The organism is Bacillus sp. SH7-1 (assembly GCF_008042405.1).
Classification (GTDB): domain Bacteria; phylum Bacillota; class Bacilli; order Bacillales; family Bacillaceae_G; genus Bacillus_A; species Bacillus_A thuringiensis_N.
Genome location: NZ_QNUD01000005.1, coordinates 56262 through 113932 on the forward strand (window position 1 = coordinate 56262; position 57671 = coordinate 113932).

A 57671-nucleotide genomic window follows, 5' to 3' on the forward strand; every position below is an offset into this window, starting at 1 on the left:
GCCCAATTGTAAAGCGAGTTCGTTTACTTAATACAATTGTTAAAATATCGTCTCCACCGGTTGCACCGCCAAATCGCAATATAAAACCGAGTCCAATACCAGCTAACGCACCGCCAACTATTGCAGCTACAAATAAATTATTTGATAAATCTACCGTAAATGGAGAATAATTTTCCATAAGAGAATAAAATACTCCGAATGAAATCGAACCTAGGAATGAATAACCAACCATTTTTCTACCTAAAAATGAAGCACACAGTAAAATAATTGGGATATCCATGATTACAGTTGAAATAGATGGTGAAATATCATAAAAATTTTGGATGAATAGTGCAATACCTACAAAGCCACCTTCTGTTAAGTGGTTTTGGAAGTGAATGTGATATAGCGCTGCTGCTAAAATAAATGAACCGATTAAAACCATAAAAACTTCTTTAATAATTTGTCGACTTTGGATGTTCCTCATCGTTATTCCTTCTTTCCGTAGTTAGTAGTCCTTTTTGTGTTGTAAACTAACTACGAGCTCACATGTAGCTTTCAGTTAGTTTACGAAAAAACTAACTACGCTATATGTCGCTGAAGAAATAACGAATAATCCTCTCGTCCATCAATTCTCCCTACCTTCGTTTTAGTTTAAGTCTTAAAACGACTAAACAAAACGTGGAGTAGGATTCTTCATTTAGCAATCCTGCTCTTCTTTGTTTTGTTTAGCTAGTAACAATTAAGTCCTAAACAAAACGCTATGTGTAAGAAGAGTCTTTTTTTTGCCAAATTATCCTTCGGGCAATCATAATTTCCCCACTCTCGTATTTTTTTCGCTAGACTAAAGTATCTAAGCTGGAAAATACGCTACGTGTATGATTCGTCAATACGATGCCACATGCTCCTTCGAGCGATCATGATATCAAAATCCCTTCCTTCAAGATTTATATTATTATATCATACTTTCAAAAAATGTATGCGGATGGAAACCGACAATAAACGGAGGGAATCTACAAAAATTGTTATGTTTAAATATTTTTGTAGAAAAGCCTAAGTTATTTTGCAGAATTGGACAGTTTTTAACGGTTTGTCCAATAAGTAAGAAAAAATGGGTTTTATTCAGTTGTATCCTTTTCATCACTTTTATCTTTAAAAAACGCATCCCAGCTAATCACACTTAAAAAAGTTAAAGCGATAATAATGAAAGCGCGCATAAGCTTTAGACCTCCTTTTGTACATAGTATATGAATGATTCAATTCGGAATGTGTCATTTTTTTACAAGTCTTAACTATTATGAGAGTATATTAATATAGATAGATGAGAGGAAGAGTGAAGATATGCTAAAAGACATGTTCAAAAGAAAAGAATTAACATGCGTTTCATGTCAAAAAAAGATTCAATATGAAGAAGAGCTAGTTGCTTTTGTGAAACTGCCTAAGGAGAGAAATCTGTTGGTAGGTCCATTTGATGTATGTTTGGCAAAAACAGCACAAGAGATATATTGTAAATCGTGTTACGACAAAAAAGCATGACCCAAAGTAATTGAGGGGCATGCTTTTTTCATTGGTGTGCTTTCCCCTCAGATACATTTTGAGTGAGTCGATACCAAAGCCAAAGGTCATTAATGATGGAAGCGAGATCGGCAATTTCTGAATTAAGTTTGCAAGAAATTTCGAAGTCTTCTTCGTGATTTAAATGATGTTGTTTTGCATTTATATAGTGTTCCAGTTCTTTTATACGATCAGGGATTCTCCCGCGAACTTGTTCCCATTTTAATAAAATTGCATGTTGCATTTTTTCGGGGATATCTTCCCAGTCTTCTTGTAAATGAGGAATTTCAATTCCGAGATGTTCATCGTATAAGAAATACTTTTCCATAAGTTCACCCCCGTTTTCCTGCTTATATTGTACAAAAAAACAGAAAGAAGTTCGACGAAATTGTTTGAAAAAATTTGAAAATGACTCTTGATACATTTTGTAAAAGGTGTTAAAGTGTGAATTATTATAAAAGAAAATGAATATTTATTCTTTAGGGGGATGCAAAATGGAGAAGAAAAAAGTTGTGTTAGCATATTCCGGAGGTCTTGATACTTCCGTTGCAATTAAATGGTTACAAGAGAAGAATTATGATATTATCGCGCTTTGTTTAGACTTAGGGGAAGGTAAAGACTTAGCATTTGTAAAAGAAAAGGCACTTTCAGTAGGTGCAATTAAATCATATATGATTGATGTTCAAGAAGAATTTGCAAATGAATATGCATTGATGGCGATGCAAGCACACACGTTATACGAAGGGAAATACCCTCTCGTTTCGGCGCTATCACGCCCACTTATCGCAAAGAAACTAGTAGAAATTGCAGAACAAGAAGGAGCGACTGCAGTTGCACACGGCTGTACAGGGAAAGGAAATGATCAAGTTCGTTTTGAAGTTTCTATTCAAGCGTTAAATCCTTACTTAGAAGTGATTGCGCCTGTACGTGAATGGAAATGGTCACGTGAAGAAGAAATTGCATACGCAAAAGAAAACGATGTACCAATTCCAATTAATTTAGACAGCCCATTTTCAATCGATCAAAATTTATGGGGACGCAGTAATGAATGTGGCATTTTAGAAGATCCATGGGCAGCGCCGCCAGAAGATGCATATGAGATGACATTGGCATTAGAAGATACACCGAATAAACCAGAATTTGTAGAAATTGGTTTTGAAGCAGGCGTACCGACTACTTTAAATGGCACTGCATATCCACTTTCAGAACTAATTAAAACGTTAAATGCGCTTGCTGGAAAACATGGCGTTGGACGTATCGATCACGTAGAAAACCGTCTTGTTGGTATTAAATCGCGTGAAGTATACGAATGTCCAGCAGCAATGACATTAATTACGGCGCACAAGGAACTGGAAGATTTAACACTTGTAAAAGAAGTAGCGCATTTTAAACCGATGATTGAGCAGAAAATAACAGAACTTATTTATAACGGTTTATGGTTCTCACCTTTAAAACAAGCGCTGAATGCTTTCTTACAAGAAACGCAAAAGAATGTAACAGGTACAGTGCGTGTGAAATTATTTAAAGGCCATGCGATTGTAGAAGGACGTAAATCTGAATACTCTTTATACGATGAAAAACTAGCAACATATACAGCCCAGGACGAATTTAATCATGATGCAGCTGTTGGATTCATTTCATTATTCGGTTTACCGACGAAAGTATACAGTCAAGTGAATCAAAAGAAGGTGGAAGCGTGAGCAAACTTTGGGGCGGACGTTTTACAGAAGAAGCGGAAGCATGGGTTGAAGAGTTCGGAGCATCCATCTCCTTCGATCAACAATTAGTAAATCAAGATATAAAGGGAAGTATTGCGCACGTAACGATGCTAGCAAAGCAGGGCATCGTTACGAAAGAAGAAGCAGAGAAAATAAAGGCGGGGCTTCAATATTTATTAGAAGAAGCGAAACAAAATAAATTGCATTATTCAGTTGAAGCTGAAGATATTCACTTAAACATTGAAAAAATGTTAATTGAACAAATCGGCGAAGTAGGAGGGAAACTTCATACAGGCCGAAGCCGTAATGATCAAGTAGCGACTGATATGCATTTATATTTAAAAGAAAAAGTAGAACATATTATTAAAGCTACAAAACAATTGCAAACTGTTCTTGTTCATCAAGCAGAAAATAACATTGAAACGATTATGCCTGGCTATACGCATTTGCAGCGTGCCCAGCCAATTTCATTTGCGCATCATATTCTCGCTTATTTTTGGATGTTAGAGCGTGATGTAAATCGTTATGAAGATTCGTTAAAGCGTATTAACATTTCGCCATTAGGAGCAGGAGCGTTAGCTGGGACAACATTCCCGATTGACCGAGAATATAGTGCGGAGCTTCTTGGATTTAATGGAATCTATGAAAACAGTTTAGATGCAGTAAGTGATCGTGATTTCATACTGGAGTTCCTAAGTAACTCATCTATGCTCATGATGCACTTATCACGATTTTGCGAAGAACTTATTTTGTGGAGTAGCCAAGAGTTTCAATTTATTGAAATGAGCGATCAATACGCAACGGGAAGCAGTATTATGCCACAAAAGAAAAATCCAGATATGGCGGAACTTATTCGTGGTAAAACAGGTAGAGTGTACGGTAATTTATTTAGTTTACTTACAGTAATGAAAGGATTACCGCTCGCTTACAATAAAGACTTGCAAGAAGACAAAGAAGGAATGTTTGATACAGTAAAAACAGTAGAAGGCTGCCTTCATATTATGGCAGGCATGTTAGAGACGATGACTGTCAACAAAGAAAAGATGGGGCAAGCTGTAACGCAAGATTTCTCTAACGCAACAGAAATTGCTGACTACTTAGCAAGTAAAGGACTACCATTCCGTCAAGCTCATGAAATTGTTGGGAAGCTAGTGCTACACTGCACACAAAAAGGAATTTATTTAGTAGATGTACCACTTGCAACGTATAAAGAAATGAGCTCGTTATTTGAAGGAGATTTGTATGAAGTTCTTTCACCGTATGCAGCTGTAAAGCGTCGTAACAGTGCTGGCGGGACTGGATTTGAGCAAATTGAAAAAGCTTTGGAGAAGGCGAAAGGATTGGTTGGAGAGATTGTAGGAATTAAATGATGTATATAGAAGGTAAGGTGCTTTTTATAGAAAGCACCTTACCTTTTTGTATTTAGATTTTTAGGGGAGTATTTATCATTTCATAATTATTTTTCATAATCATAAAATGATGTTTCTCATGTATCGCTAATAGCTGAATAGATTGAATCAAATTAGGGTAGTGAGCAATTGGATCTAAAAATACGATATGCCCTGCAATATTTTCTTCTATATTTTGAACGAGCTTTTTTATTTCATCTGTTTCACGTGCAAGTAATTCTTCTAATTCAGTTACATTCATAGAGTGATAAACTTTTTTTGAGGGAATTAAAATCAAAGGTGCTTTCATTCCTTTACCATGCTTTTCTTTATATTCGGCATAAATGTCGTGTATGTCAGTTGCAAATGGGGCATTTTTTCTTAGTTTTGCATAAGGGATAAGAGTGAAAGAGAATTTAATCGCTACTTTGAGCATCCTTGCAATTAAATATAAGTGATAAAAGTGTTCACCAATAGACCATTTTTTGTCCTCTTTCCTATACCATAGTTGTTCTTGTGAGAGTGAATGGAGATGAGGAAGGAACTCGTTTCTTTGTACATGTAATGTATGAAAATGTTTTGAGATATTTTCAGATTTCATATTTTCGCATCCTTCACACTTTTTCCTAATTATAACATTTTTGTATGGATGTAAGTAAGCCTAGAGCAATCTCCTCTAGGCTTACAATGTATCGATTAATCGTACTTATGTCGATCTTCCGTAATTCGAATATACTCAATATCCATCAAATCTCGCAGCAATGCACCATTACTTAGTTCCACGCCATGTTTCTCTTTAAAATGAGTACGGATCATATCTAGCATTTCGAGTTCTTTCCCATTCACATCTAAAATAATACGTTCAGAATCATCCATGTAGCATCCTCCTTTTTTAAACATATATATTTTGTCCGTCTATTTCTAAAAAATGTATGTTAACCTAAAGTTAGGAAATAAGAAAGGGATGGAAAATGAGACGTATTTATTTTGTAGGATTAATTTTGTACACGTTAATTGTATTAAACGTTGCATTCCCAAATATGTTTTCATTTGAGGATGTAGAAACAGTACACGTCGGGATATTTATCTTTATTCTATTTGTAGTAGACTGCTGTATTTCAATATGGCTTTCGAAAAGAAAACATGTACAAGATAAAAAAGAAATGGAACGAAAAAAGAGAAAACGTTCATTTTGGATGATGACGTACTGTTTATCTTTAGTGCTTATTGCTGCTTTTTTTAGTGAACATATTCCATTAGAAAGATTAAATATTGGATTTGGAGCGTTCGTATTTGCATACTATTTTTTCATGCACTTTCTTCCTTATATGAAAGAAAAGCGAGGAGAAGAGGAAGATCCACTTATAGGAGAAGCGAGAGAAAAAGAGCATAAAAGAATAGAAGAAGATATACAGAAACTTGGAGAACAAAAATGGTATTTGAAATCTAAAATCATATATGTTCTTTGCTTTATTACGCCGCCAATTGGTTATTTGTATGTATTCTGCCTTCGTAAAAAAATGACAGAAGATGCAAGGCAATCTTATTTAACGGTAGCTACGATTATGATGGCATTGTGGTCTTTGAAGTTTCTTCCGCCTTATGTATTGGCAATTACTGTTGTTATTGTGGCTTGTCTTGTATTTATAGTGAAATATGTGAAATGAAAAACACCAAGCCCATGTGGACTTGGTGTTTTATTTATAAATTAAAGCTCACCTTGCTCCTCATCACCACGAACAACAAGGACATCGCATTTCGCATAGCGAATAATATGTTCAGAGACGCTACCAATTAGGAAACGCTCAACAGCATTTAAACCAGTTGCACCACACATAATTAAATCTACTTTATGGTTTGGAGCGATTTCTTTTGAAATTTTAGATTTAGGATTACCGAATTCTAATACAGTTTCAATTTTTTCAAGGCCAGCTTCAAGCGCAGTTTTTTTGTAGTCTTCTAATAAGTCTTCTGCAAATAGATTTGCACGTTCAGCAATTGCACGGCTATAAGCTTCTACTGCTGAGTATGCTTTTACATCAACGATATGAGCGATTGTTAATGTTGCGTTGTTTCGTTTTGCGACTTGAATTGCTTTTTTAAAGGCTCTTTCTGCTTCTTTAGAACCATCCACCGCGATTAAAATATTTGTATATGTATTATTCATAGTAAATTCCTCCCAATCATTTTTATTACCGTTTACAACTTTATTATAAAACAAATTTTGGTAATGTGCTTGTCGGAAACGTTACAGAATTTCGAAAACTCTGTTTTGATTCATTTTAGTTGTAATTGGTGCAAGAACTTGTTACATATGAAGTATAGCAATTTAAAAGGAGGCATGTTTGTGAGACACGCGCTCATTACAGCCGGTACGAAAGGTTTAGGAAAGCAAGTAACAGAAAAGTTATTGGCTAAAGGATATTCAGTAACAGTAACGTATCATAGCGATATCACGGCTATGGAAAAGATGAAAGAAACATATAAAAATATGGAAGAGCGTCTACAATTCGTGCAAGCGGATGTCACGAAAAAGGAAGATTTACATAAAATGGTAGAAGAAGCGATAAGTCGTTTTGGCAAAATTGATTTCTTAATTAATAATGCTGGTCCATATGTATTTGAAAGAAAAAAGTTAGTCGATTATGAAGAAGATGAATGGAATGAAATGATTCAGGGTAATTTAACAGCGGTATTTCATTTATTAAAACTTGTCGTTCCGGTTATGAGAAAACAGAACTTTGGCCGTATTATTAATTACGGATTCCAAGGGGCAGATAGCGCACCGGGATGGATTTATCGTTCAGCTTTTGCGGCAGCGAAAGTAGGACTTGTTTCATTAACGAAAACAGTTGCTTACGAAGAAGCGGAATATGGTATTACTGCAAACATGGTATGTCCTGGTGATATTATTGGTGAAATGAAAGAAGCGACAATTCAAGAAGCACGTCAGTTGAAAGAACATAACACACCAATTGGTAGATCTGGAACAGGTGAAGATATCGCAAGAACAATTTCGTTTTTATGTGAGGACGATTCCGATATGATTACCGGTACAATTATTGAAGTAACGGGTGCAGTAGATGTTATTCATAGACATCGATAGAGAAAAATAAAGTGAAGTTTCGAATAATTGGACAGTTTATCCTTTATGCAAAGAGGTGCGGATAATACTGTCCTTTAATGTAAGATTAAATCTATCGGAAAACTCGTCTTATTTTTTGTCAAATATTGAGATATTATGTTAAAATATAAGAGCGTAGAAAGCGCTTTAAAAAATGATTCAGGGGTCATTTCATAACTCAAGGGGGAACTAATAATGCGTATCGGTATTCCAACAGAAATTAAAAACAATGAAAACCGCGTGGCAATGACGCCAGCGGGAGCAGTACATTTAGTACAAAATGGTCATGAAGTTTTTGTTCAAAAAGGAGCAGGTTTAGGATCGGGCTTTACGGATGAAGAATACGTACAAGCTGGTGCGAAACTTGTTGAAACTGCTGAAGAAGCATGGAATCAAGATATGGTTATGAAGGTAAAAGAGCCAGTAGCAAGTGAATACAGCTATTTCCGTGAAGGTTTAATTTTATTCACATACTTACACTTAGCTCCAGAACCAGAATTAACGAAAGCATTAATTGATAACAAAGTTGTATCAATTGCATACGAAACAGTACAATTAGACAATCGTTCACTGCCATTACTTGCACCTATGAGTGAAGTAGCTGGTCGTATGTCTGCACAAATCGGTGCACAATTCCTTGAGAAAAACAAAGGTGGTAAAGGTATTTTACTTGCAGGCGTTCCAGGGGTAAAACGCGGCAAAGTAACAATTATCGGCGGTGGTCAAGCTGGTACAAACGCAGCGAAGATTGCAGTAGGTTTAGGTGCAGATGTAACAATCATCGACTTAAGTGCAGAACGTCTTCGTCAACTAGATGATATTTTCGGTAACCAAGTAAAAACGTTAATGTCTAATCCATACAACATTGCAGAAGCTGTAAAAGAATCTGACCTTGTTATTGGTGCAGTATTAATTCCAGGTGCAAAAGCGCCAAAACTTGTAACAGAAGAAATGATTCAATCAATGGAACCAGGTTCTGTCGTTGTAGATATCGCGATTGACCAAGGTGGTATTTTCGAAACAACTGATCGTATTACAACTCATGATAACCCAACTTACGAAAAACATGGCGTTGTTCATTATGCAGTTGCTAATATGCCAGGTGCAGTTCCACGTACATCAACTCTTGCATTAACAAACGTAACAGTACCATATGCAGTACAAATTGCGAACAAAGGCTATAAAGATGCTTGCCTAGGCAACACTGCATTATTAAAAGGTATTAATACATTAGATGGCTATGTAACATTCGAAGCGGTTGCAGAAGCTCACGGCTTACAATACGCTGATGCAAAAGAGCTACTTGAAAAAGCTCCTGCTTTATCATAATAGAAATACATGTAAGCCCCTCCTTACGAAAGGAGGGGCTTTTTATTTAGATTAATTGTCTAGTTTCTTTACAATCTTTAATCCGAACATCATTGTAAAGAAAAGAATGCCAAACAAGTAATACAGCGCATACTCAACTCGTATCATCGAATTTTTGTCAGTGAGATATAAAATAAATAGTATCGCAGAGCCAATTAAATGAGAAAGACCGAAAATTTGTGCCATAAGTTTTAAACTCATCTTCTCGATTCTTTCATCCATCTCAGGTAATGGATATTTTTCGGGATCGCTCTTTTTTTTCTTAAAGAATATTCGTTTCACTACGAGTAGTATCAAGTCTAAGAGTATGAATACGCCAACGAATAGAAGGACAGAACTAATTTTTTCTTCATCGTTACTATTGAAATAAAGAAAAGTTGAACCTAACAACAAAATGGTAAGATGTGAAATGAACTTTTGATTAAAAGTATTTTTCATTCTTTTTCCTCCCCAGTTTTATCTAATTGAAATAAATCTTCTACTTTACAGTTGAAAAACTCACATAATTTCAATGCTAATTCTAAACTTGGGTTGTATTTGTTTTTTTCGATAGCGATGAGGGATTGTCTAGTGATTTGAACAGAGGAAGCTAATTGTTCTTGGGTGATGTCTCTAACGACGCGGAATTGTTTCACCTTATTTTTAATCAAATATACAAAGTCTCCTTTTTGTAAATTTGTTACATTTATTATATCCATTTTTAGGTAATAAGTAAATGAAACTTTACAAAAAGTAAACAAAACTTTACGTGAAATATAGCTTGTTATAATGTTATTTTTTGTGATAATTTGGAATTAAATGAAAAATAGAAGTCGAAAGAGGGAATTGGATGGGGAGCAAAAAGAGGAAGCAAAAGCAAGCTAAAAGACAAAAATATATAAAGAAAAAACAGGAACAGAACATACCCATTTCAAAAAAAGTAGTCCTTATGATAGAAAAAACATTTCGGTATATTTGTATGGCTCTGTATGTAATTTTGTGTATGTATTCATTTGGAGTGTTTTACAGTTTTGAGATAACTCCTAATATTATTGAGAGTATTTTAGAATTTCTCCTTGTTGCAATAGAATTAGTCTTATTCTTTATATTATTTGATACAGTATGGCCTAGTCATGAAAGTAAGAAAGATAAGCAAAGAAAAATGAGTAAAAAATCTTCATACGCTTCAAGCTCATCAAGTGGATTTGGTGACTATAGTAGCAATGATTGTAGCAGCTCAAGTGATGGTGGAGGAGATTGCGGAGGTGGTGGCGACTAAGTGAGTTTTTCAGAAGAACGACTAATGAAAGGATGAGACGAAAGATGGAAACTGTGAACTTAATAGAATTAACAAAGGACATTCAAGATCAACATAAAAACTTCGTCGTTTCAAATGTAAATAGTCATTGCTTACGAATCGCTGTATTTACTGGTGAATATGATTGGCACTATCATTCTAATTCGGATGAATTATTTATTGTGTTAGAGGGAGAATTACTTATCGACTTTGAAGATGGAGAAACAGCGGTATTAAAGCCAAATGATTCTATTTTAATTCCGGCATGTACGATTCATAGAACGAGAGCATTAAAGAGAACGGTAAATCTTTGTTTTGAAAATATAGAGGCGGATACGATTAAAGTGGAGCAATTATGAAAAAATTATCTGTAGACGAGTATAGAAAAATCCTTCCGATTTTAGAAAGTCATACAAAAACGACGACGTTTGCTTATGCGGTATGTGATCAAATGATAGATGGTGAGGTTTTTGCAAACGAGGAGTTAACAGCAGGACTAATTATTACAGCTAACGGCATTTATTATTTATTTGGTAATACGCAAGATGAAAGTTATAACGAAGATTTATTTTTGTATATAAAAACAGCCATTGAAAAAACAGAAAAACGATTTACATTGTTCACTTCTAGTAAAGAGTGGGAAATGGTGATTGAAGAGCATTTTAGCAATGTGCTTCGAAAGATTCCACGAATGAAATTTCAAAGGGCAACTTTTGAAGAGAAAGAACGAGATTGTAACAAAAATACATATGAAGTGAAGCGTATTGATAGAAGAGATATAGAAAGAAGCAATGAATTTACAGAGGAATATTATAAAGAATATTGGGGGTCAATTGAAGCGTTTTTGAATGATGGTTTCGGATTTTGTATAGAACAAGATGGGATAATTGTAGCTGAATGTGTTTCGATATTTAGCGGGAATGGATTTGCTGAAATTGATATTGCAACGCATAAAGCATATCAAGGGAAAGGATTAGCCCAAGCTACCGCAACACGGTTCATTGAACATTGCATGCAAAATGATATTACACCGTGCTGGGATTGTTATGTAGACAATATTCCCTCGCAAAAATTAGCTAGTAAATTAAGTTTTCATAATCCAATAGAATATAGATTGTTTGTACGTAAGAAAACGGGGGAATAAAAATGAATGTAGAACTAACGAGATTTAAAGTGAAACCGGGTAAAAGTCAGCGAGTAGATGAATGGATGCAGCTTCTGAATGACAATATGAAAGAAGTGCTTTTGACATTAAACGACGAGAAAATGTACGTAGAGACAATTTTCCGGGAAATAAGAGATGGAGAAGAGTACTTATATTGGTATTCTGTGCAAGGAGAAGGCGGGGCTCTTGTCGAAAATTCTCATCATGAAATTGATAAAAAGCACTTAGCGTTTTGGTATGAATGTATTGATGAAGAAGCACCGTCTGTTGATATGAAAACAGAAGTTGTTATGATTCAAGATGTTGTGAAGGACGCGATGAAATAATAGATTAATATTTTGAAACAAAAACTGTTTTCTTTTTTACTGAAATATATATTATTGGAGATGCTGTAGGATGAGAATTAGTAATACATATATCACTCTCGATGAAATAGAGATAATAAGAGAACCCTTAAATAAATTGCATGAATATCATAATAATAAATCAAAATATTTTTCTGGTGATTATCCAAGAATGACATTTGTGGAACGTATTGAAGAGTATAAAAAAAATTCACAGTATGGGGAATATAGAATTGAATTATTAGTTGAATCAGAAACAGACGATATATTAGGATTTTGTATAGCGTATAGTAAAAGTGTAAGCGGAAAGATTGAAGTTTTATTTGTGGATGAAAAATACCGCAGAAAAGGATTTGGTTTGAAGTTAATGAATAGTGCAGTAGAATGGTTTAAAGAAAAGAAGATAGATGAAATTGAATTAACAGTAGTGTACGGAAATGAAGCTGTATCGTTTTATGAAAAGCAAGGGTTTTACCCACGTTCAATTATTATGACAACTAAGTCATAACGATATTATGGAGAGAGGCGTGGGAGTTTTTGTTTCAAAAAAATGATTCATATGTTACTAAAGTATATGTAAAGAGCGCATCAAAATAGATGTGCTTTTTATTTTGAAACAAATTTAAAGGAAAGTTGTATTTAGATATTTTTAAGTGAAAATAAAGGGGGATATCAAAAATATTTTAGGGAAAACTATAATGAGATGAAAAACTTCGAAGCAAAAGAATTAGCGATATATGGTGTAGTCGTAACAGGAAAAACAGAGGATTTACAAAGTTTACAAGGAGCGCCATATATTAAAGCAGCTGTTAGAGGTGTAACAGTTGAGAAATATTAATTACAGTCTATTAATGTGAATAATCAGAAAATTTATGTTATAATATGGGAAAAGGAGGTTCATATGAGGCAAATACATGGAGCAATTTATATTTACATAACAATGTTTTTCGTGGCGATATCTTATGGATTAGGGCACGTGTATTCGCATCCTATACTAACTTTTTTAAGCGGAGCATGTATGGCGTTTGCGCTTCTTGTCCACCTTTTCTCAGTTTGGATCGTGAAATTTCAATTAAATATTAGTGAAATAGAAGAAGGCACTTTTTAAGTGGCCTTCTTTTTTTAATAATATTTTGGAAGCTCTTGTAGCAATTTTTCAATTTCACATTCGGTTTCTTCACATATAGAAAGCTTGCGCAGTCTGAAAAATAAGCTGCGTAAGAAAGATTTTATATTTCCGTATAGAAACTCGTATGATTCAATATGTAATGTTTGTTTTTGAACGGGTAATTGAGCTACTAAATCACGAAGGGCTAATATGAGTGCTTCTTCCTTTAAGTCATTTTGTAGCATTGCGACAATCGGATAAACGAGACGCTCGTCTTCTTCATATTTGTAGTAAATAGAATGGACACAGACTTTGTTTAATAAAGTTTGTAATATTTCTTCGTAATGTAAAGTTTCTAGTTTAGGACTACGAACAAGCGCTTCAAATGTATCGGAAGCATGAGCGATACTATGTGCCCAGCCGTGGTCTTGCACATATCCGCGGAAATCATGCTCATTGTTCATATATAGAATTAATTGATCTTTTACAGTTAAAATATCATTCTGTGATAAGAAATTATGATTCGTATCGGCATCAATAATAAGTGCAATAAATAATGTTGTAAATGCACGGGTAAATACCGCATCTTCGTTATCCGAATGAATCTTATACAATAAATATTTTTCACCGATGCTTTCTAATAATAATTTCTGTAAGTGTATGTGTGAAATGTATTCCTTTTTGATGAGATGATAAAAAGTAGTGTAGATAAGTTTGTCTCTTAAATAGCTATCAGTATCACCGATATTTTCAAGCATATTGGAACTTAAAGAATCAATGTTAACTTTGTTATCCAGTATGTAATTATTATTACGAATTTTTTCTAACTGTTGTTGTAACATATAAACCTCCTATTTTAGAAAATTCTGTATTTTAATAGTATAATAAGAGGAAGAAATAGACAATAAATAAGTGCATTTGAATGGAGGGGCATGATGAAGAGAGCATTATTCTTTTTCATTAGTATTTTCTTTTTAGGAAGCTGCTCGATTTGGTATTTTACTTTTTCTAGCGAGAGCAAAAGTTGGACGGGACAATATAAAGGATGACAGTGAAGATGGAGTGTTTACATTTCAGTATAAGGGTGGAGATGGGAATACAGAATTTAAGAATTTAGAGATTGCTATTAATGGAGCCTTTAGCACAATGACACAAACGTCAGAAAATCATAAAGGAGCAAAGATTGAAATAAAGTCTTCTTGTGTAAGTTGCGCGCCTATCTCTAAAGATGAACCAATAGAGATTGTGATGAAATGGGATGATAAGTATGAAGAGAAGATGGTGTTAAAGCAGAAATAGTGTAGGGTAAGGAGTTGCGGATGGATAGGCATATGAAATTTTCTATGTTCATGTTTTTAGGTGTAGTTCTAATCATATTAGCAGCGTGTACTACAAAATCAGTAGAGCAAGTAGTGGTAAAAGAAGTACCTAAAGAAGGGTATATCATATTAAGAAATGACACGGTATTTTTTGTCGATGATAAAACGTTTAACACAAAAGTAGAATTGCAACATTATATAGAACAACAAATGAATAAAGAACATCCGTCACATACGGTTTTGAGCTTTAAGGGTAAAGACACATATAATCAATTAAAAACAGGGGATAAAGTAAAAGTACGGTCTTCTCACATACTTGAAAGTTATCCAGCAAAAATGATTGTGGAGAAATTTGAAATAGTAGAGAAATAAAAAAGGCAGCATTCACGCTGCCTTTTTCTTATTTCACAAATTGTAATTCTTTCGGGAACTTCGTTAAAATTTCTGATCCGTCTTTTGTGATATAAATATCATCTTCAATACGAACGCCACCTACGTTTGGTACGTAAATACCTGGCTCGATTGTGAAGACCATACCTTCTTTTAATGGAGACTCGTTGCCAGCTTTTACATCTGGATATTCGTGTACGCTAATTCCAAGTCCGTGACCAAGGCGATGTGGGAAGAAATCTCCATAACCCGCATCTGCGATAACAGAACGAGCAGCGTTGTCGATTGCGCCAAGTGTAACACCTGGTTTACATGCTTCAACTGCTTGTAATTGTCCAGCAAGTACAGTGTTGTAAATGTGAGTTTGTTCTTCAGAAAGGTCGCCGAATGCTACTGTACGTGTAATGTCAGAGCAGTAACCGTCAATGATTACGCCTAAATCAAATAGTACGAAATCACCGCGTTTCATTTTGTTTGCACCTGGAATACCGTGTGGAAGAGCAGAATTTGCACCTGCTAGTACCATCGTATCAAATGACATTTTATGTATGCCTTTTGTTTTTAATTCGTGTTCAATAATTGCTAATACTTCTAGTTCGCTACGATCTTCTTTAATTGCATTTACACCAACTTCAACAGCATAGTCTGCCATTTTAGCTGCTTCGCGTAAAATAGAAAGTTCTTTTTCATCTTTAATTAAACGAAGTTCACGAACTTTTTCCTCAGCTGATTTGAAAGCTGCATTTGGGAATAATTTTGTTAATTCTTCGTAGCGCTCTACGTTTAAATGTTCTTTTTCAATTGCAACTGCGTTTGCATTGATGCCGCGGTCTTTAATTGCTTTTGCAATCATATCCCATGGTCTGTCAGTATCAGTAAATCCGATAATTTCATGTGCCCAGCCAGCATTGCGTGCTTGGCCTTCTTCCATTTTAGGGCAAATTAAAATAGGTTCTTTTTCTTGGAATACAAACATACCAAGAAGTCTTTCGTGTGGTTCACAGTGGAAGTTTGTCATGTAGAAGACGTTTGGTGTAGAAGTTAAGAACGCAGCTTCTACGTTTTTTTCTTTTAGCCATTGCATTAAATTTTCTAATCTAGCATTCATCGATTGGCACCCCCGAGATATTTAATTACAAATATAACTTTAACTCGGAAGAAAGCGTTATGACAAGTAAATAGATATTAGAAAACACAGGGAATTGAAAAATCATGTAGAATAAAAAGTGAGAATGTGAATAGGGGAGGAATGTAATAATGAAAGTATCTTATCATGGACATTCAGTTGTAAAGATTGAAACGAATGGAAAAGTGATTTTAATTGATCCATTTTTAACGGGAAATCCGAAAACAGATTTAAAGGCTGATGATGTAAAAGTAGATGCGATTCTTTTATCGCACGGTCATGGTGATCATGTTGGAGATACAGTAGAGCTTGCGAAGAAAAATAATGCAGTTGTAGTGGCGCCATTTGAACTAGCGACATTTTTAAGTTGGCAAGGTGTAAAAACACATCCGATGCATATCGGTGGTTCACATGAATTTGACTTCGGAAAAGTGAAGTTTACACAAGCATTCCACGGCTCTAGTTATATTGATGAAGAAAATAAGACGATTACATATACAGGTATGCCAGCGGGTATTTTGTTTACAGCAGAAGAGAAAACTGTATATCATGCAGGTGATACAGCTCTATTCTCTGATATGAAATTAATTGGGGAACTACATAACATTGATGTAGCATTTTTACCAATTGGTGATAATTTCACAATGGGACCAGAAGATGCTGTTTTAGCAGCAAAATGGGTTCAGGCGAAAACTGTTGTACCGATGCATTACAATACGTTCCCAGTAATTGAACAAGATCCATATCAATTTGTAGAAAAGCTACAAAATTGTACAGGGAAAGTATTAGAAGCTGGAAAAAGTATTACACTATAAAAAAGAAACCCTTCATTTGAAAAGACAAGTGAAGGGTTTTTTATGTGTGTAGGACAGCTTTTAAAGGTTGTAATTGTTTTGATGATTCTTTTCTTTTTGGAAGTGGCTGTTCAGGTGTTTCATTCAATTCCATTGCAACTTTTTTTCCGTCTACGAAAGCTAAAAATACAGCACCTACAACTTCTAATAATTTTTTCATCATGTATCCGCTCCTTTGTTTCATTTCTTGTCTTCATTGTATATGGAAGTGGCTGGACAAACTATCGAACGAGATGACAATACCATTACATTGTTGTAATGGAAGAAGTGGTGTAATGTAAGGCGTATTTTGTTATAAAAAAAATAGTACAGATATATAAAGAGAGAGTGTAACAGTTTTGAAAATATAGTATACTGAAAATACAACACATGAAGAATTTAGGGAAAAGAAAGTATGGTGAAACCATTTGGCTACCAAGCATAACCAAATTTTAGAACATATTAATAGCCTGCCAGTAGGGCATAAAATTTCTGTAAGGCAAATTGCAAAAGATTTGAGTGTAAGTGAAGGTACAGCTTATCGTGCAATTAAAGATGCAGAAAATAAAGGGTATGTTAGTACGATTGAACGTGTCGGAACAATTCGAATTGAACAAAAGAAGAAAGAAAATATTGAAAAGCTGACATATGCAGAAGTCGTTAACATTGTCGATGGTCAAGTACTTGGAGGCAGAGAAGGACTACATAAAACGTTAAATAAATTCGTAATCGGGGCAATGAAATTAGAAGCGATGATGCGCTATACAGAAGCTGGAAACTTACTTATTGTCGGTAATCGTACGAACGCACATCAATTAGCGTTAGAAACTGGAGCTGCGGTGTTAATTACGGGCGGATTTGATACGGAAGATCATGTGAAGAAATTAGCAGATGAATTAAAACTGCCGATTATTTCAAGTAGTTACGATACATTTACAGTGGCAACGTTAATTAACCGTGCGATTTACGATCAGCTGATTAAGAAAGAAATTGTACTCGTTGAAGATATTTTAACACCTATTGAAGAAACGTTATATTTAAAACCAAATGATACAGTGCAGCAATGGCATGCATATAACGAAGAGACGATGCATGGAAGGTATCCAATTGTTGATGAAAATAAAAAGGTATTAGGTATTGTGACTTCTAAGGATATGATTGGTGTTGCAAAAGAAACACCAATTGATAAAGTAATGACAAAGCATCCAATTACGGTAAATGGAAAAATGTCTGTCGCAGCTGCGGCACGTATGATGGTGTGGGAAGGTATTGAGTTACTTCCTGTTGTTGATGAAGGAAATAAGTTGCAAGGTATTATTAGCCGTCAAGATGTACTTCAGGCGTTGCAAATGATTCAGCGTCAACCGCAAGTCGGCGAAACAATCGATGATATTGTAACGAATCAATTTATGACGCCGAAAGAAGCGAAAAATGAGCATCTATATCAATTTTCAGTGACGCCGCAAATGACGAATTCAATCGGAACGTTATCTTACGGTGTATTCGCAACAATTGTGACGGAAGCAACGAATCGCGTTATTCGTGCGCAAAAGAAGAGCGATTTAATTGTTGAGAACTTAACAATTTATTTCGTAAAACCAGTTCAAATTGACAATGTTGTATCCGTTCATCCGAAAGTATTAGAAATTGGACGTAAATTTGGTAAGGTTGATGTAGAAGTACATCATGAAGGTAATGTTGTTGGGAAGGCATTACTTATGGTGCAATTGATCGATAAATAAAAAGATGGAGCAAGCCACTTTGGTTTGTTCCATTTTTTTTAGAAGATACAGTAGGGCGTTTTAAAATTTAGTTATCAACTGAATCTACTATGTTTTGAATTGCAAAAGAAAAAGTTAAATTACGTTCTGTTTCATATTTATAAATAGAAGCGTGCAATCATTTGAAGGTGCTTGAACAATAATTGTAGAGGTGTCGAATGGGAGTAATATTTTTCTTTTTAGGTTTAATACTTGTAATTACTGTTCATGTGATAACTCATAGAATAATGGATTTAAATAAAAAGAAATTGTATGTAATAAGTTTGATTTTCGTTATTATTTGTTCCTTTATCCCTACAATTGGAGAAAATAAGAGCGATTTTCTTTACTTTGGTATACCAGCTGAAACATTTGTTTCTTATGGCGGATGGGAATTTTCGTTTCATCCATTAGGTTTTTTCCTTAATTTTATTTTGTTTTATTGGATTTTGAAGCTATTACTTAAGTTCGGTCAGAGTTTTGGGAGAGAAGTAAAAAAATAGCAGGATATGTATCGGTACGGATAGAAAATTGGTGATTAGTCGATAAGAAAGTTTAAGCTATTAATTATTACTATACTTCACTATACGAACTAGGGGGATAGGAATGGATTTTCACACTAAAAAATGGTTATGTAAGCAATATAATTTAAATAGTCTTATGAAAGTTTCATTATTGCATGGAGGAGAAAATCAGACATATATATTCGAATCGGAAAAAAATAAATTTGTAGTTAGGCAGTATAGAGGAGGACGTTATACAGCCGAGCAAATAGAGGCTGAAATACACTGGTTAATAGCGATACAAAAACAAATGTTAGTGCCAGAAGTAGTTGTAAATAAAAGTGGTGGTTGGGTCACATCTGTTAAGAAAGATGTGGGAAGTATCCAGTATTTTGTTGTCTTTAGGTTTATAAGCGGAAGTGAAATTTTAGAACCAAAGGATAAAGATTATGAAAAGCTTGGATCATTAATGCGAATGTTTCATGAAAAAACAAATGGAGTGCTCAAAAGAATGCCGCAAACTTGGAGAGGTTATGAAAGGCCTATATATAGCGAGAAAAAGACAATTCACGAGCCTTTACAACGTTTATTACATACTTCGTTTTTATCTTATGCGGAAAAAAATAAATGCTTGAGAATTGCAGAAAGAATACAAGAACTTACAAATTCAACTCAACTAGGAGAAAAACAATTTGTTCATGGCGATATGCATTTTGGCAATGTTCTTGTAGATGAAGAGGATTGGTATTTACTCGATTTTGATGAGTGTGGATTTGGGTATAAAGAGTTTGATATTGGTGTTCCAAGATTGCATTTAATTGCTTCGGGACAGTTAGAAGAAGTGTGGGGGAACTTCATGATGGGATATGGGGAAAATATTTCGGAAGCAGCCATTCGACTTGGGACCGCTTCAAGAATCTTTTATATGGCCGGAAAAATACCATTAAGACTTGATATTGAACCGATTAAAAAGAATCCCGGAAGTTTTATTCGGCGATATATTCAGTATGTTGAAGAAGAATTGTGTGGTGAGACAATTGTCTGATTAAAAAACAGAATATTAATTTAATTAGATCCTAGACTATGTTATAATTAAATTGTAAGAAAATGGATTTTCGAAAGGTGGTACGCATTATGTCATCAGAAGTGCTCTTTTTTGGTAGTATCGCACTATTTTACTTTCTTGTGATGATACCGCTTCAATATTTATACTTACAAGGATTACATGAAAAAAAGAAAAAAACAGGTTTATCTCAGCGAGAACTATATGAAAAAATGTCTTTTGAAGAAGAACAATTACATTTTCACGTACAAGGCAACCCGTTTAATATACCTTCTGCTTTTGTTGCATATATGATTTTGAAAGTTAGAGGACGTAAAAAAGCATCACAATGTTGATGCTTTTTTACGTTGCTTCATAGCCTTCTGCTTCTTTAACTGCTAATGGTAAGAAATGTTTATATTGGCGAAATCCATTAAATACACTTGCACTACCAAATAGAACAAATAAGACACCAACGATAATACGAGCGGTTGAAAGTTCTAAAAAGAATTGATTTATCCCGAAGAATAAGACGAATGAACCGAGTGCCATTGCAGATTTTCCGGAGAGCCAACCTTTCTCCATTGGGCGGCTTGTACGAAAGTATTTTGTTTTGTAGAAGAGATACAACATAAATGAGACGATAATACAGAAGACTAATACTGGCATAATACACACTCCCATCGCTTTGTGAAAAATAATAGTGGAGAAAAAAGAAATATCTAAACTTTCTAACTTTTATTATAAAGCAATTGTTCGCATGTATGAAATACTTTCCGTTATAATGAAGGATAAAGTGAAACTTTAATTAGTGTGAGGGTGTTTCCGCGCGCTAATGATTAGCCCGCACAAATTGGGCTTTTACTGCACGTTAATGCGGAATAAAGTGAAGAAGTTGAATAAAAAGGAGATTATACATATGCATGAGCAAATTTTAGGAGCAATTAAAGAGTTTGATACGATTATTATTCATCGTCACGTACGTCCAGATCCAGATGCACTAGGTTCACAGGGCGGTCTTAGTACAATTCTACAAGAATCGTTTCCAGAGAAAAATATTTATACGGTTGGGTACAATGAACCGTCACTAGCATACTTACGAGTAATGGATGATATTGAAGATAGTGTATATGAAAATGCACTTGTTATCGTTTGTGATACTGCGAATCAAGAACGTGTTGACGATCAACGCTATACAAAAGGGAAGATGTTAATCAAAATTGATCATCATCCAAATGAAGATCCATATGGAGATATTACGTGGGTAGATACGACAGCAAGTTCTACAAGTGAAATGATTTATGAGTTTTACAGTTATGGAAAAGATAAAGGATTACAGATAACAAAAGAAGCTGCTCGCCTTATCTTAGCAGGAATTGTTGGAGATACAGGACGTTTCTTATTCCCGAATACAACAGCAAAAACACTTCGTTACGTAAGTGAGCTTGTTGATATGGGTGTGAAATTCACAGATTTATACAATGAAATGTATAAGACGAAAGAAAAGATTGCTCGTTTAAACGGTTATATTTTACAGAATTTTACGATGGTAGAAGAAGGAGCAGCTTACATTAAATTAACGAAAGAAGTATTAGAAGAATTTGATGTACTTCCTTCTGAGGCATCCGGCGTTGTTGGAGCACTTGGTAATATTGATGGATTAAAGGCATGGGTTCTATTTTTAGAGGAAGACGATGTGATTCGTGTTCGCCTTCGTTCAAAAGGACCAGTTATAAATAAATTAGCAATGCAATATAACGGCGGAGGACATCCGATGGCTTCAGGTGCAAAAGCATCTTCTTGGGAAGAAGCGGATCGTCTATTTGCTGATTTACGTGAGATTTGTAAATAAGAAATTATATGTTAGAACGAAAAGAAGGAGTGGCGCTAAAGCCCTCCTTCTTTATTTTTCTTTCTCTATCGTAATGCTAATTTCAAGCACGGTATCAAAAGATATTGTATCGACTTTAAAACGGTATAGCCGATCGTAATGTTTGTACGTCTTGTTTTCGATTACCTTTTTGAGTAGGTCTTTATTTTTTGCGATACTTTGTATGTTTTTCGTTAAAAGATGCTGGAGGTCATTATGGATAGATGTAGTCATATTTTCGAGTGTAAGATTGTCTAAATCGTATTTTTCTCGATTTATAAGTTTTATTTTAATCTCTTGAATGGTTAAGAGCCGTTTATTTTCAGTATTCAATTTTTCTTGATCTTCGAGAAGGACGTGGAGCTTTGCTTCTTGTTTTTCTATAATTTCTCTTTGTTCTGCTATTTTACTAGCTTGTTCTTCTTGAAAAACACCGTATATGTACAAAAAAATAAACCAGCTCAACACGCCTCCAACAGCAGCGCCAGCTAAAACTAAATACCATCTTTTTGCTGTATTGGCACTTGGTACTCTCATACATGTTCCTGCGTTAGCCATTTAATAATAATAAGACCGGTTTGCATACCACCCGTTGCGAAAAAAATAAGGAGAATTTGTTTTACGATATCTTTCATATCCCCGCCAAAGAAACTTCTTTCAAAGCTATAAAAGGTATCAAATGTTCCGCCAATCGCTGCAACGAGTGCCCAAATCCTTAAATTTTGGGCGAATTGATTAATGTAAGTTAGAGTTGGTTTTCCGATAAGAAATGCACCAAATCCACCAATTAATGAACCGCCAAGTATAACCCCAAAGGCAATAAAATAACTAATAATAAGCAGAGAGAAAAAAGTATGTTCTCTTACATCCATCGTCATTCCCCTTTCTTCTTCATATATATGGACAAAGTATAAGAAGTATGTTTTGATTTCCGCTTTCCTCTTCACCTATAATAAAAGTAGTCAAATAGGTAAAGAGAGGGTACAACAGTGAAGTTTGTGCATTTACAATGTCAAACCGTTTTTAGTTTATTAAAAAGTGCTTGTAAAATTGATGAGCTTGTAGTCAGGGCGAAAGAGCTCGGCTACTCATCGTTGGCAATTACGGATGAAAATGTTATGTATGGCGTTATTCCGTTTTATAAAGCATGTAAGAAACATGGTATACAGCCTATTATCGGCTTAACAGCTTCTATCTTTAGTGAAGAAGAAGAAAAGTCTTATCCGCTTGTCTTACTCGCTGAAAATGAAATAGGTTATCAAAATTTATTAAAGATTTCTAGTAGTATTATGACGAAGTCAAAAGAAGGTATTCCGAAAAAGTGGCTTGCGCATTATGCGAAAGGTTTAATTGCAATTTCACCAGGTAAAGATGGGGAAATTGAACAATTATTATTAGAAGACAAAGAAAATCAGGCTGAAGAAGTAGCTCGCGCATATCAAAATATGTTCGGCAATTTTTATATGAGTTTGCAGCATCATGCGATTCAAGATGAACTGCTTCTGCAAGAGAAATTACCTGAATTTATGATTAGGATAAATGTTCCAGTCGTTGCAACAAACGATATACGCTACATTAATCAAAGTGACGCACTTGTTCATGAATGTTTATTATCTGTTGAAAGTGGAACGAAAATGACAGATCCAGATAGACCGAGGCTGAAAACAGATCAATATTATTTAAAATCATCAGATGAAATGGAAGCTCTATTTTCTCACGTAGAAGAAGCGATTTATAACACAGTAGAAATTGCAGAACGTTGCAGAGTAGAAATACCGTTTCATGTAAATCAATTACCGAAATTCCCTGTTCCATCTAACGAGACGAATGATATGTATTTACGCCGCGTTTGTGAAGAAGGGTTGCAGAAACGTTATGGTACGCCGAAAGAAGTACATATAAAGCGTTTGAATCATGAATTAAACGTAATTTCTAGTATGGGATTTAGTGATTATTTCCTCATCGTATGGGATTTTATGAAGTATGCGCATGAAAATCATATTTTAACAGGACCAGGCCGTGGATCGGCAGCTGGCTCACTCGTTTCTTATGTATTAGAAATTACAGATATAGATCCAATTGAATACGATCTATTATTTGAAAGATTTTTAAACCCAGAACGTGTGACACTTCCAGATATTGATATCGATTTTCCGGATATAAGACGTGATGAGATGATTCGATATGTGAAAGATAAATATGGTCAGCTTCGTGTTGCGCAAATTGTAACGTTCGGGACGCTTGCAGCGAAAGCGGCAATTAGAGATATTGCGCGTGTAATGGGGCTTCCGCCGCGAGATATTGACATATTCTCAAAACTTATCCCATCAAAGCTTGGTATAACGTTAAAAGATGCATATGAGGAATCGCATTCACTCCGTGAGTTTATACAAGGGAATCTTCTGCATGAGCGTGTATTTGAAATTGCAAAACGTGTAGAAGGCTTACCACGTCATACGTCTATTCATGCGGCCGGTGTTATTATGAGCCAAGAGCCGTTAACCGGAAGTGTTGCAATTCAAGAAGGACATAACGATGTGTATGTTACACAATACCCAGCTGATGCATTAGAAGAACTTGGATTGCTCAAGATGGACTTTTTAGGCTTACGTAATTTAACGTTACTTGAAAATATTATAAAGTTTATCGTGCAAAAAACAGGGAAAGAAATCGATATAAGAAATTTACCACTTCAAGATGAAAAGACATTCCAATTGTTAGGTAGAGGGGATACAACAGGTGTATTCCAGCTTGAATCAGGTGGTATGCGAAATGTACTTCGCGGGTTAAAACCGAATGAATTTGAAGATATTGTCGCTGTTAACTCGTTATATAGACCAGGACCGATGGAACAAATTCCGACCTTTATTGAATCAAAGCACGGAAAAAGACAAATTGAATATTTACATCCGGATTTAAAGCCGATTTTAGAAAGAACATACGGTGTAATTGTATACCAAGAACAAATTATGCAAATTGCGTCGAAGCTAGCGGGATTCTCGCTCGGAGAAGCAGACTTATTACGCCGTGCGGTGAGTAAAAAAAATCGTGATATTTTAGATCAGGAACGTAAGCATTTTGTGCAAGGTTGTTTACAAAATGGTTATGATGAGACATCTGCGGAGAAAATTTATGATTTGATTGTAAGATTTGCGAATTACGGTTTTAACCGAAGTCATGCTGTAGCCTACAGTATGATTGGGTATCAGCTTGCCTACTTAAAAGCGAATTATACGCTGGAATTTATGACGGCACTACTATCAAGTGCAATTGGAAATGAAGATAAGATTGTGCAGTATATACGAGAAACGAAGCGTAAAGGTTTTCACGTTTTGCCGCCGTCTCTTCAAAGAAGTGGTTACAATTTCCAAATAGAAGGCAATGCGATACGTTACAGCTTACTTTCCATTCGAAATATCGGAATGGCTACAGTGACAGCACTACTCGAAGAACGAGAGAAAAAAATGTTTGAAGATTTATTTGAATTTTGTCTTCGCATGCCATCGAAGTTTGTAACAGAGCGAAATTTAGAGGCTTTCGTCTGGTCTGGATGTTTTGATGATTTTGGTGTTTCGAGAACAAATTTATGGAAAAGCCTTAAAGGAGCGTTAGAGTACGCAAATCTTGCACGTGATTTAGGAGATGCAGTTCCAAAATCAAAATATGTGCAAGGAGAAGAGCTCTCTTTTATTGAACAGTTAAATAAAGAAAAGGAAGCACTAGGTTTTTATTTATCAAGCTATCCGACAGCGCAGTATGTGAAGTTAGCGAAAGAATTAGAAATTCCATCTCTCGCTCAGGCGATGCGACATAAGAAAAAAGTACAAAGAGCTATTGTATATATAACAAGCGTGAGAGTGATTCGTACGAAAAAGTTGCAAAAGATGGCGTTTATTACATTTTGTGATCAAAATGATGAAATGGAAGCAGTTCTTTTCCCCGAAACGTATATACATTTCTCAGATAAGTTACAAGAAGGAGCAATTGTTTTAGTTGACGGTATGATTGAGCTTAGAAATCATAAGTTGCAATGGATTGTAAATGGACTATATCCGTTAGAAGAAATGGATGTGTATGAGGAAAAGAAAGATGCGTCTGTTTACGTGAAATTGCCGTCTCAGTATGAGAAAAAGCTTTTGAATCAGGTTACTAAAATATTGTTTGACTATTCAGGTTTTGCGAAAGTACTAATTTATTATGAAAAGGAACATAAAATGGTACAATTATCTCGAAGTTTATCGATTCATCCAAGTGAAGAATGTTTAGGAGCACTTCGTGAAATTGTCGGGGGAGAAAATGTGGTTGTGAAAATATAATGGACAATTTCCCTACACTTCGATTATTATAGTAGTAGTGTTCGTGGTCAGACCACTTGGAGAAATTGATATCAGCTAGAATAATTTGAGGAGAGTGGATAGTTTGTCAACACTTCGTGAAGAAGCACTTCACATGCATAAAGTGCATCAAGGAAAATTAGAAACTGTATCAAAAGTAAAAGTAGAAAATGCAAAAGATTTAAGTCTTGCATATTCTCCAGGGGTTGCAGAACCTTGTAAAGAAATTTATGACGATAAAAGTAAGGTATATGAATATACGATGAAGGGAAATATGGTAGCAGTTGTGACTGATGGAACGGCTGTACTTGGTCTTGGTAACATTGGACCTGAAGCATCTCTTCCAGTAATGGAAGGTAAAGCTGTATTATTCAAGAGCTTTGCTGGTGTAGATGCATTCCCGATTGCCTTAAATACAAACGATGTAGATAAAATTGTTGAAACTGTAAAATTAATGGAGCCAACTTTTGGCGGCGTTAACTTAGAGGATATCGCAGCACCAAACTGCTTCATTATTGAAGAACGTTTGAAAAAAGAAACAAATATTCCTATCTTCCATGATGATCAACACGGAACAGCTATCGTAACAGTAGCGGGTCTTGTGAACGCGCTAAAATTAGTTGGAAAGAAAATGTCTGACATTAAAGTTGTCGCAAATGGCGCGGGTGCAGCAGGTATTGCAATTATTAAACTTTTATATCGCTATGGTGTACGCGACATTATTATGTGTGACCGTAAAGGGGCAATCTATGATGGTCGTCCTACAGGTATGAATCCGGTGAAGGATGAAGTTGCAAAATATACAAATAAGAATCGTATCGAAGGTTCTTTAGCTGATGTTGTACAAGGTGCGGACGTATTCATTGGTGTATCTGCAGAAGGTGCATTAACAGAAGAGATGGTTCGTACAATGAATGACGATGCAATTATTTTTGCAATGGCGAATCCAGTTCCAGAAATTATGCCAGAATTGGCAAAAGCAGCGGGCGCAGCTGTTGTTGGAACGGGTCGTTCTGACTTTGCGAACCAAGTAAATAATGTACTAGCGTTCCCTGGTATTTTCCGTGGTGCACTTGACGTACATGCGACACAAATTAACGAAGAAATGAAGATGGCAGCTGTACAGGCTATTGCTGAGCTTGTAGCAGAAGATGAGTTAAATGCAGACTATATCATTCCAGCACCGTTTGACGCGCGTGTGGCGCCTCAAGTGGCAGCTTACGTTGCGAAAGCGGCAATGGAAACAGGAGTAGCTCGCCGTCAAGTAGATCCAAATGAGGTTGCTGAGAAAACAAAACAATTAGCGCTGATTGGTAAAGAATAAGCGAGGAATTTCCATTGACATCATCAAACACAAAAGTATATCTCGAAATTGTAAAAAAGATTCGTTCCATTATGGAAGAGGATGGATTGGTAGCGGGGGATCGTTTGCCGTCTGAGCGTGAGTTAAGTTCACGTTTAAATGTAGGGCGTTCCTCTGTAAGAGAAGCGTTGCGTGCTTTAGAACTTGTAGGATTGATTGAAACGAGACGTGGTGAAGGGACGTTTATTCGAAACTTTTACGATAACGGTCTTGTACAATTGATTGCTCCGTTCTTGCTGCAAGATGAGAAAACAATTCGTGATTTATTACAAACAAAACGTTTGCTCGAGAAAGACATGATTCGAATTGTATGTAATTTACCGAAAGAAACGTTTTCTAAAGTGCTAAGTAAATTACATCAAGTACTTGAAGAAAATGAAAACTCAATTCCGACGCTTCATCAAACGTTCTTTAAAACACTTATTGAACAAGTCGATAATTATTTACTATATCGCATTTGGATGATCGTAAATGATTACGTAGCAACTCTTTCTTGTAAAGTTTCAGGAGATTCTATCGATATGTATAGAAAGCTTTATGCTACTTTGGAAGAAAAACAAGAAAATGATGCACTAAAAATTTACGATGAATTAGTAGAGAATATACAGTTTCACTCGTAATGTATAAAATTTGTCGAAATGACCATGACACGTTATGACAAACATTCTATCGCGTAGCGGTTAAAGTTAAACGTAAAGAGTGAGGTTATTAGACAGATTGAGAAGATAAGGCTAACATCAAACTTTGGTGTTAGCCCAATTTTCTTCTTACGCTAACCTTAGCTCTCAACGAAGGGGGTCAAATTGTGCTAAGAGATTTATTCGTGAAAAAGAAAAAGTACGCTGCAATACCTTCAGAACAAGTACGAAAAGATGTACCAGATGGCGTTATGACAAAATGTCCGAAATGTAAAAAAATCATGTATACGAAAGAACTTCTAAAAAATTTAAAAGTATGTGTGAATTGTGGATATCATCATCCTATGAATGCATGGGAACGTCTTGATAGTATATTGGACGAAGGGTCATTCCGTGAGTATGACAAAGAAATGGTTTCATTAAATCCACTCGAGTTTCCAGATTATGAAGAGAAACTAGAGAGCGATCGTAAGAAGACTGAATTGAACGAAGCGGTTGTAACTGGTGAAGGAACAATTGATGACATGCTTGTTGTTGTTGCAGTAATGGATTCTCGTTTTCGAATGGGGAGCATGGGCTCTGTTGTAGGAGAAAAAATTGCCCGTGCGGTTGAAAAGGCATACGACTTACAAGTTCCATTTATTATCTTTACTGCTTCGGGTGGTGCCCGTATGCAAGAAGGGATATTAAGTTTAATGCAAATGGCAAAAACAAGCGTAGCTTTGAAAAAGCATAGTAATGCAGGAGGATTATTTATTTCTGTTATGACTCATCCAACGACGGGCGGGGTTTCAGCGAGTTTCGCTTCACTTGGTGATTATAATCTTGCAGAACCAGGGGCACTGATCGGATTTGCTGGTAGACGTGTAATTGAACAAACTGTGCGTGAGAAACTACCGGAAGATTTCCAAACGGCAGAATTCTTACTAGAACATGGTCAATTAGATGCGGTGGTACATCGTGATGATATGAGAGAATCGCTTCGTAAGATTTTAGAAGTTCATCAAGGAGGGGAAATGGCTGTATGGCAGAGCTAGAATTTGAGAAACCAGTTGTTGAGCTAAGAAATAAGATTCGTGAACTGAAAGACTATACGAAAAACAGCCAGATGGACTTCAGTGAGGAGATTCGTATTTTGGAAGACAAGCTAGAAAATTTAGAGGAAGATATATACGGCAATATGAAAGTATGGGACCGTGTTCAAATTGCTCGTCATGCTGAACGACCGACAACGCTCGATTATATTGAGCACTTATTTACTGATTTTTTTGAATGTCATGGAGATCGTCTATTTGGCGATGATGCAGCGATTGTCGGCGGCATTGCGAAATATAAAGGGATGCCTGTAACTGTAATTGGGCATCAACGCGGAAAAGATACGAAAGAAAATATTCGCCGTAATTTTGGGATGCCTCATCCAGAAGGATATCGAAAAGCATTACGTTTAATGAAGCAGGCCGAAAAGTTCAATCGTCCAATTATTTGTTTTATTGATACGAAAGGAGCTTATCCTGGTAAAGCTGCTGAAGAACGTGGTCAAAGTGAAGCTATCGCCCGCAATTTATTTGAAATGGCAGGCTTAACGGTACCTGTTATTTGTATCGTTATTGGTGAAGGTGGTAGTGGTGGTGCACTAGGTCTTGGAGTAGGAGATTACATTCATATGCTAGAAAATTCCACTTATTCTGTTATTACACCAGAGGGTGCAGCGGCAATTCTTTGGAAAGACGCAGGAAAAGCAAAGGAAGCTGCAGAGGCGATGAGAATTACAGCAGCGGATTTGAAAGAATTAGGTGTAATTGACGAAATTATTCCAGAGACAAAAGGTGGAGCGCACCGTAATGTTTTGAAACAGTCAGAAAATATAGACTTAATGATTAGAAAAACTTTTGAACAATTAAACGGAATTTCGAAAGATGAATTAATCGAAAAACGTTATGAAAAATATATGAAAATTGGGCAAGTTTCGTTTTCAAACGCTTCCATTGGGATAAAATAAGAAAAGCGTGCGTTCCTCTTCGCGAATGCACGTTTTTATTATGAAAAGACACATCTTCTCCATTGTGTTTTTATATTTTTTCGTGTTATTTTATTATAAGGCAAATAATCTTTATGAGGTGAGTACAAATGAAACGTATTGGTGTATTAACAAGTGGTGGAGATTCACCTGGTATGAATGCTGCCATTCGTGCAGTTGTTCGTAAAGCGATTTTCCATGATATTGAAGTATATGGTATTTACCATGGATACGCTGGATTAATTTCTGGTCACATTGAAAAATTAGAACTAGGTTCTGTTGGCGATATTATCCACCGTGGTGGTACGAAATTATATACAGCAAGATGTCCTGAGTTTAAAGACCCAGAAGTACGACTAAAAGGTATCGAGCAATTAAAGAAACACGGTATCGAAGGACTTGTTGTTATTGGTGGAGATGGTTCTTACCAAGGCGCTAAAAAATTAACTGAACAAGGATTCCCATGTGTTGGTGTACCAGGTACAATCGACAATGATATCCCTGGAACAGACTTCACAATTGGTTTTGATACAGCTTTAAATACTGTTATTGATGCAATTGATAAAATCCGTGACACAGCTACATCTCATGAACGTACATATGTTATCGAAGTAATGGGACGTCACGCTGGTGATATCGCATTATGGGCTGGTTTAGCTGATGGTGCAGAAACAATCTTAATTCCAGAAGAAGAGTATGACATGGAAGATGTTATTGCTCGTCTGAAGCGTGGTAGTGAACGTGGTAAAAAACACAGTATTATCGTTGTAGCTGAAGGTGTTGGAAGTGCAATTGACATCGGTAAGCACATTGAAGAAGCAACAAACTTTGATACTCGCGTAACCGTATTAGGTCACGTACAACGTGGTGGATCACCAAGTGCACAAGACCGTGTATTAGCAAGTCGTCTTGGTGCAAGAGCAGTTGAATTATTAATTGCTGGTAAAGGTGGACGTTGTGTAGGTATTCAAGATAACAAACTTGTTGATCATGACATTATCGAAGCGTTAGCTCAAAAGCATACAATCGATAAAGATATGTATCAATTATCTAAAGAATTATCCATCTAATCGGCTTAATGTCGGATATTTGGGAACGGTTTCATAATTTTCGGAGGTGCAATATGCGTAAAACTAAAATTGTATGTACTATAGGTCCTGCTAGTGAAAGTATTGAGAAATTAGAACAATTAATCGAAGCTGGTATGAACGTTGCTCGTTTAAACTTCTCTCATGGTAGCCATGAAGAGCACGGCGCTCGTATTAAAAACATTCGTGAAGCTTCAAAGAAAACTGGTAAAACAGTTGGTATCTTACTTGATACAAAAGGTCCAGAAATCCGTACTCACGACTTCGTAGACGGACAAGCTGAGCTTGTAACAGGTGCAGAAGTAGTTCTTTCTACTGAGCAAGTATTAGGTACTGCAGAGAAGTTCTCTGTATCTTATGCTGGTCTTTATGACGATGTAGACCCAGGTTCTCGTATTCTAATCGATGACGGTCTTATCGAACTAGAAGTAATCGAAAAAGCTGACGGAAACATCCGTACAAAAGTTCTTAACAGTGGAACTGTAAAAAATAAAAAAGGTGTTAACGTACCAAACGTAAGCATTAAGCTTCCTGGTATCACTGAAAAAGACGTAAAAGATATCATCTTCGGTATCGAGCAAAAAGTTGATTTCATCGCAGCTTCATTCGTTCGTAAGGCATCTGACGTATTAGAAATCCGCGAATTATTAGAAGAGCATAACGCTCAATACATCCAAATCGTACCAAAAATCGAAAACCAAGAAGGTATCGATAATATCGATTCAATCTTAGAAGTTTCTGACGGTTTAATGGTAGCTCGTGGTGACATGGGTGTAGAAATTCCACCAGAAGAAGTACCATTAGTACAAAAACGTCTAATCAAAAAATGTAATGTGTTAGGTAAACCAGTTATTACTGCGACACAAATGTTAGATTCTATGCAACGTAACCCACGTCCAACTCGTGCGGAAGCAAGTGACGTAGCTAACGCGATCTTCGATGGTACAGATGCAATCATGCTTTCAGGTGAAACAGCTGCTGGACAATACCCAGTAGAAGCAGTAACGATGATGGCTAACATTGCAGTACGTGTTGAAAAATCATTACAATATGAAGATATGTTCAAAAAACGTATTAAAGAGTTCACTCCAACAATTACAGATGCAATTAGCCAATCTGTTGCGCATACAGCACTTGCTCTTGATGTAGCTGCAATCGTAGCTCCAACAGAAAGTGGATATACTGCGAAAATGATCTCTAAATATCGTCCAAAATCTCCAATCGTTGCTGTAACATCTGACGAGCAAGTAGGACGTCGTCTTGCACTTGTGTGGGGTGTACAAGCATTTATGGCTGGGAAGCGCGCAGCTTCTACTGACGAAATGTTAGATACAGCAATTCAAACAGGTATGGATGCAGGTCTAATCGGACTTGGAGACACTGTTGTAATCACTGCTGGTGTTCCGGTTGCTGAAACTGGTACAACAAACTTAATGAAAATCCACGTTGTTGGTGAAGAAGTTGCTAAAGGACAAGGAATCGGACGTAAAGCTGCAAAAGGTAAAGTAGTTGTAGCAAAAACAGCTGCTGAAGCTGTAGCGAACGTAAACGAAGGTGATATCCTTGTTACAACAAGTACTGATAAAGATATGATTCCTGCAATCGAAAAAGCTGCTGCTCTAGTTGTAGAAGAAGGCGGTCTAACAAGCCATGCTGCTGTTGTAGGCGTATCGATCGGTATTCCTGTTATCGTTGGTGTAAACGGCGTAACCGCAACTTTAAAAAATGGCCAAGAAGTAACAGTTGATGCAGCGCGCGGAATTGTTTATAATGGACATGCGGAAGTGCTATAAGTAATACGAAGAGAAGGATCGGAGTCCTTCTCTTTTTTTTACACAAAAATAAGTTATAACTAGCTTGAAACGCCTGAAATTGCTTTAAAAAGCTGTTTACTATGAGTTTGATACGGAAATATATTAGGTTTTTACATGGTGTGTACGGGCGTTGTGAAGGTGTTTAAAATGATGATATATGGGAGGAGTGTAGAACTGTGAAATGGTTACTATTCTTGTTTATTTTAATACCGGCGATTGAGATTACAGTCTTAATTGGATCAAGTCATGTAATAGGTTTATGGTCTACGTTCGCTATGATTGTATTTACGGGTGTTGTAGGTGTCTATTTAGCGAAAAGGCAAGGGTTTAAAGTGCTTGGAGAGATTCAATCTAAGCTAAATAGAGGAGAAATGCCAGGAGGGGCGGTGCTAGATGGTATTTTTATCTTTGTAGGAGGTATTCTTTTAGTGCTTCCTGGATATGTAACGGATATAATGGGTTTTATCTTTGTTATTCCTGTGACGAGGGCTTTGTTGAAACCGTTTGTTATGAAGTGGATGGAATGGAAGTTTAGAAAGAACTCTACTATTATTGTGCAGAAATAGTACTTAGATCATAGCGATCTAAGTACTATTTTTTTGCTTGCAAAAGGGTGAGAGGTTGGTCAAAGTTCTGTTAATTAAAGTTTTACTTTATTATATGTACTGTGTATTTATGTGATTTAAGGGTTTAGTGGCTCGTACTGAGTGTGTTGTAGGAAGATCTTTCTGAACTAAAGCTTATTTTTGAGTATAAAATGAATCAATTGGTATGGAAAAAGTTAGATAAGAGTAGGGAATTGTTAGTTTAAGTCTTATTCTGTGTTACTTTGTATATTTATTCATTTACATAAAAAGTAATAAATGTAAGTAATAATTATAAAAAAAATAGAATGAATATGTAAAAATACCTCGAAATATGTGTTTTTATGCAAAAAAACAAGAGGATTATCCTTTTGTTGGTAAATCCTCTTGTTGTATGTAATGAGTGTGAAAAATAAGTACAAGGAATAATCAGTGGGAATTTCCCACTGATTACATGTAAGTTTTTTGTTGTATATGAATTAGAAACTATTATTTTGAAGGTGAGCCTTTAATATATTTCCACAAATCATGGAAGACACGAGCTTTGTGCAATGTATTAAGTAGTACTAAGATGACTGGACCGATGATTAATCCTAAAAAGCCAAAGAGCTTAAAGCCGACAAATAGAGCGATCAGTGTTGCTAATGGATCGAGGCCGATATTAGATGAAAGTACTTTAGGCTCCATAATTTGTCTTTGGACAATCACGACGATGTATAAAATGAGAAGACCGATGGCGAAAGCCGTGTCGCCAGTGAAAAATACGTATATAACCCAAGGAACGAAGACAGCTCCTGTTCCTAAATACGGAAGTAAATCTACAACTCCTGTAATAATCGCGATAGTAATGGCGTATGGCACGCGTAATATTAAAAGTCCGATTAGTACAATAACAGTTGTCATAGATACGAGTGTAAGTTGCGCTTTAACAAAACCAAATAAAGCTTTTCTTAAATCGACAAAAATAGTCTTTCCGTAGCCGTGAACACGGTTGGGTAAAAATTTTCTTACTTTCTGAGCAAGACGGTGCCAATCGTAACTAATGAAGAAAGTGGCTAATAAAATGAATACAAGGACAGTCAAAGTTGTTGGTAATGCGCTGATGAAATTTGTTAAACCACTTATAATAGCTGATAAAAGTTCTTTCATTTGCGTCGTTGCTTCGGTTCCTAAGTTTTGAATGTTTTGTGTAATCGTATAGCGCTGTGGTTCCCCAAGATGATTAAATTTAGAGATTAAATCATCGTAGAGAGGCATAATATGATTAAGTGCAAACTGCTGAGCGAAGGTAACGATATCTGGAAACTTTACTGTAACGAGTTGTAGTAAGTATGTTGTGGCAGATATTGCTTCCGTTACAAGGTATGTAACGAGTCCAACGATAGCTCCGAATACGAGAATTAAGCTAACGAGTACTGCGAGTGCGCGAGGAAATTGTAGTTTTTGATTAAGGAAATTGACGACAGGATTAATCAAATAAGCAAATGCGAAAGCGATAATAAAAGGGTAGATAAGTCCTGACATATATAGTAATGCATAGAACCCCACTACTGTCGCTACAATGACAAATATGAGTCGCAATATCATATATAGTAAGTTTCGATTCAAAGATGTATACCTCCCATTCCAATTTGGATTATCCTAATTCGTTCAACTTATAACGAGTGTGACGCACTGATTAAAGTTTCACTTTACCCCGCTATTTGCGGGCAAGTAAATCTCATACCCGAAGTGTGGCTGGATCAAAGGAGTTAGATGGAGATAAACTGCCCGTAAAAGCCCGATTGATTCAACTAATAATCAGTGGAAAATGCCCCACTGATTAAAGTTTCACTTTATGTTATAGTGGAATGATGGATTTTCCTGCTTTTTCAGTACGTGAGTGACTGTAAAAGCTTGGTGTTGATGTTTCTGCTATATGGTAAAAACTTCATTTTCTCTTCTTTTTATTTTACCTGTTTCTTATTAGAAAAGAAAGAAGAGACGACCGTTTTCAAACATGTATACATGCTTTAATTTTTTGGGTGAAAGTATCGGTTTTGTATTTTAAAATACATAAAAAATGGAAGGTGTTATTGATAAATAGGCATCCGTATATCATGTATAACGATAGGTTTAAAGGTATTTTTGTTTGGAAATGAGTTCATTATTTTCAGAAAGGAAGTGCAGACATGATTAGTCAGTCAACGTTATTTTTATTCATACTACTTATTATAGGACTTATTGCGAAAAATCAATCGCTTACTGTAGCTATTGGTGTGCTATTTTTATTAAAATTTACGTTTCTGGGAGATAAAGTCTTTCCTTACCTACAAACGAAAGGGATTAACCTCGGTGTTACGGTTATTACAATAGCGGTACTCGTACCGATTGCAACGGGGGAAATAGGTTTTAAACAACTTGGAGAAGCAGCGAAGTCGTATTATGCATGGATTGCTTTAGCTTCAGGGGTAGCGGTTGCTTTGTTAGCGAAAGGCGGCGTGCAATTATTGACGACGGATCCTCATATTACAACTGCGCTCGTTTTCGGGACAATTATAGCGGTTGCTTTATTTAATGGGGTTGCTGTAGGGCCATTAATTGGGGCTGGAATTGCCTATGCAGTTATGAGTATTATACAGATGTTTAAATAAGGAATTTTATAGTAATATAAAAATTTTGAATTCTTTCTGTTCACAAAAGTCAGATAATTGTTTATAATAGGATTAGAAACTTTGAAAAGTTACATAACAGCAGAGACTTTACACCAGATAAAATAAAAACAACATAAAACAAATGATATTGTTTTATGTTGTTTTTATCATAAAACTCTTCGGAATTAATTTTCCTCACTAACTGTTTATAATAGGATTAGAAACTTTGAAAAGTTACATAACAGCAGAGACTTTACACCAGATAAAATAAAAACAACATAAAACAATTTTATAATGATATTGTTTTATGTTGTTTTTATCATAAAACTCTTCGGAATTAATTTTCCTCACTAACTTGTTGTTTTGAGCGTGAGGATTCGGGGAGACATTCACGCTCATGCTTTCCATGTAGACAATGGACAATAAGAGGGGAACATCGCAACAAATTTGCATGATCGTGCATTTTGCTTGCCTAAAGAGTGAACGGGCGTTCATAATTCAAAAGGGGAGCAAATAGATATAAGGAGCAAGGTTGGGAGAATTTTCAGGAAAAGGAGAGAATGTCATGACTGTTATTCGAGGTTTAGAAGGGGTAGTAGCAACAACATCATCTGTGAGCTCTATTATTGATGATACATTAACTTATGTTGGGTATAATATTGATGATTTAGCTGAGAATGCTACGTTTGAAGAAGTAGTGTACTTATTATGGCACCGCAAGCTTCCTAATGAAAAAGAACTAGCGGAATTTAATGAAATTGTATCTGAATACTATAAAGTTCCAGGTGAGATTTTAACATATTTGAAACAAGTAGATTTAAAAATCGCACATCCGATGTCTGTTTTACGAACTGCAATTTCCATGCTATCATTATACGATGAGAGCGCTGAAATTATGGATGAAAAGTCCAATTATTTGAAAGCGGTTAAATTGCAGGCACAAGTGGGAACTTTAGTTGCTGCTTACGCGAGGATTCGTAAAGGTTTAGATCTTGTTGAGCCTAGAAACGATTTATCATTAGCTGCAAACTTCTTGTACATGTTAAATGATCGCGAGCCAAATGAAGTTGAAATTGAAGCTTTTGATAAGGCGCTCGTACTTCATGCAGATCATGAGTTAAACGCTTCTACATTTACTGCACGCGTTTGTGTAGCTACACTTTCAGATGTGTATTCTGGTATTACAGCAGCAATCGGTGCGTTAAAAGGTCCTCTTCACGGCGGGGCAAATGAAAATGTAATGAAGATGTTAACTGAAATTGGCGAAGAAGAAAATGTAGAATCATATATTCATAATGCTCTTCAAAATAAAGTGAAAATTATGGGCTTTGGCCACCGTGTATATGAGCAGGGTGATCCGCGTGCAAAACATTTACGCGAAATGTCTAAGAGATTATGCGTGCTTTTAGGAGAAGAGAAATGGTATAATATGTCTATCAAAATTGAAGACATTGTAACAAAAGAAAAAGGTCTTCCACCAAATGTTGATTTCTATTCAGCTTCTGTATACCATTGTTTAGGAATTGACCATGACTTATTTACACCTATTTTTGCAATTAGCCGTATGTCAGGCTGGTTAGCTCATATTCTAGAACAATATGAAAACAACCGTTTAATCCGTCCGCGTGCTGATTATAATGGACCAACACATCAAGTGTATGTTCCAATTGCACAACGATAAGCGAATAACACTATTTTGATAGTGAAAATACGCTTTCAAAAGTCTGATTTTTTCGGAAAGATGTAATGATTAGAATATTTTAATTTGACTAACGGTTTGAACTGAGGGGTTATTCCCTCAGTTTCATACATATGAAATTTCAAACATGGGGGTTATCACATTGACGACAGGTGAAAAAATTACTGTAACTAATGGTGTTATGAATGTACCAAACAATCCGATTATTCCATTTATCGAAGGAGATGGAATTGGTCCTGATATTTGGGCAGCTGCATCTCGTGTACTAGAAGCAGCAGTTGAAAAAGCTTATGATGGTGAGAAGAAAATCGTTTGGAAAGAAGTGCTTGCAGGGGAAAAAGCATTCAACCAAACAGGCGAGTGGTTACCAGAAGAAACTTTAAATTTAATTCGTGAATATTTAATCGCGATTAAAGGTCCACTTACAACTCCAGTTGGCGGTGGTATTCGTTCTCTAAACGTAGCACTTCGTCAAGAATTAGATTTATATGTATGTCTACGTCCAGTTCGTTATTTTGAAGGTGTTCCTTCACCTGTAAAACGTCCGGAAGATACTGATATGGTTATTTTCCGTGAAAATACAGAAGACATTTATGCTGGAATTGAATATGCACAAGGATCTCCAGAAGCAGAAAAAGTTCTTGCTTTCTTAAAAGAAGCAATGGGTGTTAATAAAATCCGCTTCCCAGAAACATCTGGTATTGGTATTAAACCAATCTCAGAAGAAGGGACAAAGCGTCTTGTTCGTGCTGCAATTCAATATGCAATTAACGAAAAACGCTCTTCTGTTACATTAGTTCATAAAGGAAACATTATGAAATTTACAGAAGGTGCTTTCAAAAACTGGGGTTACGAAGTAGCGGAACAAGAATTCGGCGACAAAGTATTTACTTGGGCTGAATATGATCGCATCGTTGAGAAAGATGGTAAAGATGCAGCGAATAAAGCGATGGCAGACGCTGAAGTGGCTGGAAAAATCATCGTAAAAGATTCTATTGCAGACATCTTCTTACAACAAATTTTAACTCGTCCACGTGAGTTCGATGTTGTTGCAACAATGAACTTAAACGGAGACTACATCTCTGATGCACTTGCTGCACAAGTAGGTGGAATTGGTATTGCACCTGGTGCAAATATTAACTATGTGACTGGACATGCTATCTTTGAAGCTACGCACGGTACAGCTCCGAAATATGCAGGTTTAGATAAAGTAAACCCATCTTCGGTTCTTCTTTCTGGTGTATTATTATTAGAGCACTTAGGATGGAACGAAGCTGCGAAATTAGTAACTGCTTCAGTTGAGAAAACAATTGCTTCAAAAGTAGTAACTTATGATTTCGCACGCTTAATGGAAGGTGCAACAGAAGTGAAATGTTCTGAGTTCGCTAATGAACTTATTAAAAACATGGATGTAGCGATAATCAAAAACGCATAATTAAAGCGGGGGGTAAATTATGACAATCAAACGCAAGAAAGTTTCAGTCATCGGTGCAGGATTTACAGGAGCAACAACAGCATTCTTATTAGCACAAAAAGAACTTGCAGATGTTGTATTAGTGGACATTCCACAACTGGAAAATCCAACAAAAGGGAAAGCGTTAGATATGTTAGAAGCGAGCCCAGTACAAGGTTTTGATGCTAACATTATTGGAACATCTGATTACGAAGATACTGCTGATTCTGACGTTGTCGTTATTACAGCAGGTATTGCACGTAAGCCTGGTATGAGCCGTGATGATTTAGTAGCAACAAACTCTAAAATTATGAAAAGTATTACGCGCGACATTGCAAAACATTCACCAAATGCGATTATTGTTGTATTAACAAATCCAGTTGATGCAATGACATATTCTGTATTTAAAGAAGCAGGATTCCCGAAAGAGCGTGTTATTGGTCAATCGGGCGTATTAGATACAGCTCGTTTCCGTACATTTATCGCGCAAGAATTAAATCTTTCTGTGAAAGACATTACAGGATTTGTTCTTGGAGGACACGGTGACGATATGGTACCTCTTGTACGTTATTCTTACGCAGGTGGCATTCCGTTAGAAACGTTAATTCCGAAAGAGCGTTTAGAAGCAATCGTAGAACGTACCCGTAAAGGTGGCGGCGAGATTGTAGGCTTATTAGGAAACGGTAGTGCATATTACGCACCAGCTGCTTCTTTAGTTGAAATGACAGAAGCAATCTTGAAAGATCAACGCCGTGTATTACCGGCTATTGCGTACCTTGAAGGTGAATATGGTTATAGTGACCTTTACTTAGGAGTACCAGTAATTCTAGGTGGTAACGGAATTGAAAAAATTATTGAATTAGAACTTCTTGCAGATGAAAAAGAAGCGTTAGACCGCTCTGTAGAATCTGTACGTAATGTTATGAAGGTTCTTGTTTAATAATTAAATATAAGCGGAAAAAGATTCGGGGCCCCGAATCTTTTTCTACTATTTATTGAAATGTTTTTTTGAAATAATATGAAAACGCTATCATTTGTAATATCCTATAATGAAACTATAGATTTATACTATACATTGCCCTCATCATAGTAAATTTCGGATAAGGTATCGCTTTTAGTAGGATAATAAGGTGAAAAAATCGGAGGGGGTTGTAACATGTTAAAGAAAAAAGTTCAAATTGGTCGTAAAATGGATGAAATTACAGTAGGAGAGAAATTATCTATCACTGAAAAAATTGAGGATAAAGATTTGTTATTGTACTTAGGGTTAACGAATGATGCCAATCCATTATATATTCAGCATGATTACGCATCCCAAACTCCGTATGAAAAGCCGATTGTACCAAGCATTATGCTAACTGGAATGATTACAACGGCAGTTACGAAATATTTACCAGGTCCAGGTAGTCATATTACGAGAAAGGACCTTACATTCGTGAAGCATGTTCACCATTATGAAACGTTACAAATCCATTTTGAAGTTGTGGCTGTTTCTGAGGAGGAACATACAATTGATATGCTTGTATCTGCTCATGATGAAAAAGGAGAAACGGTTGTAAAGGGTTCATTAACAGTAACGCCGCCTTTCAAATCAGTTTCTATTATGGAAAAAGCATTAGATAATTTTTAAAACATGAAAATATGAATAGCGCTAGCATACCTTTTATAAGGGGGCTAGCGCTATTTTTAGTTGAAGAATCCTTCGGCGAACCCTTCAGCGAAATCTGAACACCCCGTTTTAATCGTATCCCAGCTTGGGGCGTTGAGTGTAAGAATACACGTTACTATTAAAGATAGAATAGGTAGTACTAGTCGCATCATAGACCTCCATATTATTAATATTTATATATTTAATTAAATATATATAAATTGTTAATATAAGTCAATGGAAGGAGTGATTTTTAAGATGAGATGGAAAGGAGAAGACGTTATCTTTGAAACGATAAGAGAAGCTGGAGTGTGGGCTGATTCAATTGCGAATGAAATGTACGGAAGGGTATTTAATGGATATGAAACACCGGATTATAAAATAGCATATGCTCTTTCATTTTTCCTAGGACAAGTGGGAGAGTTTGTAGTTCATACGGAAAAAGACTTAAAAAAAGATAGATGTATCTATAAATTCTGGGTAACCACTTGATAACTGAGGGGAACGCAATTATGGAATAACGATAGCACAATCTGAATCCATGAATAGACAATTATATTGAGAGGGACCTTGTTTTCTAGTATGATGAGAATAACGGGGAAAATACTAGGATGAAGAAGGTTTCAAGTCTATAACTTGGAGGAAAAGAATGAACAATCGTATTTTAGTAGTTGATGATGAGGAGTTTATCTTAACTTTAATCGAATTTAATTTACAACAAGCTGGTTTTGAAGTAATAACAGCGATGGATGGTGAGATGGCGCTTCAGAAAGCGACAACAGAACGTCCGGATTTAATTATATTAGATTTAATGCTTCCAAAAATGGATGGTATGGAAGTGTGTAAAGAATTACGATTGCAGCGTATTATGACGCCGATTTTAATGTTAACAGCAAAAGATGATGAGTTTGATAAGGTGCTAGGTCTTGAACTTGGGGCAGATGATTATATGACGAAGCCATTTAGCCCAAGGGAAGTTGTCGCTCGTGTGAAGGCGATTTTGCGTCGTACAAAATTACAACAAGAAGAGCAAGTTGCAGAAACGTCAGATGAAGAGAGTATCATGATTGCTGAACTTAAAATTTTACCAGAGTTTTATGAGGCTTATTTCCAAGGAAGAAAGCTTGAATTAACACCAAAAGAATTTGAATTACTTGTTTATCTTGCGAAAAATAAAAGTCGCGTATTGACACGTGATCAATTATTAAGTGCTGTATGGAATTATGATTTTGCTGGTGATACACGAATTGTTGACGTTCATATTAGCCATTTGCGCGATAAAATTGAACAAAATACGAAAAAACCGACGTACATTAAAACGATACGTGGTTTAGGATATAAATTAGAGGAGCCAAAAGGGGATGAATAAATTTCGTTCCAGGCTTCTTTTTACATTTGTTTCTCTTATTGTGTTTATTTTAGTCGGACTCGGTTTATTGTTAGAAACCGTGTTTGAAAACTACTATATAGATCATGCGAAAGAGAGAATGGTAAAAGAGACAGAGTATGTTGCGGTATTAGCAGAAGAACAAGGTTTTGATGATGTTTTAAAAAATCCATATGTATTTGAAAAGTTAGAAGAAAAAATACAGGCTTCTATTGTATTTGTAGATGAGAAAAAGAAAGTTCAATATAGCGGGGGAGAACAGTCTGCGTTTAGCCAAGGAATAATTAAAGAACTTTCCTCTGAAACAACAAAGCAAAGAAATAAAGTCATTACGAAAGAAACAGATCAGAATAACGAATTTTACCATGCGGTATTCGTTCAAGATGTAGCAGGGAAACAAGGATACATTTTGGTGAAAAGTACAATTGAGCCATTGAAAGCTGTTCATCAAAAAACGTGGGGATTATTAATTATCGGATTTGTTATCGCTTGTCTTGTCGTTGTATTTTTAGGTATGAAAATTACAGGGCAATATATTAGGCCGATTGAATCCGTTACGAAAGTTGCTATCGAATTAGCGAAGGGCAATTATAAAGCGCGCGCTTATGAAAGTCATTCAGATGAAACGGGAATGTTAAGTAAAGCGATTAATATTTTAGCCCGTAATTTACAAGAGATGACACTTGAGCAAGAAATGCAACAAGATCGTCTGCATACGTTAATTGAAAATATGGGAAGTGGAATGATTTTAATTGATAGCCGCGGTTATATAAACCTTGTAAACCGTTCGTATAAGGAGACCTTCCATGTAACAGATGAAGAATATTTAGATCGATTATATTATGAGTCGTTTCATCACCCGGAAATTATAGAGCTTGTAGAAGAAATCTTTATGACAGAAGTGAAAGTGCGTAAACAAATGTTATTGCCACTTGGAATTGAGCGAAAGCATTTCGAGGTATATGGAGCACCGATTATCGGGACGAACCATGAATGGAAAGGGATTGTCCTTGTATTCCATGACATTACTGAGCTGAAAAAGTTAGAACAAATGAGAAAAGACTTTTTAGCGAATGTTTCTCATGAACTAAAAACGCCGATTACTTCTATTAAAGGTTTTTCAGAAACACTCTTAGACGGTGCTATGAATAATAAAAAATTCTGCGAACATTTCTTGCACATTATTTTAAAAGAAAGTGAACGTATGCAAGGATTAATTGAAGATTTATTAGATTTATCAAAGATTGAGCAACAAGGATTTAAATTAAGTATGGGGACCGTGGATATGAAGGGACTTCTTGAGGACATTCATATGGTGCTTGATAATAAAGCAGGAGAAAAAGAAATCTCTTTACAAGTAAATACGATAAAACGTGTCTCTGTCATCGGAGATCCAAGTCGTTTGCAGCAAATCTTTATTAATTTAATGAATAACGCAATCGTATATACGCCGGCTGGAGGCGTTGTTTCTGTAGAATTAGCAGAAGATAAATATAATGCTTATATAAAAGTATCGGATACTGGAATTGGTATTAGTAAAGATGAAATTCCGCGTATTTTTGAACGCTTTTACCGAGTGGATAAAGCGAGAAGTAGAAATACTGGTGGTACAGGCCTTGGATTATCAATTGTAAAGCATTTAGTAGAGGCACATCACGGTACAATTACAGTGGATAGTGAAGTTGGGGAAGGGACAACATTTACAGTTGTTTTACCAAAATCAGCAACTGAAAAATAGGATGAAGGATGTTTACAATATATTAACAATGGCTTAATTAAATATTAATAAAGCTCTGTTAATATAATACATGAAAACCCCTTCATCCAAGGAGTAATTTTGGACGAGAATAGTTATGCTGTTCTCGTCACTTCCCTTTATGCCAATATAAGTCTGTTTATATATGAAAGAAAAATAACCGTTATTTTTCTTCTCTCTATTAGTCATGTTAATATAGAGAGAGGAAAGGAACGGTTTTTTTCTGTGAAAAAAATCATTTCAAATTTGTATGGGGAGGTTTCTGATTTGGAAAAAAAGGTCGTATTAGTAGATGGTAATAATATCGCGTATCGTGCTTTCTTTGCACTACCGCTTTTAAATAACGACAAAGGTATACATACGAACGCAATTTACGGTTTTACAATGATGTTAATGAGAATATTAGAGGAAGAAAAACCGACGCATATGTTAGTAGCATTTGATGCGGGTAAAACGACATTCCGTCATAAAACATATAGTGAGTACAAAGGAGGACGTCAAAAGACTCCACCTGAATTATCAGAACAATTCCCGTTTATTCGTGAGATGCTTGATGCATTCAACGTACCGCGTTATGAATTAGAAAATTATGAAGCGGATGACATTATGGGAACGCTAGCGAAAGAAGCGAGTGAACAAGGAGCAAGTGTAAAAGTTATTTCAGGAGATAAAGATTTACTGCAACTTGTTTCTGATAACACGCTTGTATGTATTCCTCGAAAAGGGATTACGGAAGTAGATGAATATACGAAAGAAGCTTTATTTGAGAAATACAGCTTATCACCAAAGCAAATTATCGATATGAAAGGTTTAATGGGAGACCAATCAGATAATATTCCAGGTGTACCAGGAGTTGGTGAAAAAACTGCGATTAAATTGTTAACACAGTTTGGAACGGTTGAAGAAGTGTATGAAAATCTAGATCAAGTAAGCGGGAAGAAATTAAAAGAGAAACTGGAAGCGAATAAGGACCAAGCTCTTATGAGTAAAGATCTTGCTACTATTATTATAGATGCGCCGATTACTGTGCATGTAGATGATATGGAATATAAAGGGTATGAACCGAGCGATGTCATTCCAATGTTCGAGAATTTAGGATTTACATCTCTTTTAAATAAATTAGGTGTTACGCCAGAAGAAACGGCTCCAGCTGAATTAGATGATATTACATTTGATATTGTGGAAGAAGTTACAGAAGAAATGCTTCAGCAAGATAGTGCGCTTATTGTTGAAGTACAAGAAGATAACTATCATAAAGCAGACATTCAAGGTTTTGGTATTCAAAATGAAAATGGTTGCTACTTTATCCAGACAGACATTGCTCTTAAGTCAGACGCTTTTAAAGACTGGCTTGCAAATGGAGAAATGAGAAAGCATACATTTGATGCGAAGCGTGCAATTGTTGCACTGAAATGGAACGGTATAGATATACAAGGGATTGACTTTGATCTATTAATCGCTGCTTATTTACTTGACCCGGCTGACACAGATAAAGATTTCCGTACTGTAGCGAAAATGAAAGAAACGCATGCTGTAAAATCGGATGAAGAAGTTTACGGAAAAGGCGCGAAGCGTGCTGTTCCAGAGCTAGAGGTAGTAGCAGAGCATGTAGCTCGTAAAGTGCATGTATTATATGATGTAAAGCAAACATTCATTGAAGAGTTAGAAAAGAATGAGCAATATGACCTGTTTACAGAGTTAGAATTACCACTTGCGCGTGTATTAGCTGATATGGAAGTAAAAGGTGTAAAAGTTGATACGGAACGTCTTCGTAGTATGGGAGAAGAACTTGCAGGTAGATTAAAGGAAATGGAACAGGAAATTTATAAGCTTGCGGGAACAGAATTTAATATTAATTCACCGAAGCAGCTTGGTGTTATTCTGTTTGAGAACTTAAACTTACCAGTTATTAAAAAGACGAAAACAGGTTATTCTACGTCAGCTGATGTACTAGACAAGCTTATGGATCACCATGAAATCATTCCAAATATTTTACATTATCGTCAATTAGGGAAACTAAATTCAACTTATATTGAAGGTTTATTAAAAGTTGTACATGAAGACTCATCTAAAATCCATACTCGTTTCAATCAAGTATTAACGCAAACAGGTCGATTAAGTTCGACGGATCCGAACTTGCAAAATATCCCGATTCGATTAGAAGAAGGAAGAAAGATTCGTCAGGCATTCGTTCCATCAGAAGAAGGATGGATTATGTACGCGGCAGATTATTCGCAAATTGAACTTCGCGTATTAGCTCATATTGCAAATGATAAAGGGCTAGTGGAAGCGTTCCAACATGACATGGATATTCATACGAAAACAGCTATGGATGTATTTGGCGTTGAAAAAGATGAAGTAAATTCGAATATGAGACGACAAGCGAAAGCTGTTAACTTCGGAATTGTGTATGGTATTAGTGATTATGGTCTTTCACAAAACTTAGGAATTACAAGAAAAGCAGCAGCGGAATTTATTGAAAAGTATTTAGAAAGTTTCCCTGGTGTACAAGAATACATGAATGACGTCGTAAAAGATGCGAAGCAAAAAGGATATGTGGCTACATTATTAAATCGCCGCCGTTACATTCCGGAAATTACGAGTCGTAATTTCAATTTACGTAGCTTTGCTGAGCGTACAGCTATGAATACACCAATTCAAGGTACTGCAGCAGATATTATTAAAAAAGCGATGATTATTATGGCAGATCGTTTAGAAGAAGAAGGATTACAAGCGCGTCTTCTTCTGCAAGTACACGATGAATTGATATTTGAAGCACCAAAAGAAGAAATTGAAAAATTAGAGAAGCTTGTACCAGAAGTGATGGAGCATGCAATTGAACTTGCAGTTCCGCTGAAAGTTGATTATTCTTACGGTCCAACTTGGTACGACGCAAAATAAGGAAGTGATGAAATGCCTGAATTACCAGAGGTTGAAAACGTCAGACGGACACTTGAAAATCTTGTAACAGGAAAAACGATTGAAGATGTTATTGTTACCTATCCCAAAATAGTAAAACGACCGGATGATGCGGAAATCTTTAAAGAAATGCTAAGAGGCGAGAAGATTGAAAATATAAAGCGAAGAGGGAAGTTTTTGCTGTTATATGTAACGAATTATGTTATTGTTTCACATTTGCGTATGGAAGGTAAGTTTTTACTGCATCAAGAGGATGAGCCAATTGATAAGCATACGCACGTCCGCTTCTTATTTACAGATGGAACTGAATTACATTATAAAGATGTGAGAAAGTTTGGTACGATGCATCTCTTTAAGAAAGGTGAAGAGATGAATCAAATGCCTCTTGCTGACTTAGGTCCGGAGCCATTTGATGCTGAATTGACACCACAGTATTTACAAGAAAGATTGCAAAAGACAAATCGTAAAATAAAAGTTGTATTATTGGACCAGCGTCTTTTAGTAGGGCTTGGAAATATATATGTAGATGAAGTTTTATTCCGTTCTCAAATTCATCCGGAACGAGAAGCGTCTTCTTTAACAACAGACGAAATTGAACGAATTTACGAGGCTACTGTTACAACGTTAGGTGAAGCGGTAAAGCGAGGCGGAAGTACAATTCGAACATATATCAACTCACAAGGGCAAATAGGTTCGTTCCAAGAACTTCTAAATGTATACGGAAAAAAAGGAGAACCGTGTGTAACTTGCGGTACGATATTAGAAAAAACAGTAGTTGGCGGAAGAGGAACGCATTACTGCCCAATTTGTCAGCCTAGAATATAGAAAAGAGATAACATCGGATAGGCATTTGTCATATACATACAGCAGAGCTATGTATAAGGGAGGAGCTTACCGATGTACCTTTATTTATCTCTTATTTTATTAGCTTTTACATTAAGCTTAGATAGCTGTAGTGTAGGGCTAACATATGGTTTAAGAAGTGTAAGAATTCCACTAAGATCAATTATAATTATCGGAATGTGTTCAGCGGCTGTTATGCTTGTTTCAATGGGAATTGGACATATGATCGCGAAAATATTTTCACCTGTTATCGCAACGCGTATCGGTGGGCTTGTTCTTATTGGAATAGGAATTTGGGTATTATATCAATTTTTTCGAAGTGAGAAAAAAGAAGAGCCGAAGCAAGAGGAGAAGGTCTGGAAATTAGAGATTGCCTCGCTTGGGCTAGTGATTCAAATTTTACGGAAACCGACTGTAGCAGATTTCGATAAATCAGGCACCATTTCTGCAGGAGAAGCATTGCTTCTTGGTATTGCTCTATCTGTAGATTCATTCGGTGCTGGAATTGGTGCATCTTTATTAGGGTATGCACCGGCTATGATGGCGATATTAGTTGCAGTAATGAGTTCTTTGTTTTTATTTATTGGAATGAAACTTGGAACGGTGTTATCAAATATGAAATGGTTACAAAAATTTACATTCCTGCCTGGGGTATTACTCATTATTATTGGAATTTGGAAAATGTAAGTATGGGCGTGGAACATTAGTTTCGCGCCTTTTATATTGTGAGGAGGATTATGATGACAGTAGTAATTGGATTAACGGGAGGCATTGCCAGTGGAAAAAGTACAGTGTCTCAAATGTTTCGTGAGCTAAGTATACCAGTTATTGATGCAGATATTATTGCGCGAGAAGTTGTAGAACGAGGAAAACCAGCATATAACAAAATTGTAGAAGTGTTTGGAACGGAAATTTTACAAGAAGATGGAGAACTAGATCGTCCAAAATTAGGAAGCGTCGTTTTCTATAATGAAGAAAAACGATTGCAGTTAAATAAAATTGTTCATCCTGCAGTGCGTGAGGAAATGAATAGGCAAAAAGAAATGTACATAAAAGAAGGTATGCAAGCGGTTGTGTTAGATATTCCTCTCTTATTTGAAAGTAAATTAACAAGTCTCGTGGACCGCGTTTTAGTTGTAGCAGTTAAGCCACATACGCAATTAGAACGTTTAATGAAGCGAAATAATTTTTCAGAAGAAGAAGCAACGGCTCGTATTCAATCTCAAATGCCGTTAGAGGAAAAAGTGAAACATGCAGATGGAGTGATAAATAATGATGGCACAATTATGGGAACGAAAACACAATTGCAGGTAATTTTAAAGAATTGGAACATTATTGACTAAAAAATTGTGAAATTAATGAAAATGCTTAGTGACATATCCCCTTTTTGTGTTATACTATTATTGGGATTGGAGATAAATAGTATAACGCATTCAAGGGGGATAACATATTATGACTCGTGTGGCAATTAATGGATTTGGACGTATTGGGAGAATGGTATTTCGTCAGGCAATAAAAGAAAGCGCATTCGAAATTGTAGCAATCAATGCAAGCTATCCATCTGAAACGTTAGCACATCTAATTAAATATGATACAGTTCACGGCAAGTTTGACGGAACAGTAGAAGCATTTGAAGATCACTTATTAGTTGATGGGAAAATGATTCGCCTTTTAAACAACCGCGATCCAAAGGAATTGCCTTGGACAGATCTAGGTGTTGAAGTTGTAATTGAAGCAACTGGTAAATTTAATTCAAAAGAAAAAGCAATTCTTCACGTTGAAGCCGGAGCGAAAAAAGTTATTTTAACAGCGCCTGGTAAAAATGAAGATGTAACAATTGTAGTTGGTGTGAACGAAGACCAATTAGATATTACAAAACATACTGTTATTTCAAATGCATCTTGTACAACAAACTGTTTAGCGCCTGTTGTTAAGGTGTTAGATGAGCAGTTTGGAATTGAAAACGGTTTAATGACGACAGTTCACGCTTATACAAATGACCAAAAAAATATTGATAACCCACATAAAGATTTAAGAAGAGCACGTGCTTGCGGACAATCAATTATTCCGACAACGACAGGTGCTGCGAAAGCGCTAGCAAAAGTTCTTCCGCATTTAAATGGAAAACTTCATGGTATGGCACTTCGTGTACCAACACCAAACGTGTCTCTTGTTGACTTAGTAGTAGATGTAAAACGTGATGTGACAGTTGAAGCTATTAACGACGCATTCAAAACTGTTGCAAACGGTGCGTTAAAAGGCATTGTAGAATTCAGTGAAGAACCTTTAGTATCTATCGACTTTAATACAAATACACACTCAGCTATTATTGATGGTTTATCTACAATGGTAATGGGTGATCGTAAAGTGAAAGTGCTTGCTTGGTATGATAACGAGTGGGGCTACTCTCGTCGTGTTGTAGATCTTGTAACGTTAGTTGTTGACGAATTAGCGAAACAAAAAAATATGCAACATATTTAAGTGAATAAGGGAGAGGGCAAGTAAATATTGCTCTCTTTTTTTAATTTTTTCTGAAAAGGAAAAAAATTATATGAGTATATTTTGGAAAGTGGACATACCACGAAGCGTTGTTATTACTGTATTTGTGAATCATTTATTTTTTTTAGGGAAAAGTAAAGAGGAAAATATGACAGAAAATCGAAAAAACTGTTGTTGCAAAATGAAAATAAACAAAGTATACTAACACTCGTAAACTTAAGAGCTGAGGTACGTAGTCACTACTTAAAGGGTTAGGACCTCTCTGGACTAACTTTCCCCCGTGGTAGTGGAGCAAGCCAAATTGCAAATTAGTTTTCAATTCGAACAGTTAGAATAAATTTACAAGGGGGAACTGTAGAATGGATACTATGGATACGATGGGTCGTCACGTGATCGCTGAACTTTGGGATTGCGATTTCGACAAGCTTAATGACATGCCGTATATTGAACAATTATTTGTGGATGCAGCACTAAGAGCTGGTGCTGAAGTGCGTGAGGTTGCTTTTCATAAATTTGCACCACAAGGTGTAAGTGGAGTAGTAATTATCTCGGAATCACATTTAACAATTCATAGCTTTCCGGAGCACGGTTACGCGAGTATTGATGTTTATACTTGTGGGGATCGTATTGATCCAAATGTTGCTGCAGAATATATTGCAGAAGGTTTAAACGCGAAAACGCGTGAGAGCATCGAGCTTCCTCGAGGCACTGGTAGCTTCGAAATTAAGCAGAGAGAAACAAAAGCTCTTTAAAAAAGAACATAATTGATTTAAAATGTAAAGAGGTGTATAATGCACCTCTTTTTTAGTTTATGAAAAAGGAAAAATATAACGTACTTGTTAGTTAGATAAACTGAGCTCTTACGAATAAGTTAGCATCCTATCTACCATCTTATTTTGAAAACGAGATGAGAAAATAATGTGCTTAAACTTAAAGTGGTAAGAGAGTTAGAATGAGTTATATAATACTGTATATATATTGTCAGATGAAGTAAGTAGAGAAAAAATGAAGAGTATAGTGTAAAGGAGTGAATATATTGCGTTGTCCATCCTGTTCTCATAATGGTACAAGAGTGTTAGATTCGCGTCCGGTAGACGAGGGGCGCTCTATTCGAAGAAGGAGAGAGTGTGAAAGTTGTTTAAGTCGCTTTACGACATTCGAAAGAGTAGAAGAGTCACCACTTATCGTTGTAAAAAAAGAAGGCACACGAGAAGAGTTTAATAAAGAAAAGATTTTACGCGGCTTAATTAAAGCGTGCGAAAAAAGACCAGTATCTTTAAGGCAATTAGAAGAAGTAACTCAAAGTGTGGAACGTGAACTTCGTAATTTAGGGATATCAGAAGTGAAAAGTGATATGATTGGCGAAATTGTTATGGAAGAACTGCGTGATATTGATGATGTTGCTTACGTACGTTTTGCATCTGTATATCGCCAATTTAAAGATTTAAATGTATTTATTGAAGAATTAAAAGATATACTGCAAAAAGAAAGAGAGTAGAATCTGTATTGTATTCTCTTTACATACCGTAAGTAATGAGATAAGAGAGCTAGAAGCGAAAGCTAATAGCTCTTTTTCGCTAAGAAATTATATAATGAAGATAGAACGAATGAAATAGAGGATAGATTGGATGAGAGAAAGGAAAAGCAAGAATGGAAAAACAGTCATGGATGGAGCTATTGCCAATTGATCGTTATAAAGTAAGTGCGAAAGGGTTACTGCATAATTACGACCGAAAAGTGTTAACGATGTTGTATCAGCCGTTAATAGGTAGTAGAGCGTTTAGCTTGTACATGACGCTATGGGGAGAGTTAGAGCAAGATCGTGTGTTTGGAAAAGAGAATACGCATCATTCCCTTATGGTGACCATGCAAATGCAGCTTCCCGAAATATATGAGGAACGGGTAAAGTTAGAGGCAATTGGGCTTTTAAAAGTATATATTAAGAAAGAAAAAGATATTCGAATGTTTATATACGAGCTGCAACCACCTTTATCGCCGAAGCAGTTTTTTGATGATATTGTTTTAAGTATCTTTTTATACAATCGATTGAGTCGGACAAAATATAATCAAGTAAAGCAATATTTCTTAGAAGAAGAATTTGATTTTGTATCTTATGAAAATGTTACACGTTCTTTCAATGATGTGTTTGGTTCGTTTAATCCAGGTCAGCTTGAGCATGCGCAAGAGGATCTTCGTATTCCAAAAACGACAGCTATGCCAAGTAACGAGAAGGGGGACGCTCCGAAAGTTTGGAATGATTTCTTTGATTTCTCCTTATTTGTAGATGGCTTGTCCGCCCTTGTTCCTAAAAAGGCGATTACAGATCAAGTGCGAGAGTGTGTTATCACGCTTGCTTACGTATACGGTGTAGATGTGTTATCGATGCAAAATATCGTTCTTGGTGCGGTGACAGAGATGCAGACAATTGATATTGAAAGGCTTAGAAAAGGAGCACGTGATTGGTATCAGTTCGAAAACGGTCAAGCATTACCAGTATTAAGTGAAAGAGTACAACCTCACGCTGCACGTGTGATGAAAGAGAAAGAGCCTTCTACGCAAGAAGAGATGTTAATAAAACAGTTAGAGGAAATCTCACCGAAACAACTATTGAAAGAAATTTCTGGTGGTGCAGAGGCGACGAAGGCTGACTTGCAAATCGTTGAAGATGTAATGATCAATCAAAAGTTAACTCCAGGTGTTGTGAATGTACTTATTTATTACGTTATGCTACGCTCAGATATGAAACTTGCGAAAACGTATGTGGAGAAGATTGCAGGGCATTGGGCACGCAAAAAGGTCGGTACAGTAGCTGAAGCAATGGCGTTAGCGAAAGAAGAAAACCGTCAATATCAAGAATGGGCTGAGACGAAGAAGAAAGGCCGTACGTCGAAGAAAACGGTCCGAACAGAAATGGTACCGGATTGGCTGAAAGAAGAGCCGAAAGAACAAGAGAAAGAAACAGAAACAGTGAAGAAAGATGTAAGTAAGAAAAAAGATGCAAGTACGTTAGAAGATGAACGAAAACGACTAGAAGAAGTGTTGAAAAAATATAAGCGTGATTAATAGAAGAGAATGAACGCTCTTTGAGGTGAGAAAATGGAGCATATTCAAAATTCATTTGCAAAGTTAATGGAAAATGAAAATTTTAAAAATAGATATGAAGTATTAAAGGCGGAAGTAATGGCACATCCGCGTGTGAAAGAATTTATAGACGAACATAAAGGTGAAGTAACAACTTCTATGATTGAGCGCAGTCTTGTAAAATTATACGAATATATTGGACAAAGTGTAGGTTGCGTAGATTGTCCAGATCTAGGTTCGTGTAAAAACATGCTGCAAGGATATGAACCAAAGCTCGTTATCCAAGGGAAGATGATTGATATTCAATATGATCGTTGCGTTAGAAAAGTAGCATATGACGAGAGGAAGAAATATGAAAAACTCGTTCAAAGTGTATATATGCCAACTGACATTTTACAGGCAACGATGGAAAACTTAGATCCGTCTGATTTAGATGCGCGTATTGATGCAATTGGTGCAGCCAATGAATTTTTAAGTACATATGAACCTGGTAAAAAAGTACAAGGTTTATATTTGTACGGTAAATTTGGTGTAGGGAAAACGTATTTGTTAGGAGCAATTGCGAATGAGCTTGCTCGAAAGAAAATTAGTTCGATGCTCGTATATTTCCCTGAATTTCTACGTGAAATTAAAAGTTCGATTCAAGATAATTCGATTGGGGAAAAGATTGATGCGGTGAAACGCGTACAAGTTTTAATGTTAGATGATATCGGAGCGGAAGCGATGTCAAGCTTTGTGCGTGATGATGTACTTGGTGCAATTTTACAATTCCGTATGTTAGAAAACTTACCGACGTTCTTTACGTCTAACTTTGATTTCAAGGAATTGGAACATCATTTAACGTATACACAGCGTGGTGAAGCAGAACAAATGAAAGCAGCGCGTATTATGGAACGAATTAAATATTTAGCGAAGCCAATTACAATTGGTGGGAAAAACCGACGTCATAAGTAAAGAGTAAGCTGAAAAGCTTGCTCTTTTTTCGTTTTGAACACTTTTCAGACTAGATGAATTGTAAAATGAAAAGTTCTTATGGAAAATTCATTGTAGCTTGTATCATTTTTTTCTCCCTCCCTTAATATATATAAAATTAGCAAGCCATATCGAGTGGATTTTCTAACGATAGGAAATGTAATTCTACTAAGAGTGAACTTCACGCGGGACGGACTCTTATAGGATTTGTAACGTATAGATACAATCCTTTAGAGCGGGGATAAAAGGGGGGACAAAAGTGATTGAAATTTGCTTCGAAGAAAAAAATGATGCTATGCATGTATATAGACAACTACTGAAAAGGGCGGAACTGTTATATAAGGAAACGAGTGTGTATTTACAGGAACAAAAGATTGTAATTCACATACCAGTATGTGAATCGAATTATATTGAAAAGATTTTATTGCCAGTAATGGTGTATTTTATTGTGAATGTAAAGCAAAATGAGTGGATTTATACAATCTTAAAAGAAAAGTTTTTTTATGAGGAACAAGAAGAGTGTCATCAAATATTGCATATGGCACAAGAGATTTTAAAGGGAAGAAGAAAAGGGATTGCTCGTGAATTAACACGTCACACATTTGAATCATATATTAAGTCTTCTTTAAATAATTGGCTTTGTGATCCGCTCTCATTCTCGTTTTCATCATATGTTCGTTTTCGTCTTCGTACATATAGGGAAATGGTAGCTAAGCTTGCTGAAGTGGCGATTGATGAGTATAAGTTGGAGCAAGAATATCAAATGTTTATTGAGACGCTCCGGCAACAAGTACGTAGCCGGAAATCACGTTTGTCCTGTGTGCATCTTATTTTTGATGAAAGTTTTATTTTCTATGATGATAAAGGTAGACGTTTAAAACAGGAGAAATTGGTCCAATATATAGACGAGGAATTATTGAAGCAAAAGGATGTATATATTGACACGAAAGTAATTGCACCACTTCTTTCTATTTCGCCAAAAAAAATTTATTTATATACGAAAGAACAAGATCATAATATGATTATTACTTTGCGAAATGTATTTCAAGAACGGGTCCAATTACATGGATTACATGAGTTTGAGCGCAATGTGAAAAATTTAAAAAATAAAGGTAACGCCCTTGATTTTCTAAGTTTTTGAGCATATAATTACCTACATAAATGAAATATATTGAAATGTCATGATGAGGACATGAGTAGTTTTCTACGATTTTCAGAGAGGGAAGCCTTAGGGTGTGAGCTTCCTAGTACGGGATTATTACTTACCACCTCTAAACTTTAGCAGTGAACGGTTTTTCTAGTAATTGCTAACGGACAACACCGTTATGTTGAACTTGAGCAATTAACAATAAGGTTAATTGGAACAAGGGTGGAACCACGAATTCAACACTCGTCCCTTTTTACGGGATGAGTGTTTTTTATTTTGAGAAAAAGAGGAGTGACCAGTGATGGCAGATGTAGTTAAAATTACTTTCCCTGATGGAGCTGTGAAGGAGTTTCCAAAAGGCGTAACAACTGAAGAAATCGCAGCTTCTATTAGCCCAGGCTTAAAGAAAAAAGCTGTGGCTGGAAAATTAAACGATGAGATGATCGATCTTGTTACACCAATCGAAGAAGATGGTGCAGTTTCTATTATTACATTAGATTCTGAAGATGGCTTATACATTTTACGCCATTCAACAGCCCACCTTTTAGCACAAGCGTTAAAACGTTTATATAAAGATGTTAAGCTTGAGCTTGGCATTGGCCCAGTAATCGAAAACGGCTTCTACTACGATATTGATATGGAAGAAGCAATTACAGTTGAAGACTTCAAGAAAATCGAAAAAGAAATGCAAAAAATTGTGAACGAGAACTTAGAAATCGTTCGCCATGAAGTACCACGTGCAGAAGCACTTCGCCGCTTTGAAGAAATCGGCGATGAGTTAAAATTAGATTTAATTAACGATCTTCCAGAAGATGCGATTATTTCAATCTATGAGCAAGGTGAATTCTTCGACCTTTGCCGTGGTGTTCACCTTCCATCTACAGGGAAAATTAAAGTATTTAAATTATTAAGCGTTGCGGGTGCTTACTGGCGCGGCGATAGCAATAATAAAATGCTACAACGTATTTACGGTACTGCATTCGTTAAGAAAGCAGAATTAGATGAGCACTTACGTATGCTTGAAGAGGCAAAAGAGCGCGATCACCGTAAATTAGGTAAAGAATTAAAACTATTTACTAATAGCCAAAAAGTAGGACAAGGTTTACCACTTTGGTTACCAAAGGGTGCAACAATTCGCCGCATTATCGAGCGTTACATCGTTGATAAAGAAGCGAGCTTAGGCTATGATCACGTATACACTCCAGTACTAGGAAGCAGAGAGCTTTATGAAACTTCTGGTCACTGGAATCACTACCGTGATGGTATGTTCCCATCAATGGAAATGGATAATGAAGAGTTAGTTCTTCGTCCAATGAACTGCCCTCACCATATGATGGTTTATAAAAACGATATTCACAGCTACCGTGAATTACCAATCCGTATTGCGGAACTTGGAACAATGCACCGCTATGAAATGTCAGGTGCGTTATCTGGATTACAACGTGTACGCGGAATGACTTTAAACGATGCGCACATTTTCGTACGCCCAGATCAAATTAAAGAAGAGTTAAAACGCGTTGTAAACTTAACTCTAGAAGTGTACAAAGATTTCGGTTTAGAGAACTACTCATTCCGTCTATCTTATCGCGACCCAGCAGATACTAAAAAGTACTATGCTGATGATGAGATGTGGGAAAAAGCACAAGGCATGTTAAAAGAAGCTATGGATGAAATGGGTCTTGATTACTACGAAGCTGAAGGTGAAGCGGCATTCTACGGTCCGAAACTTGACGTTCAAGTTCGTACTGCTCTTGGAAAAGACGAAACACTTTCAACTGTACAATTAGACTTCTTACTTCCAGAACGCTTTGAGCTATCTTACGTTGGTGAAGACGGTAAACAACACCGTCCAGTTGTAATTCACCGTGGTGTTGTATCAACTATGGAACGTTTCGTAGCCTTCTTAATTGAAGAATACAAAGGTGCATT

The 57671-nt window shown here is 36.0% G+C and carries 61 protein-coding genes, 2 pseudogenes and 1 other annotated feature (2 of these 64 cut by a window edge); of the genes and pseudogenes, 48 read left to right on the plus strand and 15 right to left on the minus strand.

The features are described 5' to 3' along the window. Window positions 1-466, minus strand: partial view of a YitT family protein gene (locus tag DN390_RS03585; protein ID WP_001244523.1) — the 5' portion only. 197 nt of this gene lie to the left of the window's left edge; the window shows 466 of its 663 coding nt (coding positions 1-466); its start codon is at window positions 464-466; the stop codon falls past the left edge of the window. Between the two features lie 854 nt (window positions 467-1320). Between DN390_RS03585 and DN390_RS03595 the strand changes: the two genes are divergently transcribed. Continuing rightward, on the plus strand, window positions 1321-1515 hold the full coding sequence (locus DN390_RS03595; protein WP_060632527.1) for a hypothetical protein: 195 nt from the start codon (window positions 1321-1323) through the stop codon (window positions 1513-1515). Window positions 1516-1543: 28 nt separating this feature from the next. Here DN390_RS03595 and DN390_RS03600 read toward each other — a convergent pair whose 3' ends face one another. Then, window positions 1544-1861 carry a hypothetical protein gene (locus DN390_RS03600; RefSeq protein ID WP_060632526.1) on the minus strand — a complete coding sequence of 106 codons (318 nt, stop codon included), beginning with the start codon at window positions 1859-1861 and terminating at the stop codon, window positions 1544-1546. Window positions 1862-2027: 166 nt separating this feature from the next. Between DN390_RS03600 and DN390_RS03605 the strand changes: the two genes are divergently transcribed. Beyond that, the gene (locus DN390_RS03605) at window positions 2028-3233 is read left to right on the plus strand and encodes an argininosuccinate synthase (RefSeq protein ID WP_042512163.1); all 1206 of its coding nucleotides are present in this window, start codon (window positions 2028-2030) and stop codon (window positions 3231-3233) included. Then, complete coding sequence (gene argH, locus DN390_RS03610) at window positions 3230-4621, plus strand: argininosuccinate lyase (protein WP_147806625.1); 1392 nt, start codon at window positions 3230-3232, stop codon at window positions 4619-4621. Before DN390_RS03605 ends, argH begins: the two co-directional genes overlap by 4 nt. A 52-nt stretch (window positions 4622-4673) precedes the next feature. Here argH and DN390_RS03615 read toward each other — a convergent pair whose 3' ends face one another. Continuing rightward, the gene (locus DN390_RS03615; RefSeq protein ID WP_147806626.1) at window positions 4674-5240 is read right to left on the minus strand and encodes a DinB family protein; all 567 of its coding nucleotides are present in this window, start codon (window positions 5238-5240) and stop codon (window positions 4674-4676) included. A 95-nt stretch (window positions 5241-5335) separates the two neighbouring features. Beyond that, complete coding sequence (locus DN390_RS03620; protein ID WP_029440113.1) at window positions 5336-5515, minus strand: hypothetical protein; 180 nt, start codon at window positions 5513-5515, stop codon at window positions 5336-5338. Between the two features lie 95 nt (window positions 5516-5610). Here DN390_RS03620 and DN390_RS03625 point away from each other — a divergent pair, with 95 nt between their 5' ends. Next, window positions 5611-6306 (plus strand): hypothetical protein, encoded by a 696-nt coding sequence (locus tag DN390_RS03625; protein ID WP_147806627.1) that lies wholly within the window; start codon window positions 5611-5613, stop codon window positions 6304-6306. Window positions 6307-6347: 41 nt separating this feature from the next. On the opposite strand, the gene DN390_RS03630 is transcribed toward DN390_RS03625, so the two are convergent. Next, complete coding sequence (locus DN390_RS03630) at window positions 6348-6806, minus strand: universal stress protein (protein WP_001066681.1); 459 nt, start codon at window positions 6804-6806, stop codon at window positions 6348-6350. A 147-nt stretch (window positions 6807-6953) separates the two neighbouring features. Between DN390_RS03630 and DN390_RS03635 the strand changes: the two genes are divergently transcribed. Both DN390_RS03635 and ald read left to right on the plus strand, forming a co-directional pair. After that, window positions 6954-7745: an SDR family oxidoreductase gene (locus DN390_RS03635; RefSeq protein WP_147806768.1), complete on the plus strand. Its 792-nt coding sequence runs from the start codon at window positions 6954-6956 to the stop codon at window positions 7743-7745. A 213-nt stretch (window positions 7746-7958) separates the two neighbouring features. Further along, window positions 7959-9092, plus strand: coding sequence for an alanine dehydrogenase (ald, locus tag DN390_RS03640; RefSeq protein WP_147806628.1), 1134 nt, complete (start codon window positions 7959-7961; stop codon window positions 9090-9092). 51 nt (window positions 9093-9143) lie between these two features. Here ald and DN390_RS03645 read toward each other — a convergent pair whose 3' ends face one another. Together DN390_RS03645 and DN390_RS03650 are read right to left on the minus strand one after the other, a co-directional pair. Further along, on the minus strand, window positions 9144-9569 hold the full coding sequence (locus DN390_RS03645) for a hypothetical protein (RefSeq protein WP_147806629.1): 426 nt from the start codon (window positions 9567-9569) through the stop codon (window positions 9144-9146). Then, window positions 9566-9829 carry a helix-turn-helix transcriptional regulator gene (locus DN390_RS03650; protein ID WP_002003636.1) on the minus strand — a complete coding sequence of 88 codons (264 nt, stop codon included), beginning with the start codon at window positions 9827-9829 and terminating at the stop codon, window positions 9566-9568. The genes DN390_RS03645 and DN390_RS03650 overlap by 4 nt, the downstream gene beginning before the upstream one ends. 131 nt (window positions 9830-9960) lie before the next feature. Here DN390_RS03650 and DN390_RS03655 point away from each other — a divergent pair, with 131 nt between their 5' ends. The 7 genes and pseudogenes from DN390_RS03655 to DN390_RS03685 all read left to right on the plus strand — a co-directional run bounded on the left by DN390_RS03655 (window position 9961) and on the right by DN390_RS03685 (window position 13024). After that, window positions 9961-10389, plus strand: a complete 429-nt coding sequence (locus DN390_RS03655) for a hypothetical protein (protein ID WP_147806630.1) — start codon at window positions 9961-9963, stop codon at window positions 10387-10389. 44 nt (window positions 10390-10433) lie between these two features. Beyond that, window positions 10434-10766 carry a cupin domain-containing protein gene (locus tag DN390_RS03660; protein ID WP_000450941.1) on the plus strand — a complete coding sequence of 111 codons (333 nt, stop codon included), beginning with the start codon at window positions 10434-10436 and terminating at the stop codon, window positions 10764-10766. Then, window positions 10763-11551, plus strand: a complete 789-nt coding sequence (locus DN390_RS03665; protein WP_147806631.1) for a GNAT family N-acetyltransferase — start codon at window positions 10763-10765, stop codon at window positions 11549-11551. The genes DN390_RS03660 and DN390_RS03665 overlap by 4 nt, the downstream gene beginning before the upstream one ends. A 2-nt stretch (window positions 11552-11553) precedes the next feature. Beyond that, window positions 11554-11898 (plus strand): DUF6176 family protein, encoded by a 345-nt coding sequence (locus DN390_RS03670; protein ID WP_147806632.1) that lies wholly within the window; start codon window positions 11554-11556, stop codon window positions 11896-11898. A gap of 70 nt (window positions 11899-11968) precedes the next feature. Beyond that, window positions 11969-12424: a GNAT family N-acetyltransferase gene (locus DN390_RS03675; protein ID WP_147806633.1), complete on the plus strand. Its 456-nt coding sequence runs from the start codon at window positions 11969-11971 to the stop codon at window positions 12422-12424. Between the two features lie 141 nt (window positions 12425-12565). Next, a pseudogene (locus DN390_RS03680) lies at window positions 12566-12754 on the plus strand (anti sigma factor C-terminal domain-containing protein); the annotation flags it as partial. A gap of 63 nt (window positions 12755-12817) precedes the next feature. Continuing rightward, on the plus strand, window positions 12818-13024 hold the full coding sequence (locus DN390_RS03685; protein WP_001248905.1) for a hypothetical protein: 207 nt from the start codon (window positions 12818-12820) through the stop codon (window positions 13022-13024). Window positions 13025-13038: 14 nt separating this feature from the next. Here DN390_RS03685 and DN390_RS03690 read toward each other — a convergent pair whose 3' ends face one another. Next, window positions 13039-13866, minus strand: a complete 828-nt coding sequence (locus tag DN390_RS03690; RefSeq protein WP_147806634.1) for a DUF2785 domain-containing protein — start codon at window positions 13864-13866, stop codon at window positions 13039-13041. Between the two features lie 93 nt (window positions 13867-13959). On the opposite strand from DN390_RS03690, the pseudogene DN390_RS03695 reads away from it, so the two are divergent. Both DN390_RS03695 and DN390_RS03700 read left to right on the plus strand, forming a co-directional pair. Beyond that, a pseudogene (locus DN390_RS03695) lies at window positions 13960-14323 on the plus strand (hypothetical protein). 20 nt (window positions 14324-14343) lie between these two features. Then, a complete protein-coding gene (locus tag DN390_RS03700; RefSeq protein ID WP_147806635.1) occupies window positions 14344-14715 on the plus strand; it encodes a DUF3221 domain-containing protein in 372 nt (123 codons plus the stop codon). A gap of 28 nt (window positions 14716-14743) precedes the next feature. Here the strand turns inward: DN390_RS03700 and pepQ are convergent, their stop codons facing one another. Next, on the minus strand, window positions 14744-15841 hold the full coding sequence (pepQ, locus tag DN390_RS03705) for a Xaa-Pro dipeptidase (RefSeq protein ID WP_147806636.1): 1098 nt from the start codon (window positions 15839-15841) through the stop codon (window positions 14744-14746). A gap of 149 nt (window positions 15842-15990) precedes the next feature. Here pepQ and DN390_RS03710 point away from each other — a divergent pair, with 149 nt between their 5' ends. Next, window positions 15991-16674, plus strand: a complete 684-nt coding sequence (locus DN390_RS03710) for a metal-dependent hydrolase (protein ID WP_147806637.1) — start codon at window positions 15991-15993, stop codon at window positions 16672-16674. A gap of 40 nt (window positions 16675-16714) precedes the next feature. Here the strand turns inward: DN390_RS03710 and DN390_RS30550 are convergent, their stop codons facing one another. Further along, complete coding sequence (locus tag DN390_RS30550) at window positions 16715-16876, minus strand: hypothetical protein (RefSeq protein WP_179955735.1); 162 nt, start codon at window positions 16874-16876, stop codon at window positions 16715-16717. Between the two features lie 244 nt (window positions 16877-17120). Between DN390_RS30550 and DN390_RS03715 the strand changes: the two genes are divergently transcribed. From DN390_RS03715 to DN390_RS03730, 4 genes are all read left to right on the plus strand, one after another. Next, on the plus strand, window positions 17121-18434 hold the full coding sequence (locus DN390_RS03715) for a CBS domain-containing protein (protein ID WP_060632509.1): 1314 nt from the start codon (window positions 17121-17123) through the stop codon (window positions 18432-18434). A 197-nt stretch (window positions 18435-18631) separates the two neighbouring features. Then, window positions 18632-18955, plus strand: coding sequence for a hypothetical protein (locus DN390_RS03720; RefSeq protein ID WP_147806638.1), 324 nt, complete (start codon window positions 18632-18634; stop codon window positions 18953-18955). 103 nt (window positions 18956-19058) lie between these two features. Next, window positions 19059-20000: a phosphotransferase enzyme family protein gene (locus DN390_RS03725; RefSeq protein WP_147806639.1), complete on the plus strand. Its 942-nt coding sequence runs from the start codon at window positions 19059-19061 to the stop codon at window positions 19998-20000. Window positions 20001-20089: 89 nt separating this feature from the next. Continuing rightward, window positions 20090-20353, plus strand: coding sequence for a DUF3949 domain-containing protein (locus DN390_RS03730; RefSeq protein ID WP_097951999.1), 264 nt, complete (start codon window positions 20090-20092; stop codon window positions 20351-20353). A 7-nt stretch (window positions 20354-20360) separates the two neighbouring features. Here the strand turns inward: DN390_RS03730 and DN390_RS03735 are convergent, their stop codons facing one another. Next, entirely contained in the window at window positions 20361-20666 is a 306-nt protein-coding gene (locus tag DN390_RS03735; RefSeq protein ID WP_063224716.1) for a YtpI family protein, read from the minus strand. Window positions 20667-20916: 250 nt separating this feature from the next. Here DN390_RS03735 and DN390_RS03745 point away from each other — a divergent pair, with 250 nt between their 5' ends. Further along, window positions 20917-21849 carry a DHH family phosphoesterase gene (locus tag DN390_RS03745; protein ID WP_097952000.1) on the plus strand — a complete coding sequence of 311 codons (933 nt, stop codon included), beginning with the start codon at window positions 20917-20919 and terminating at the stop codon, window positions 21847-21849. A 51-nt stretch (window positions 21850-21900) separates the two neighbouring features. Here DN390_RS03745 and ytrI read toward each other — a convergent pair whose 3' ends face one another. Together ytrI and DN390_RS03755 are read right to left on the minus strand one after the other, a co-directional pair. Then, entirely contained in the window at window positions 21901-22404 is a 504-nt protein-coding gene (gene ytrI / locus DN390_RS03750; RefSeq protein ID WP_001265736.1) for a sporulation membrane protein YtrI, read from the minus strand. Next, on the minus strand, window positions 22401-22814 hold the full coding sequence (locus DN390_RS03755) for a YtrH family sporulation protein (RefSeq protein WP_002003648.1): 414 nt from the start codon (window positions 22812-22814) through the stop codon (window positions 22401-22403). The genes ytrI and DN390_RS03755 overlap by 4 nt, the downstream gene beginning before the upstream one ends. A 42-nt stretch (window positions 22815-22856) precedes the next feature. Between DN390_RS03755 and dnaE the strand changes: the two genes are divergently transcribed. From dnaE to DN390_RS03795, 8 genes are all read left to right on the plus strand, one after another. Further along, window positions 22857-26183 carry a DNA polymerase III subunit alpha gene (gene dnaE / locus DN390_RS03760; protein ID WP_147806640.1) on the plus strand — a complete coding sequence of 1109 codons (3327 nt, stop codon included), beginning with the start codon at window positions 22857-22859 and terminating at the stop codon, window positions 26181-26183. Between the two features lie 133 nt (window positions 26184-26316). Beyond that, complete coding sequence (gene ystJ / locus DN390_RS03765) at window positions 26317-27525, plus strand: NADP-dependent malic enzyme (RefSeq protein WP_001970845.1); 1209 nt, start codon at window positions 26317-26319, stop codon at window positions 27523-27525. 14 nt (window positions 27526-27539) lie between these two features. Beyond that, the gene (locus tag DN390_RS03770; protein WP_060632502.1) at window positions 27540-28184 is read left to right on the plus strand and encodes a FadR/GntR family transcriptional regulator; all 645 of its coding nucleotides are present in this window, start codon (window positions 27540-27542) and stop codon (window positions 28182-28184) included. Window positions 28185-28369: 185 nt separating this feature from the next. Then, window positions 28370-29239: an acetyl-CoA carboxylase, carboxyltransferase subunit beta gene (accD, locus tag DN390_RS03775; protein WP_060632501.1), complete on the plus strand. Its 870-nt coding sequence runs from the start codon at window positions 28370-28372 to the stop codon at window positions 29237-29239. Continuing rightward, window positions 29227-30201: an acetyl-CoA carboxylase carboxyl transferase subunit alpha gene (gene accA / locus DN390_RS03780; RefSeq protein WP_060632500.1), complete on the plus strand. Its 975-nt coding sequence runs from the start codon at window positions 29227-29229 to the stop codon at window positions 30199-30201. Before accD ends, accA begins: the two co-directional genes overlap by 13 nt. Before the next feature lie 128 nt (window positions 30202-30329). Next, window positions 30330-31289 carry a 6-phosphofructokinase gene (pfkA, locus tag DN390_RS03785; RefSeq protein ID WP_000821163.1) on the plus strand — a complete coding sequence of 320 codons (960 nt, stop codon included), beginning with the start codon at window positions 30330-30332 and terminating at the stop codon, window positions 31287-31289. A 53-nt stretch (window positions 31290-31342) separates the two neighbouring features. Beyond that, window positions 31343-33100, plus strand: a complete 1758-nt coding sequence (gene pyk / locus DN390_RS03790; RefSeq protein WP_060632499.1) for a pyruvate kinase — start codon at window positions 31343-31345, stop codon at window positions 33098-33100. Between the two features lie 197 nt (window positions 33101-33297). After that, entirely contained in the window at window positions 33298-33687 is a 390-nt protein-coding gene (locus DN390_RS03795) for an FxsA family protein (protein ID WP_060632498.1), read from the plus strand. 507 nt (window positions 33688-34194) lie between these two features. Here DN390_RS03795 and ytvI read toward each other — a convergent pair. Further along, complete coding sequence (ytvI, locus tag DN390_RS03800; protein WP_147806641.1) at window positions 34195-35313, minus strand: sporulation integral membrane protein YtvI; 1119 nt, start codon at window positions 35311-35313, stop codon at window positions 34195-34197. 563 nt (window positions 35314-35876) lie between these two features. On the opposite strand from ytvI, the gene DN390_RS03805 reads away from it, so the two are divergent. The 5 genes from DN390_RS03805 to DN390_RS03830 all read left to right on the plus strand — a co-directional run bounded on the left by DN390_RS03805 (window position 35877) and on the right by DN390_RS03830 (window position 41120). Then, the gene (locus DN390_RS03805; RefSeq protein ID WP_000625507.1) at window positions 35877-36338 is read left to right on the plus strand and encodes a DUF441 domain-containing protein; all 462 of its coding nucleotides are present in this window, start codon (window positions 35877-35879) and stop codon (window positions 36336-36338) included. 532 nt (window positions 36339-36870) lie between these two features. Continuing rightward, a complete protein-coding gene (gene citZ / locus DN390_RS03815) occupies window positions 36871-38019 on the plus strand; it encodes a citrate synthase (RefSeq protein WP_140350526.1) in 1149 nt (382 codons plus the stop codon). A gap of 160 nt (window positions 38020-38179) precedes the next feature. Then, a complete protein-coding gene (icd, locus tag DN390_RS03820) occupies window positions 38180-39472 on the plus strand; it encodes an NADP-dependent isocitrate dehydrogenase (RefSeq protein WP_000206898.1) in 1293 nt (430 codons plus the stop codon). Between the two features lie 19 nt (window positions 39473-39491). Further along, on the plus strand, window positions 39492-40430 hold the full coding sequence (mdh, locus tag DN390_RS03825; protein WP_000153242.1) for a malate dehydrogenase: 939 nt from the start codon (window positions 39492-39494) through the stop codon (window positions 40428-40430). Between the two features lie 216 nt (window positions 40431-40646). Continuing rightward, entirely contained in the window at window positions 40647-41120 is a 474-nt protein-coding gene (locus tag DN390_RS03830) for a MaoC family dehydratase (protein ID WP_000914180.1), read from the plus strand. A gap of 56 nt (window positions 41121-41176) precedes the next feature. Here the strand turns inward: DN390_RS03830 and DN390_RS31040 are convergent, their stop codons facing one another. Continuing rightward, window positions 41177-41308, minus strand: coding sequence for a hypothetical protein (locus DN390_RS31040; RefSeq protein ID WP_097952004.1), 132 nt, complete (start codon window positions 41306-41308; stop codon window positions 41177-41179). A gap of 88 nt (window positions 41309-41396) precedes the next feature. Here DN390_RS31040 and DN390_RS03835 point away from each other — a divergent pair, with 88 nt between their 5' ends. From DN390_RS03835 to thrS, 14 genes are all read left to right on the plus strand, one after another. Then, the gene (locus tag DN390_RS03835; protein WP_147806642.1) at window positions 41397-41630 is read left to right on the plus strand and encodes a hypothetical protein; all 234 of its coding nucleotides are present in this window, start codon (window positions 41397-41399) and stop codon (window positions 41628-41630) included. Between the two features lie 157 nt (window positions 41631-41787). Beyond that, the gene (phoP, locus tag DN390_RS03840; RefSeq protein ID WP_060632494.1) at window positions 41788-42507 is read left to right on the plus strand and encodes a two-component system response regulator PhoP; all 720 of its coding nucleotides are present in this window, start codon (window positions 41788-41790) and stop codon (window positions 42505-42507) included. Further along, complete coding sequence (gene phoR, locus DN390_RS03845) at window positions 42500-44263, plus strand: sensory box histidine kinase PhoR (protein ID WP_097952006.1); 1764 nt, start codon at window positions 42500-42502, stop codon at window positions 44261-44263. The genes phoP and phoR overlap by 8 nt, the downstream gene beginning before the upstream one ends. 285 nt (window positions 44264-44548) lie before the next feature. Beyond that, on the plus strand, window positions 44549-47182 hold the full coding sequence (gene polA, locus DN390_RS03850; protein WP_147806643.1) for a DNA polymerase I: 2634 nt from the start codon (window positions 44549-44551) through the stop codon (window positions 47180-47182). 12 nt (window positions 47183-47194) lie between these two features. Beyond that, window positions 47195-48025 carry a DNA-formamidopyrimidine glycosylase gene (gene mutM / locus DN390_RS03855; RefSeq protein ID WP_097952008.1) on the plus strand — a complete coding sequence of 277 codons (831 nt, stop codon included), beginning with the start codon at window positions 47195-47197 and terminating at the stop codon, window positions 48023-48025. A gap of 72 nt (window positions 48026-48097) precedes the next feature. Beyond that, complete coding sequence (gene ytaF / locus DN390_RS03860) at window positions 48098-48730, plus strand: sporulation membrane protein YtaF (RefSeq protein WP_000281740.1); 633 nt, start codon at window positions 48098-48100, stop codon at window positions 48728-48730. Between the two features lie 53 nt (window positions 48731-48783). Next, window positions 48784-49386: a dephospho-CoA kinase gene (gene coaE / locus DN390_RS03865; protein WP_147806644.1), complete on the plus strand. Its 603-nt coding sequence runs from the start codon at window positions 48784-48786 to the stop codon at window positions 49384-49386. Window positions 49387-49495: 109 nt separating this feature from the next. Continuing rightward, entirely contained in the window at window positions 49496-50524 is a 1029-nt protein-coding gene (locus DN390_RS03870; RefSeq protein WP_060632489.1) for a glyceraldehyde-3-phosphate dehydrogenase, read from the plus strand. Between the two features lie 386 nt (window positions 50525-50910). Further along, the gene (speD, locus tag DN390_RS03875) at window positions 50911-51294 is read left to right on the plus strand and encodes an adenosylmethionine decarboxylase (RefSeq protein ID WP_002003660.1); all 384 of its coding nucleotides are present in this window, start codon (window positions 50911-50913) and stop codon (window positions 51292-51294) included. A 284-nt stretch (window positions 51295-51578) separates the two neighbouring features. Then, a complete protein-coding gene (nrdR, locus tag DN390_RS03880) occupies window positions 51579-52040 on the plus strand; it encodes a transcriptional regulator NrdR (protein WP_001203687.1) in 462 nt (153 codons plus the stop codon). 152 nt (window positions 52041-52192) lie between these two features. Continuing rightward, on the plus strand, window positions 52193-53605 hold the full coding sequence (locus DN390_RS03885) for a replication initiation and membrane attachment family protein (RefSeq protein WP_097952010.1): 1413 nt from the start codon (window positions 52193-52195) through the stop codon (window positions 53603-53605). A gap of 33 nt (window positions 53606-53638) precedes the next feature. Beyond that, complete coding sequence (gene dnaI / locus DN390_RS03890; RefSeq protein ID WP_097952011.1) at window positions 53639-54577, plus strand: primosomal protein DnaI; 939 nt, start codon at window positions 53639-53641, stop codon at window positions 54575-54577. Between the two features lie 277 nt (window positions 54578-54854). Next, complete coding sequence (gene ytxC, locus DN390_RS03895; RefSeq protein WP_147806645.1) at window positions 54855-55736, plus strand: putative sporulation protein YtxC; 882 nt, start codon at window positions 54855-54857, stop codon at window positions 55734-55736. Window positions 55737-55767: 31 nt separating this feature from the next. Further along, window positions 55768-55996: a binding site (T-box leader), on the plus strand. Between the two features lie 47 nt (window positions 55997-56043). After that, window positions 56044-57671: the 5' portion of a threonine--tRNA ligase gene (gene thrS / locus DN390_RS03900; protein ID WP_060632485.1), read on the plus strand. It continues 310 nt past the right edge of the window; the window shows 1628 of its 1938 coding nt (coding positions 1-1628); it begins with the start codon at window positions 56044-56046; its stop codon lies beyond the right edge, outside the window.

Coding starts and splice junctions, on each gene's coding strand:
- DN390_RS03690 (WP_147806634.1), bottom strand. CDS start 13,866: ATGTTACAACAACAGTTAGAAAAAATTCGTAATAATAATTACATACTG.
- DN390_RS03630 (WP_001066681.1), bottom strand. CDS start 6,806: ATGAATAATACATATACAAATATTTTAATCGCGGTGGATGGTTCTAAA.
- DN390_RS30550 (WP_179955735.1), bottom strand. CDS start 16,876: ATGATGAAAAAATTATTAGAAGTTGTAGGTGCTGTATTTTTAGCTTTC.
- DN390_RS03605 (WP_042512163.1), top strand. CDS start 2,028: ATGGAGAAGAAAAAAGTTGTGTTAGCATATTCCGGAGGTCTTGATACT.
- DN390_RS03595 (WP_060632527.1), top strand. CDS start 1,321: ATGCTAAAAGACATGTTCAAAAGAAAAGAATTAACATGCGTTTCATGT.
- DN390_RS03805 (WP_000625507.1), top strand. CDS start 35,877: ATGATTAGTCAGTCAACGTTATTTTTATTCATACTACTTATTATAGGA.
- DN390_RS03645 (WP_147806629.1), bottom strand. CDS start 9,569: ATGAAAAATACTTTTAATCAAAAGTTCATTTCACATCTTACCATTTTG.
- DN390_RS03670 (WP_147806632.1), top strand. CDS start 11,554: ATGAATGTAGAACTAACGAGATTTAAAGTGAAACCGGGTAAAAGTCAG.
- pepQ (WP_147806636.1), bottom strand. CDS start 15,841: ATGAATGCTAGATTAGAAAATTTAATGCAATGGCTAAAAGAAAAAAAC.
- DN390_RS03700 (WP_147806635.1), top strand. CDS start 14,344: ATGGATAGGCATATGAAATTTTCTATGTTCATGTTTTTAGGTGTAGTT.
- phoP (WP_060632494.1), top strand. CDS start 41,788: ATGAACAATCGTATTTTAGTAGTTGATGATGAGGAGTTTATCTTAACT.
- pyk (WP_060632499.1), top strand. CDS start 31,343: ATGCGTAAAACTAAAATTGTATGTACTATAGGTCCTGCTAGTGAAAGT.
- DN390_RS03710 (WP_147806637.1), top strand. CDS start 15,991: ATGAAAGTATCTTATCATGGACATTCAGTTGTAAAGATTGAAACGAAT.
- DN390_RS03735 (WP_063224716.1), bottom strand. CDS start 20,666: ATGCCAGTATTAGTCTTCTGTATTATCGTCTCATTTATGTTGTATCTC.
- DN390_RS03620 (WP_029440113.1), bottom strand. CDS start 5,515: ATGGATGATTCTGAACGTATTATTTTAGATGTGAATGGGAAAGAACTC.
- speD (WP_002003660.1), top strand. CDS start 50,911: ATGGATACGATGGGTCGTCACGTGATCGCTGAACTTTGGGATTGCGAT.
- DN390_RS03635 (WP_147806768.1), top strand. CDS start 6,954: ATGAAGTATAGCAATTTAAAAGGAGGCATGTTTGTGAGACACGCGCTC.
- mdh (WP_000153242.1), top strand. CDS start 39,492: ATGACAATCAAACGCAAGAAAGTTTCAGTCATCGGTGCAGGATTTACA.
- DN390_RS03730 (WP_097951999.1), top strand. CDS start 20,090: ATGTCATCAGAAGTGCTCTTTTTTGGTAGTATCGCACTATTTTACTTT.
- DN390_RS03745 (WP_097952000.1), top strand. CDS start 20,917: ATGCATGAGCAAATTTTAGGAGCAATTAAAGAGTTTGATACGATTATT.
- DN390_RS03615 (WP_147806626.1), bottom strand. CDS start 5,240: ATGAAATCTGAAAATATCTCAAAACATTTTCATACATTACATGTACAA.
- DN390_RS03685 (WP_001248905.1), top strand. CDS start 12,818: ATGAGGCAAATACATGGAGCAATTTATATTTACATAACAATGTTTTTC.
- dnaI (WP_097952011.1), top strand. CDS start 53,639: ATGGAGCATATTCAAAATTCATTTGCAAAGTTAATGGAAAATGAAAAT.
- DN390_RS03885 (WP_097952010.1), top strand. CDS start 52,193: ATGGAAAAACAGTCATGGATGGAGCTATTGCCAATTGATCGTTATAAA.
- DN390_RS03600 (WP_060632526.1), bottom strand. CDS start 1,861: ATGGAAAAGTATTTCTTATACGATGAACATCTCGGAATTGAAATTCCT.
- pfkA (WP_000821163.1), top strand. CDS start 30,330: ATGAAACGTATTGGTGTATTAACAAGTGGTGGAGATTCACCTGGTATG.
- DN390_RS03835 (WP_147806642.1), top strand. CDS start 41,397: ATGAGATGGAAAGGAGAAGACGTTATCTTTGAAACGATAAGAGAAGCT.
- DN390_RS03660 (WP_000450941.1), top strand. CDS start 10,434: ATGGAAACTGTGAACTTAATAGAATTAACAAAGGACATTCAAGATCAA.
- DN390_RS03625 (WP_147806627.1), top strand. CDS start 5,611: ATGAGACGTATTTATTTTGTAGGATTAATTTTGTACACGTTAATTGTA.
- ytaF (WP_000281740.1), top strand. CDS start 48,098: ATGTACCTTTATTTATCTCTTATTTTATTAGCTTTTACATTAAGCTTA.
- mutM (WP_097952008.1), top strand. CDS start 47,195: ATGCCTGAATTACCAGAGGTTGAAAACGTCAGACGGACACTTGAAAAT.
- DN390_RS03725 (WP_147806639.1), top strand. CDS start 19,059: ATGGATTTTCACACTAAAAAATGGTTATGTAAGCAATATAATTTAAAT.
- DN390_RS31040 (WP_097952004.1), bottom strand. CDS start 41,308: ATGCGACTAGTACTACCTATTCTATCTTTAATAGTAACGTGTATTCTT.
- accA (WP_060632500.1), top strand. CDS start 29,227: ATGGCAGAGCTAGAATTTGAGAAACCAGTTGTTGAGCTAAGAAATAAG.
- ystJ (WP_001970845.1), top strand. CDS start 26,317: ATGCATAAAGTGCATCAAGGAAAATTAGAAACTGTATCAAAAGTAAAA.
- DN390_RS03650 (WP_002003636.1), bottom strand. CDS start 9,829: ATGGATATAATAAATGTAACAAATTTACAAAAAGGAGACTTTGTATAT.
- DN390_RS03830 (WP_000914180.1), top strand. CDS start 40,647: ATGTTAAAGAAAAAAGTTCAAATTGGTCGTAAAATGGATGAAATTACA.
- coaE (WP_147806644.1), top strand. CDS start 48,784: ATGACAGTAGTAATTGGATTAACGGGAGGCATTGCCAGTGGAAAAAGT.
- DN390_RS03655 (WP_147806630.1), top strand. CDS start 9,961: ATGGGGAGCAAAAAGAGGAAGCAAAAGCAAGCTAAAAGACAAAAATAT.
- DN390_RS03675 (WP_147806633.1), top strand. CDS start 11,969: ATGAGAATTAGTAATACATATATCACTCTCGATGAAATAGAGATAATA.
- ald (WP_147806628.1), top strand. CDS start 7,959: ATGCGTATCGGTATTCCAACAGAAATTAAAAACAATGAAAACCGCGTG.
- DN390_RS03665 (WP_147806631.1), top strand. CDS start 10,763: ATGAAAAAATTATCTGTAGACGAGTATAGAAAAATCCTTCCGATTTTA.
- DN390_RS03870 (WP_060632489.1), top strand. CDS start 49,496: ATGACTCGTGTGGCAATTAATGGATTTGGACGTATTGGGAGAATGGTA.
- ytrI (WP_001265736.1), bottom strand. CDS start 22,404: ATGAGAGTACCAAGTGCCAATACAGCAAAAAGATGGTATTTAGTTTTA.
- phoR (WP_097952006.1), top strand. CDS start 42,500: ATGAATAAATTTCGTTCCAGGCTTCTTTTTACATTTGTTTCTCTTATT.
- DN390_RS03720 (WP_147806638.1), top strand. CDS start 18,632: ATGGGAGTAATATTTTTCTTTTTAGGTTTAATACTTGTAATTACTGTT.